Source organism: Peribacillus sp. SIMBA_075, assembly GCF_046534585.1.
Map to the genome: position 1 here is coordinate 115,344 of NZ_JAWRYN010000008.1, position 44,651 is coordinate 159,994.

The following is a 44,651-nucleotide window of genomic DNA, read 5'->3' on the forward strand; positions in this document are numbered from 1 at the left end:
GATCTCAGGATAGGGTACTGTCTTTTTATTAACTAATACCTCTTTTGTTACTCCTTCATTAGTCTTTGTCCCAACACCATTCCATCCCACCGTAGTTTTATGATGGCTTTGGTAAAAATGCGTAGTTTTATTATTGTAAGTCTTAGATGTTTTTTTACCAACTTTTAACTCTGAACCTGTCCACTCCGTATCAAATTTGTCTACTAATCTATACTTGCCATACTGATCATAACTTCTGTAAAGTTTTCCACCAGTCCATATAGCAACTGGTTTCTGTCCAGTCATAGCATCAATTCTTGACGACAAAAGAAATGGAAAATCTAAAAGAACAATTTGCGAAATAAAAAATAAAATGAGCAGCCCTTAGTTTATGGGGCTGCTCATTTTTTCTTATTCGATTAATTCTTCATGGTGGTAAGGTAGCTCAATTTCTCTTAGGATAGGTACTTGATCCCCGGCTGTCTTTAGTATTGTTTTTACATATACAGCTTGCAGCGGTTGGAATATATCTGTTGAAAAATTGAACTTCTCAGTTAGGCCTTCATCAAAATATAGTTCATGTTTGGGCCGTGTAATCATTAAACGTAGGATAACCAATCGGTGTTGATATATTCGGTGAACCTACATTACCGAAGCGGCGGTCTAGTGAAAACGTCGTACAGAACTCTGCTATGTCTTGTGAATACTGTTGGTACTCAAATATGACATCCTGGCACCCATTACGGAACCAGTACGGCTGCTTACTTTGATTTGCAGCTCTGTGATCTCTCTCTTAGGGAAAGAGAATACTAGCATGGAAAAGGGTTGATTATTAATGGTAATCTCGTGGACGCATTGCTTTCTGGACGTATCAACAACAAGGATGACGAAGCATTTTTCTACTAAGTCAGTTGCAGGCTTCCCTTTTTAAAAGTTAAGCCTTTTTCTTAAATCCCAATACTTAAATGTCATTTTACCCATTTTCGATTTCGAAAGTGAATCGTATTTACGTCCAAGTGCCAGGTTTTGTTTTTCTAACTTGGTAATTTTTTTAAGTTGAGCTTCGTTCAGTTTTTTTAATTGCTTTACTTGTTTAACAAATTCTTTATTTTTCACTTTCAAATCATTGTTTTTATTTTCAACAATGATCCGGTCTTTTATTGGAATTTCCATGTCTTTTGGTTTTAATTTAGGAGTGCCATTGGTTTCATATCCTATAGTTTTTAGATATGGCAAGTTATTTTGAAAATCTTGTTCAAAGCTTCCAATACTTCTATGGATTTGGAGGAAAGTAAAACACCCTGCTTTTTCTGCTGAAACGATTTGACCATACCCTGATAGTTTAAAAAGTTTTTCACCTCGTTTTACTTCTTCAGGTATGCTTTTCACTATATAGGTAAAAACTTCCTCAACATTAAAATCTGCCGGCAATTTTTTTATCTGATTTGATGGTACATGCTTATTCAGTTTATCAAAGTCATCTTCATCAATATAAAAATACACATTTCCGCTTTGATTCACATAATCAGTTATACGTCTACTCCATAATAGCCCTTGCAATTTTTTTAATGCTTCCGAAAACAAAAACTGCCTGCTAACTTGATACATTCGTTTTGCCGCAAACTCATATATATCCTTATTGCATAAAGCTAATTTGACTGCGTTACGGAAATCCTTCTCTGTAACAGCATATAACGGGTAATCTTCGCCAAAAAGCTTCATATGCATTTTTGTTGGATTCATTATTACAGCCTTTCTTAATATTCCATACTCCAATAACTTTGTAGACAGTTCCAGACTGCTGTCCATTTCCTCACTTCTCCAGGTTATCCCAATATCACCGTTCACAATTAACTGTTGGGCATTCTCCCTTGTCAATGCCCCATACCATGTAAGCCCTTCTGTATTTTTAAGCAGGTATTCCGCTTCTTCCTTAAACTGTGAATCATCTTTAACCCATTTGAATTTATCCCCTGCGATATCAAGTGAAAGATTCGGAATCTCGCGTTTTAATTCTTTAAAGGCAGTAATGATAGGAATGGTCTTCCAATCAGGGTCGAACTTGCCTGTATACACAAGTTTGTGTTTTAAACGGGTCTCCCCTCCTGCTGATTCAACATTTGGTATCATCGGGGTAAGCAGGGAAACCTTGTTTTTGTCTTTATTCAAATTAAGAATCTCAATTACAAATTCGCACATTTCCTCTGTTTGACATAAGAAATACGCACATTGATCATATATATTTTTAATGCTCCCAAATTTTTCTTCATTAACATCCTGACCTATATGAGTCAAGCCTGTAGCATAAACTAATGTATTCTTTATGATATGCTTATGCTTTACTATTTTTTCAACAGTCTCAATACTTCTAACAAATAGCCAATCATATTCCTTTTGACTCCAATAATGAGAAATGAGCATTTCAGCTATATCAAAATCAATGACCCCTTTTTTTACCCGTTCAGCATCGGTGGCAGTAAAAAAAGGATCAACAAAAGGATTTAGAATGGTTATATTATCAAATTTCTCAAGAGGTTGAATCAAGATATCGCGTTTGACCGGGCTTGCTAATAGTAAATCAACCTCGATGTTAGAGTCTAACGCAATGGTCGATGCTAAGGAAGATAAAAATACTGCAGATCCATCCATTGAATTCATGTCAATAAAGCCAAATAGAAGTACCTTCAATTTTCCTTTTTCCACTAGTTCATATGAATTCAAAGTTTTCACTCCAATGACTGAAATTTGATATGAAAATTTTATTTTTTTATTTGTTCTTTAATAGATGATTTAAGTGCAAGATATTTTAACGTGAATTTCCCTGCATATGTAACGTTGAATTTGTGTTCTAATAACTTAAGTCTCCGTATCTCTTTGTTAAGTTTAATATTTTCTTTTTGGGCTCCCTTACTTTTTTCTAATTCTGCTCGCAACATATTATTTTCTTTTGTAACGTTCTCAATAATGTTTTGTTTTTCCGTGTTATTGCTCTCTATGAGCTCCAATGTCATCGACATCATGTCTTTCATTTGCAATTCAAGTTCTTCATACATAGTTTTCCAATACTCGTTTCGTTCGTCCATATTGAAAACCCCCCCCTCCATTAACCTTGGATAAGCTCCAATTCTCTTTTAATAACAACATCTACGGCGCATTTATCCCGAATCGACCGTGATGCTTGTTTTGACACTCTTAAAAATACGTCCGAGTTGTAATATAAACGCTCTATTGCATCCGCAATATCGATAGGGGACTCAGGTTTTGTAAGAAGGCCAGAAACGTCGTGTTTAACGAATTCCGGAATTGCCGTGATATCTGTTGAAATCGGCACTAGCCCACTGGACATGGCCTCGCACATTGAAACACCTTGAGAGTCCAAACGGGTTGGGCAAAGGAAAATTCCATACTCCTTATGTAATGCAGCGATTCGCTCTTGAGATATGAAGCCTTTATGGATAGTTACATTCTCAAAATTCAGGATTGGCTCAACGGTTTGGTCGAATAATTTTCCATCACCATAAAAAGCAAATTCCAACTTATCAAAGCATGGTCTCTTTGATAGTTCCAGCACTGCTTTCACCGATAAATCATTTGCATATTTTCGTGAAGCGTATGGCCTGATTGAAAGGACTTTTGTCCGCATTTCAACTGGTTTTTCTACAAAGGCGAACAGATTGTCATCTATTACATTGGGAATGATTACAGAATTTTTCGAGTCCGCTCTCGCGTCACATTCCGCTATATGTTCTTTGAACCATTTGGAAATATGAACAAAGGTAGTATCCAATTCATTCGTTTGATAAAACCAATTCATAAAAGTAAGCTGTTCTACATAATAGTCGTCCGACATTTCAAGTATCTTCCGTAAACTTTCAGGGCTTTCAAGAAAATTAAACCATCTTCTATGCCATGCCTCGGTTTCAAATCCATGTATCCATGTGATAATCGGTAATTCCGAGCTTGTTTCTTTTATCGCTTGTACCATTTTGGGATTAACAAAATGAATGAGTGCTTTTTTATGTACTTTATGATTTAAGAAAATGCGCAGATGCTGTTCAGTTCCTCGATAAACTGGCACATCTTCATACGTATACTTTTCTGCTTTTTTATAGGCAGGATGCAAAACAAAGACATCAACCTTCAAACCCTCATCCAGATAAGCCTTGACTCTTCGATGGATGAACCCATTCCGATATAACTGCTCTTCATGTGGATAAGCATTCGTAATGATTATATATCTATCTCTTTCACTAAATGTAAGCTCATTTAGATTTATAGATTGCTCCATTATTGTTCACTCCTACTAGTCAGTCATCTTCAATCAGCCTGCTTACTCATCTGCAAATGAAAGATTTTTAGAAGACCCTTTTCCATTCTCTTTTTAAAACCGTTAATCGATTATACCAAGCATGTATTACTGAATATTGACATCAATATAAGAAATCTGTAAATAAAAGTAAAGTTTTCGTGAACTTTTATATGTTTTTGTAAAGGAAACATTGTAAATCAGCAAAAATTAAGAAGAACGATTCATTTACCAGAATCGTCCCTCATACATATAAACTATTGTATTTTTTGTGATTACAGTAGGCAGTATTCTGAAGCTATCAATGAGGAAATTACTTAAGATTATGACATTGGAGAACATTTGCCCCTGATACTTATGCAAATATTTTTTTAAATATGCTAAAGAACTTGGGAGTGTAGAGCATAAAGCCTATTTCAAAACGAATACAAATTTATAAACTTATATAAAAAGAATAATGGTTTACACCACACTATTATGTTTTCCAAACTACATTTATATATATGGTGCTATTAAAAAAATCCACTATTATCCTCGATAGCTTGTCTATACCATTTTTAAAAAAATTCATACTTTATAAGAAAAGGAATTGTCCCAAAAAGGAGGTGCGACATTACATGATACCCATAGATGATTGTAAATTATTAATTTCATGCTGCAATCATAAAGGTGCTCTTTATTTAGTCCAATTTAAACACCAAGAATATGAAATAAAAAAGGTTTTAAATGTTGGTGCACAGGTATTACAAAATACGGCAGCTCTTTTGTCGTACTTTCAAATTCTCATAGAATCTTTATTTTGGATGAAAACTTAAAGGTTATAAAGAATAAAGCTTTATCTACAGAATTAGATTTACATGGTATAGCAATAGACAATGATAAAGCTTATATTATTGAAACCAAAACTAACTCAATTGGTGTTTATAATTTGGAAAACAATTTGGAGAGAATGGATGAAATTAGATTTTCATCTGAAAATGACGATGTTTGCCACGTCAACGATTTGTATATCGTAAATGATAAGTTATATGTATCAATGTTCTCAAATCCTCCAAGGAAAAATTTGCTCTCTTTCACAAGTTATTTCCCTAATAAAACAATCCCCAAAGGTGTGATTCTAGAATATTCTTTACAGGAAAGAAAAGTGGTTAAGATTTGTTATGATAAATTACTTCAACCTCACAGTGTACTTCATTATGTTGATAAAATTTATTATTGTGTTTCAGGTGAATTCCTAGTAAAAAGAAATGAGGAAGATATTTTTAAATGCCTTGGTTATACTCGGGGTTTGGCAGTCAGAAATCAAACGATGTTTATTGGCCAAAGTGAGAGTAGACAAATACCGGTTTTATTAAAAAAACATACAAACATATTGCTAGATTGCGGGATTTATGTTCATGATATCTCTACGAAACTTTCATCTTTTATCCATATACCGTCTGAAGAAATTTATGGAATTTTGGTTGTTTGATGAACCACATGGATTTTTCCGACGGCTATTGATGTCACTTCGTTGGGGGAGAGGCTTTACATAGCTTGGTGAACTTATGTGAAGCATAACAAACCTATTCATGACAATAGGTTAATGATACCTACCGGAAGTTATCTAAAGCTCCCTTAATCCAGAGCAAAATGGAAAATAAATTCCTCCCCATCTTCCCCGTTAAATCTGTATCCTTTGTCAACAAATCCAGCTTTTTTATATAAATTTATCGCTGGAATATTCGAATGATGCACCGTTAGAATAATCTCATTTTTATCTGGATGACTTAGTTTGATCATTTCAGGTAAAACTTTTAAAGCCTTAAAAGCTAGCCCCTTTTTCTGATGGCGTGAATCCAAGGAGAATGATTTAAGAAGAATGGCATTCTCATTACTTGTAAACTGATTTCCCGCTTTATCCGTATATAAGGCAAAACAACCAATCAAATCCTCATTTAAATATATGACCATGGGGAGGTTATATTTATCCTTCCTGAAGTCTTCGATAACTTTCAAAGGTAAAGAAGTATAGAGTGCTTGTTCTATAGGTAAAGAATAGTTGATCAGTGCTGTATAATCATTTTCCATAAAAGGTCTAATATTTAATCCAGTAACCATACCTACACCACCATTTTTCAAGAACTTATAATTCTATATTAACAGATACTAAATTCACAATCCCTGCCAAACAATACTTTTCAAGAACACATATTCAAAAAAAGGAATGGATTTGTTTGCCATTCCTTTTTTCTTCTTCTGAATTGAAAGCAAGTGCAAATATGATGCTAGATCATTCAGACGCTGATAACTCACTTTCCGTTACCCATTTATGATTCTTCACTTTTTCTCCTCCTGTAGTCGGAGTGAAATCAACCATGTAAACAGTCGTTTTTTCAGCAGATTCAATTTCAGCGACTGCCCCATTCATCCCTTTCATATGAGAGGCATTTACTGTAACCTCCGCACCAGGTTCATACGCTTTTTCACCTGCATCTTTGATCTCCTCGTGAATGATCCATTTATGATTTTTCACTTTTTCTCCGCCAGTTGTAGGCGTATACGAAATTGCATAAGCAGTCGTATCATAGGCACCAACTATTGTTGCTTTTGCCCCCTTCATGCCTTCCATATGACCTGATTCGATAATTGCTTGACTTCCAACCTCATAGGTTGGATTTTCTGCAGCTTTTAATCCTTTAGGAACATCTCCTGAGCCAGAATGGTTCATTTCCATTTCACCATGTTGCTTTTCTACTTTATTATCTTTGTTTTGACCACCGCTGTTGGAACAAGCGCCGAGTGCTAAAAGTAGGGCTGTTAATAATGATAAAATGATTGGCATTTTTGTTCTTTTTTTCATCATGGATAAAACCTCCTTTTCGAGTTAAACCCACCTTACCAATTAAATATGCAGAAATTGTGGAGAACACTCGAGATCAAAGGAATGGAGCCAGACATAATTTATGATTAGTCTTCCCCTTATATGAATGTGACTGATAGCGTTAATCCTACATATCTTATGAGGTGGCAAATTAAAGGAAAGAAAAAAAGACGAACTTTTCTATCGCAAATAGAAAAATCGTCTTTCATTTTATTAAGCTAAATTGCTTAGGGTTTTAATTATCCGCAAACGCACAACTTAAATGGCTGACTCCGGACAATTCCATCATCAGTAGGATTAATCACGAGCCCTCTTTTGATTCCTCGATTTTTTGTATGATATGTGAGAGGTTCATAGAAGTTTGCTCTTTATAATCCCTGCCGATGGATTTGAATAACCCTTTCGCTATACTCCTTAATAAGATTTTGGTATGCCCATCCGGGATAATGGAATTATTAGGGAGACTTGATTCAGCTTGCGCCCCACCAATCTTATTAGCTGTTTCCTTTATAAAATCAATGATTTTTATTTCATGGATCTTCCCTTCGATAATGGTTTTATAGATAATTTGATTTCTCCAAAGCTTTAGCTCAATCCTCTGTTTAGAGTAATCGAAGAGGTCTTCGGGAATATCAGCATTGCTTATTTGAATGGAATCTTTTATGGGATACAATTTCGGGTAAGGATTGATTTTCTTTATTAAGGAATGGTCAATGGTGACCTTTTCCCGTTTTATACGAGTATTTTTCGTCTCACATAAAATCAGCATTAACTGACCTGCAATTATATTGTTGAATTCTTCTAATTCAAAGAATTCAACTAGCATTACGCTATATTCCAAAATGGTGATCGCTTCATCAAATTTTCGTTTAGTACCAGCATTTGATCTAGTAAAAACCAACCGATTCTTCCTATCCATATCCTTTTCACCCCTCTGAATCCGAATCTGAAATAGGAAAAACATCCATAATGGATGTTTTTACTTATTAGGTCTGAACTTGATCGACTCCGATTTACGATTACCTTTTTCTCCTGTATATTCAATACTAATTACATTAGCCAAGTTGATATGTTTGCCACCGGCTTGCAGCCACGTCGCATTTTGGATTAATTGCAATTTCAGGATACTATTCGCTTCATCAGAATATTGTTCATTCGTCTCTAACTCTTCTGTCTCACCGTTCACATAATAAAATTTATATTTTGCATTACTCATTTTCATCAGCCTCTTTTCAACTACTAATTCAACAAGGACTGACACTTGTCCTGCTTTCAGCAAAATTAGATTTTCCCTTTCACATCAATGAAGTCCCGAAAGTGAACATACTAATCATAAAAAGACTGTCAAGCACGCCTTTGATATTCAGACCGTTTCTCTTATCTATCGAAGTGTTGTTTCATTAATTCTTTAAATCGTGTTCCATCTATTTCTTCTTTCGTCACTTTCCCATCGTCCCACTGTGTAAAGGATGTATCAGTTAAAGTGATGTTACCACCGTTTGTAAGACGGGTGATTAATGGATGCTTATTAAATGGCGATTGGGGATTTTCACTGATGATCGTTTGGATCTCATTTAGTTCCACTACATTTTCTACGGGTTTTGAAGAATCGAATGCATACCCGATTTTCCAATCGGGATCTTTATATTTCAGCTTTAACTCAAGGATATGATTCCCATGGTCGGTATTTTCCTTTTTTATCCTGAATTCACCATTTTGGGAAATGACGGTTTCTCCGTTCAACGGAACTGGTTTTAAAGGCAGGTTCCCACCAAATCCCGTATCGATTAAATATATTTGGCCCTCATGTTTCAAAAGAATGGTGACATGTGTCCTTCCTATGGTCATCCACCCTTGTTTATAGATGACACCCCGAACCAAGAATACATCAAAGTCATTTTCCAACAGGAAAAAATAAAGGGCTGTATTCAATTCATAGCATAATCCACCCTCATTCCTCACGAGGACTTTCTTCATGATATTCTCTTTATTGATATCACTCAAATGGGATGCCATGATTGATAAGTTTTCAAAAGGAATGGTTTTCGCTGTCTTATCAAGAATTTCATCTAATTTATCAAATGTCAGCTTCTCATCGTCCTGAAGCCCAATTCTTTTCCTGAATAATGCATTCAGTTCATTCATTACGATTCCCCCTTAAGTCCGACACCGAAGAAAAGTATCCTGACTCTGTAGATATTCATTATAGTTTGGCCTTCTTTCATTCGCCCATAATGTTGTTTTCTTTGGCAACCTCCTCCATTCACACACCAAGCAGCTCTCATTCTTCATGTATTCACCTGTAAGATGATTTTACCTAAGTTCTTTTTGGCTTCCATTTGTTCATGCACCCTTTTTATTTCTTCAAAAGGGAAGACATGACCTACGATTGCCCTGATTTCATTTTGGAAGAACAACGGCATGGCCTTTGAAGCGAATTCTTCCGTTAACTCTTTTTTATATTCATCACTCCGGGGAGTTAATAGATTCCCTTTTAATTGAACTCGTTTTAAGAGAGGTTCCATCAAATTCACCTTCTCGACTACAGTTCCACCTAGAATGCCTATCAGTATCATCTTCCATCAGTCCTCACGCTTTTAAGGTTTTTCTCCCAGTAAGAAGCACCGATGAAATCCAGAATGACATCCACTCCTTGATCATTTGTAGCTTTCAGCACTTCCTCATCGAAAGATTGTTTCTTACTAGTTGATACAGATATCCGCTCCTAGAGAGTGACAGAAATCCAATTTGTCATTTGAACCTGCTGTAGTGTTGATTTTCGCTTTTGTCAGTTTTTTTGCCAGTTTGATACTGTTAGTGCCCACACCGCTTCCGTCAGAATGAATCAATACTATTTCTTGATACGTCAATTCACCTAACCAAAACAAGGTTTGGTACGCAGCCAAGAATACTTCAGGGATCGCTGCCGCTTCCTCAACTGACAGGCTATCCGGGATCTTCATCGCTCTATCAGCTGGCATCACAGCATATTCAGCATAACCCAATTCTATATTTGCTCCTTCCCCTGTTTCCCCCACATTCCCAGAAACTTCAATCCCTAATATAGGATTGGCCATATAACCGGATTTTCCTTCTCGTGAAACAATATCTTTTCTATTTATTGCAGAGGTTTTCACCTTAATTAAAATCCTCCCTTTTCCGGCATGGGCTTAGAAAATTTTTTGAATAGTAATTGTTCTGCACCACACGGTTCTTTAACTACTACAGCTTTCATCCATCCCACTCCTTATTATATAAATAGAGACCGCCTTTGATATGGATTGTCTTGAAGTTGGAAACCATGCTACTCCAAAAAATTTCACAAGCAAATATTAAAGTTTTGAGCAACTATATACAGATAATGAAATATGTCCATCGATGAATCCGTAACCCTTGTAGAATAAAAAAAGCCGATGTCCCTTTAGGTCCATCAACCTTTTTTTGATGAGTTTTTATCTCTTTATCTATTAAGCGATTGATTTCTATCAAGGTCATGATGCAATTCTGCAGCCGGAACCTTTTGGTTAGGAATCTGCCCTTTTGCAACTGGTTCTGCTACATAAACAAAATCTCCTGTTCCATCTGGGGCACTTCCTGTTGCCCACAGGCCGTCTCCTGATTCATTGCCTTCTGACAAGTTCCAGAATTCGTACGCTTCCGGTTGAGATTCCATTTCCGCTTCAGGAGGGAATGACGCAGGAACGACTACGCCGTTTTTCTCTTCAAGTTCTGCAATGGCCGCCATCCATTGATATTGGTGGTAACGGTCACGGGCTAACATTTTACGGAACGTAGCACGGGCACCTTCATCTTTTGTCATATGATATAAACGGGCCACTTGAAGGCGTCCTTGACTTTCAGCATGCAGATTCGACCGCATGTCCGCTAATAAATTTCCGCTCGCTACAATATAAGATCCGTTCCAGGGAACCCCATTCGAGTTGGTTGGCAGTCCGCCTAGACCGCTTACGAGCAAATGCTGGGGATTGATTCCACCCATGATCGCTGCTATGGCAGGGTCTTTTGCGGCTTCTGCCTGATCTTCCGGAGAAGCGCCATCAAGCAATTGACTAATGAGCGTACAAAGCATTTCTACATGTCCAATTTCCTCTGTACCAATATCCATCAGCATATCTTTATATTTTTCTTCTCCCCGACAGTTAAAACCCTGAAAAAGATATTGCATCATGACAGTCATTTCCCCAAACTGTCCACCTAAAACTTCCTGGATTTGACGGGCCAGCATCGGATCTGGTCGATCTACCTTAACTTCAAATTGCAATTCTTTTTGATGACGAAACATATTAACTCCTCCTTTTATTGCAGTAGATTTTTTATATAATACGGTTTTTTTTACCCGCTTGCCCATCCTTGAAACATGATTTCAGTTATAACGATCAGGAATTAGAAAAAATTGTTATGTGGTTAAAAAAGATTACTGAACTGAAAGCTTAGGAATAACTAAATTCATGACCGTCTCAATAAAAAGTGTTATTAAAGGTCCATTTCCCCTGTCTATAACCTTATAATACTGGGTAAAGTACAAAGAACCAAATAAAGGAAAAAATATTGTATCTAAGAAAACTAAAAGGTGGAAGGAAAATGGATTTCAAGCCCAGAAATCAAAAAGACCAATCTATTTCAGAAATCCGCTATACTTATTCCGCTCGTAATCTATGGTCAGGTTTTCTATTCGGGATCGGACTGGTTGCATTCATCGATGAGACCATCTTTCATCAGCTATTGCATTGGCATCACTTCTATGACAAGTCCACATCCAATATTGGGCTTGTCTCGGATGGTTTATTTCATGCTCTAAGCTGGTTCGCGACTGTCGGGTCTTTGTTCATGTTCGCTGACCTTCGCCGCCGAAAGGGATTATGGCTGAAAAGGTGGACAGGGGGAGTATTGCTAGGGGCAGGTTCTTTTCAGTTATATGACGGTACCATCCAGCACAAGCTCATGCGTCTTCATCAGATCCGTTACAATGTCGATATTCTCCCATACGACTTGATTTGGAACATTGCAGCCACTGTCATGATTTTGATCGGCATTTCCCTTATCATTCGAACACGGCGCAGCTTACTTAAAATGAAAGCAGAAGGCCGCTATGCACAGTAATGGTCATATTCAAAATGATAATGGAGCTCTCTTTGAATCGATTTTATTGATTCTAACCGCGCTTGTTATAGTGATCTATATTGCAGCTGTCGTAATTTCGAGCCGCCGCTATCAAAAATGGCCCTTATATCGTACGTTCTTATGGATTCTTGGCATCATCTGTGCAGCTTCTGCAATCATTGGCCCCATAGCCAATCGCGCGCATATGGACTTCACTGCGCATATGGTTGGTCATTTACTGCTTGGAATGATTGCACCCATCCTACTCGTGCTTGCTGCTCCCATTACTCTTGTACTGCGAACACTTGATGTACAATCAGCAAGACGCCTTTCAAAGTTGTTGAAAAGTTGGCCGCTGCGCATTTTAAGTAATCCAACCATCGCTTCCGCGCTAAATATTGGGGGACTCTGGATACTTTATACGACTGGGTTATATGGGTTGATGCATCAGAGTGCGCTTCTACATGTATTAGTGCATTTTCACGTGTTCATAGCGGGTTATCTATTCACTGCATCTATGATTTATATGGACCCTGCGCCCCACAGGTTCAGCTTCATGTTTCGAGCTATCGTATTTACAATTTCACTGGCCGGCCATGATATCCTTTCTAAATATATTTTTGCCCATCCTCCAAGCGGAGTCACCAAGGAACAAGCGGAAAACGGAGGAATGTTAATGTATTATGCCGGTGATGCCATCGACGTTACAATTATCTGCATCCTATGCTATCAATGGTTCAAAGCCACCCGGCCTAAGGGATCACTTGCCTTGTAGGAAGGAAGGTTCTATGATTACTTCGGTAAACTCCTGTGTTTCTGTTTAATCGTTCATTGTTTAGCTCATACTAATTTTTGATGAAAAAAATTTAGGATGGAGCTGAATGGAAAATGGAATTTGAAGCTAACAATTCTACTGAAAATGCTCTTCGTGATTATAAAGCTGGAATCGGTGCCTTTACGCATAAAATGCCTGATCTAGCTGAGAAATTCAATTCGTTTACGGAAGAGTGCTTTAAAGAAGGGCAATTATCCAAGAAAGAAAAACAGCTTATCGCACTAGGAATAAGCTTATATTCACAAGATGAATACTGTATTATCTATCATACAAAAGGATGCCTTGATCAAGGCTGTTCCGAACAAGAAATTCTTGAAGCTATTGGCGTGACCGCAGCATTTGGCGGAGGAGCCACCATGAGTCAGGCTGTAACCCTCGTCCAGGAATGCATTCAGGAAATAAATCAGATGAAACAATGATAAAGAAGGGGTAGGACAATTTGTCCTACCCCTTCTTTCTGTTTGACAAAGGAATCCAAAAACCATGTCATTTAATGACTTATGTTGTTATTTCCTTGTGCGGGTGCATATGAATTCATCATTTGTTGCATATCCTGCTGTGCAAGCTGTGGAACTTGGTAGTAATGATGTTTGTTTTGATATAACGAAATCTCATATGCCATTTCAATGCAGTTCGGAACGGAATCTGCAAACACACGGCGAACCACCGGATTCGTTATTTCAAGCGCTGCCATCGCTTTCATGGATGCTGCAGACTTAACAGCTCCAAGCATCAAGCCTGCAATGCACTCATCTGTAATTTCCGACACGGATTGCAAAGGTTTCTTTGGCTGGGTTGGTGTCAATCCATATATAAAATCATTACCTTGATTCATTTTGTAGCTCTGGGTTGGTTTAGAAGGATCTTGGCCCGTTTGGAAGCACTCCAGTGAAATATTATATTCATCTTGGATGAACTGATATTGACGATCCAGAATGTCCATCAATTCCTGATCCTGAGCATGCTGACGCAAAAGCATGTAAGTGTTTAAAGTTCCAATCGCTCCCGACAACACTTCATGTACATCGAATACTTCGTGACCACCGTGATTCATTTGTGGGGGAATAGCACCCGTTTGCATGTTCTGGTGTACTTGACCTTGTTGATTTTGATTTTGATTTTGCATTTTTATTTCCCTCCTCGTTTCATCAATGATGTGAACAAGCTTAGTATGTTAAAAACCAACAGGATTATTCAATAAACTCTTCCGCCCTACATCATGTTGTCTGTATACAAAAAGCCGTGATGTTCTAAACTATAAACACTTTATATGTATGGGAGGATTTCAAATGACTCATAAATGCTTCTATTGTACTGATGACACGGAAGAAAAAAAAATCCATGTCGTAACATTTCAAGTTACTGACACGGATAGAAATGAAATGCTCTGTGATGAATGTTATCAAGAATGGCTACAAGGAATAAAAGGCTAATTTACCCTCTAACATTTCCAAACATTAACTCATGGATTCATGGATTAGTACAGGGTAACTTAAATGCGTAAAATAGTTCAAGGAGGATGGTTATGGGAATTTTAAGTGGAAACCCAAAAGAAGAGCCTATGCATTACGGAGAGGTATTTGGTACATGGGCATTTCTAACAACAACAAAAGGGTTAATTGCATGTCATCAAACAATGCTCAATCACACTGGTGACAAGGACCTGCATAAATTACTTGTAGAAGTGATAAATCAAGGGAAACAGGAAAATGACCAAATTGAATTATTATTAAAAGAAAATAACGTAGGACTGCCTCCATCACCACCTGAAAGGCCTAAAGCTAATTTAGAGGATATTCCCGTTGGGGCACGTCTTCAAGATCCTGAAATCTCTGCTTCAGTATCAATCGATATTAATGCAGGATTAGTTGCTTGCAGCCAGATCATGGGTCAATGCATCCGCGAAGATATCGCAGTGATGTTTGCTCAATTCCATGCAAAAAAAGCAGTATTGGGTGCTGATTTCCTAAGATTAAATAAGGAAAAAGGATGGCTGGTCCCTCCCCCTCTTCATATTAATAAAACAAGTTTGTAATGAAATATCCCTTAATCATGTTGACTTTATGATTGAATGCCTCACATGATTAAGGGATTAATTCCGATAACGAAAGGACGATTAAGGAATCACTACCATTGCAGACTTTCGATTAAGTAGCACTTTGTACATTGTTGACTATATTCATTTTTTACAAATTCATGATTACAATTCTCGCGAAAAATGTTCAGCTCTCTTTTCAGCTGTTCCAATTGAGTTTCCAACTGTTTCATTTCAACATTTATCTGGATTACCCGATTCATCGAATTCTCCCTCTCGTTGGAATCATTGATAGATTTCTCCGTCCGTTCTCCTAAATTCATTCGCTTTTTCTTTAAGCCCTTCATCGATTACCGACTCAAAACCCAGGCCCTTTTCTTTTGCCAAATCACGGATGTCCTGGGAGATTCTCATACTGCAGAATTTAGGTCCGCACATTGAACAGAAATGGGCTGTTTTGGCACCTTCAGCCGGAAGAGTTTCGTCGTGATATTCAACCGCCCTTTCAGGGTCGAGAGAAAGATTGAACTGATCTCTCCAACGAAATTCGAATCTAGCCTTCGAAAGGGCATCATCCCGTTTTTGTGCATCCTTATGGCCCTTTGCAAGGTCAGCTGCGTGGGCTGCAATTTTATAAGTAATGACCCCTACTCGAACATCCTCTTTATTCGGAAGTCCCAAATGCTCTTTCGGTGTCACATAACATAGCATGGCAGTTCCAAACCATCCAATCATTGCAGCACCAATCGCAGAAGTAATATGATCGTATCCAGGAGCTATATCCGTTGTTAAAGGTCCTAAGGTATAGAATGGAGCTTCTTGACAGACTTCCAGCTGCTTATCCATATTTTCTTTAATCAAATGCATCGGTACGTGACCGGGTCCTTCCACCATGACTTGAACATCGTGCTTCCAAGCAATCTTCGTCAGTTCCCCCAGTGTTTCCAATTCAGCAAATTGCGCCTCATCGTTTGCATCTGCAATGGATCCAGGACGGAGGCCGTCACCTAATGAAAATGAAACATCATATGCCTTCATGATTTCACAAATCTCTTCAAAGTGAGTATAGAGGAAGCTTTCTTGGTGGTGGGCCAAGCACCATTGTGCCATGATGGAGCCCCCTCGTGAAACAATACCCGTAACTCGCTTTGCAGTTAAAGGGATGTACCGCAAAAGCACACCAGCGTGTATGGTGAAGTAATCGACACCTTGCTCGGCCTGCTCGATTAATGTATCCCGAAAAACTTCCCAATTTAAATCTTCCGCGACTCCATTCACTTTTTCCAATGCTTGATATATCGGAACCGTCCCAACTGGCACTGGTGAATTCCTGATAATCCATTCCCGGGTCGTGTGAATATTCTTTCCGGTGGATAAATCCATTATGTTGTCGGCTCCCCAACGTGTAGCCCAAGTCATTTTCTCCACTTCATCTTCGATCGATGAACTAACAGCTGAGTTTCCTATATTCGCATTTATTTTCACATGAAAATTACGTCCGATGATCATTGGCTCACTTTCAGGATGGTTAATATTTGCCGGAATGATCGCCCTGCCGCTAGCTACCTCTTCTCTTACAAACTCAGGGGCAACATTTTCCCTGATTGAAATGAACTCCATTTCTGGGGTGATGATACCTTTACGGGCATAATGAAGCTGGGTTACGTTTTTCCCTTTCATTGCGCGCAATGGCTTTCTTTTCAATCCCGGAAAAATTTCAGCTTTGGATTGTGACTCCACTTTTTTATATCCATTATCTTCGGGTTTTATTTCACGTCCTTCATACTCCTCAACGTCTTCACGTTCCAAGACCCAATTGCGTCTAATCGGGGCAAGGCCTTTATGAATATCAATGGGATATTCTGAATCCGTATATGAACCGCTTGTGTCATAAACCCGCAAAGGCGGATTCTCCTCTTCGCCGAATGCACCTGTAGTGGGACTTAGCTTAATTTCACGCATAGGCACTTTAATATCAGGTCTAGATCCCTCAACATACACTTTTTTACTCCCGGCAAAACTGGACATAATTGAAACGTTCATGTCATTTACTGAATTACTCATCATGATTTCATTTCTCCTTTTTAAGTTCATTTAAAAAGAACAAAATCCAATCCATTTCGCACGAAAAAACCGGATCTCATATTTAAGACCCGGCTAACGTTAGTATGACTACAGCAATGACCAAATGAAATGTCATTGTTTAGTAGATTCTAACTTCCCCACGCTGGTATGAACCAGATCAGGTCCTGAGGGTTAAGAAGCATAAGCGCTTCTCTCTCAGCCCAACTGTTATTGGACACCCCTAGTCTGAATAATTTAATTGATTACAGGGTAACTATATATCACCCTTTTCATTCTGTATATAATTTGAAAGTCCTAATACTTTAGGTCATCCTCTCCAAATTCGTTACTTGGAGAAGGATCACCAATTAATTTTCCAGGCTCTCAAGGATTGGGAAAAGCTCCTCTAAATGCTTGATTTCATAGGTTGGAAGCACTTCATTCCGTTCCTTATCATGGCGATTTATCCAAACCGACTTTATACCTACCCGTGATGCTCCAAGGATATCCGTCATTAAATTATCGCCGACCATCAATACTTCATCCTTATCAAGCTCCATGATCTCCAAAGCATGCTCAAAAATGGAGGCATCCGGTTTACCTCGTCCAAAAGCTCCAGAAATGACGATTTGATCGAAATAAGGAACTAGTTCAGGTGTAATTTCAAGTTTAGTATTTTGGAGTTCAGGAGAACCGTTTGTCAACAATAGCATTTTGTACTTCCCTTTTAATTCATCTAACACACGGAATGATTCTTCATAAATAAATGGCTTTTTACGTCTCTCTGCAGGGAAACGTTCTGCCAGTTCGAGCCCAAATGCCGGGTCATCGATCCCTAATGCCTTCAAGCCTCTCGTCCATGCTTCTTTCCGATAATTTGGTGCAATCACGGCCATCTTCCGGAATTCATCATGATCATCCTGAAAATTTCCCCACAGTCCTTCAAATGGGTTGATTCCGATCATTTGTGTAAATCCATAAGTATCGTAAGAAGAATAAAGCTCACGCGCTTCCTTCCGAACCGCTTCTTCAAACTCGTCGACATTTAAATCATATTTCTCCTTAGCCACTTCACATGTGGCCACAAAAGCCTCTTTTACACTTTTCTGATCCCATAGTAATGTATCATCTAAATCAAAAAAAACTGCCTTCACCAAATTGTCCAACCTCTTTCCCTATTATTGAATTCGTAAAAATTACACTATTACAATAATAAACCACAACCAAAAGAAAAAGAATAACTAATCGGAAAAGGCCTGCATCTTTCTTAAGCAAAATGTTCAATTACCAGACTTACCTTCTATGGCGGGAAACCCTATATTTTTGACTTATCATCTTTCGAATACATACAGCTTTCCATTACCGGCAATCTTGAATTTTGGACCGGTGAACCCCCGTCGGATCAGCTCTTTCCTCATATAAACCATAAGGGCGGCATGACTCACGATCAGAACATCCCTTTCCCCCTTTGCAAAAACTTCATCCAATACTTTATTGATCCTTCGTTCGGCGATCTTAATTTCCGCCCTTGTCTCCTTGTTGAACAGCGAGCAGCAGCGAATCCAGATGGCCCAAAGGATGAACGGCAGCTTCACCTTCCCTTTGAGAGGGGGAGAAGGTATTTCCCGCAGCTCCTCCATCCGATGAACCGTACCTGGATAAATATGTTCCGCTGTCTTGACAGCTCTCGACATATCACTGCAATAACATTCCTGCCATTCCTCCACGCCAAGTAAAGTCGTTCCATAAATAATATCCGCTGCATCATAGTCCACAAACCATTGCTTCATATCATCCGCCGTCACAGATTTCCCAGTAGGGAATTCATGTGCCACCTTAAAATGCCGTACTAAACCAATTTTCATTTTTTTCTCCTCTTTAGCTTTTGAATTATAAAATTAACTTTCTATTTGATCCACCAACTTATATAATAGGTGATGTAAAAATTATACAAAGGTGGTAATTGAATGCTATTCAAGAATTTCACTAAGATTTTCCTTGCTGTCGCATTAACTTTTACATGCATCTCTTTTTTACTGATAAAAATCGACTCTGTCTCCGCAGCCACTACAGAAAACGCAACGGTAAACACGAAGAATTCCCCTTTATCTGTTAGAAGTGGTCCCGGCACCAGCTATAAAAAAGTAGGATCGTTGGAGAAAGGGAAAGCCGTAACCGTTTATTCGAAAACAAAATCCGGCTGGTCGGAAATTCGGTACAATGGAAAAAAAGCCTATGTATCTACTAAATATTTAAAATTCAGCAATGTGAAGATAACCAAGAAAAAGTATAAAAATATTAGTGACTTGTCGTATCCGCAAGTATCAGGACTAAAAAGTAAAGCAGCTCAGGATAAAATTAATCAGGTGTTAACTAAGCATGCCAAGGATGCCTATTCCTTTTATCTGCAAGCAAAAAAGGATAGGGAAAAAGATAAAAATGAGGAATGGTGCAAAGAATCCCCATACACTTGCCAGTATAGTTACAGTATTTCGTATAAAGTGAAATTCAACCAGGATGAAAAGCTAAGCATTCTTTTTGACGATTACTCCTATAGCGGTGGAGCTCATGGAATGGGATACACAACATCCTATAATTTTAAAGTGTCTTCCGGTAAACAGGTGAAAATCAGTGAAATCCTCACATCCAAAGTGAAATATACGAAGGTGCAGAAATATGCTTTTGACTACATGAGGAAAAGAGATAGTTTTTATGTAAAAAAACAGAGCGAGGTTCCCGTCAATAAGGATTCACAGTTCTATTATACAAATGGGGGGATCTATCTCGTATTCCAAGAATATGAAGTAGCTCCTTATGCATTTGGCCGCCCTGCAATAAAAATCCCAAGTAAGGTTTATAAATAATTTCGTCGCACAGGGGCTAACTCCTGTGCTTTTTTAGTGCCTTACATCAATATATCTAACAAATGATGAAAAATTTCACAGTCTGATGCGATTTCATGCATACTTACCATCGCATTCAAAAAAGTGGATTTATTTAATAATAGATATTTGATGGGAATATGTTTTTAACCAATGCCGAACTTACTTTTATCTGATGTAAACATAATGCGAAGATGTTCTTAGTTAAAGGACGGGAATAAGGAGTGTATAGGGTTTACCTGATATGGATAGATGGGACCGAATATAAAGAAAAGAAGGCTTGTTATGCTAACCAAAACAGCTTTAATATGATCCAAGAATAATGAAAATAGAGAAGGCTTTTTACCTTCTCCATTTTTTTTACTTCAAAAATTGGAGTTCAGTAATCGTACATATTTTTCTAAATTTATATTTACCACTCATATCACTGAATTGATAATTATTTAGTACCTTTTCCAGCTGTCCTTTTAGCTTTTCTTCCATGATAAATGAATCGACAGCCTCTTTCCAATTTTCTTTTCCGATTAACTCTTCGAATGGAATGGTAGTTAGGACTTCATCATAAATCTGGATGCTTTGATCGATGCCGAAGCTGCCATATATACTGCCATTTTCATCAGCAAAGATATGCTCCGATTCCAGTTCTTCCACAAATACTTCTAGATATTCCTTTGACTTGACAGGCTTGATGGCAATCTCTGCTTCCGCCCTTACAGGCCCAAATCTCTTATCGACGATCGCAATTGTTAACTGAACTTGAATAGGCTGATACCCAAACCCTTCACAAAGTTCTGCTGCCGAATTATATACCATCTGAACACCCTCCTTTTATTTACTATCATTATATAATATAAATACCTCATTGCCTTACCAATAACCCTTATTCAAGATCACTTGGCATCGTTTCTTTTTTGAAGATCAACTCATCTTTTTCCCTATCATAATAATAGATTTTGATTGTTTCATCTCCGCTTAAATCCGTACTGCCAGTCAACACGCCAAAAAGTCCATTTCCCATATCGATCATATTGGAATAACTGGCCTGAGGATACACATTATACCCTCCCCATTGGATCAATCGTCACATTCCCTGATCCACCTGGAACAAAAGCAACGATAATATCAAGAAAATCAGTGTAATCCTGATATTCTTCAGTTCACGCGCATAATGATCATTCATCTTTTTTCACCTTTTTTATACGATATCCATAATATAACAATAATTTCAATCTATTTGTGTCCCTAATAAAAAAAGCCCATGCAGATTGAACCATCCCCCGAATAATGGACACATTAAAAAAAGTCCCTTATTCGAGGTTTTTCTATGTCCTCATACTAGAAATCCGTTTATAATCAAAAGCCTACTAAGCCTAAGACCACCTAATTTCCCCAATAATTAAAAGCCCTTCATTACAAAAAAAAAGCCCCGGAAAACCGGGACTCACCTATGAAACACTTATTTAGTAACCTTATAAATTCACATTGTCACTGTGCTTTTCATGCTTATACTCTCTTAGAACCTCGTTAAATACATCGGGATAATTCGTAAACAGCCCCGTTGCACCCCATTCTAGAGCTTTTTTCATGTCCGCTCTTTCATTTACTGTATATGGATGGAATTGAAGGTCATGATTTCGAACCATCTTCACATATTGTCCGTCCACCTTATTGAAATTCGGACCCACTCCAATGGCATATTTCTTAATGGATTCCAATTCCTCATCAGAAATGGTTGCTTGGTTCTTATAAGAAAAAAGCTGCACAAGCGGTAAATTTGGATTCATGTCATGAACCTTCAACAGGCTTTCTTGACTGAACGATTGTATAAGTACATTTTTGGTACGGCCTTTTGAATCCACCAGTTTATTTTCTTTCAGAACTTGCAGAAGTTCTTCTTCCATTCCTGGATATACATCAGGAGACTTTGTTTCAATATAGTAATTGGCCTGCCTGCCGAATTTCATAAAGACTTCTTCAAGAGTGGGTACCGTTAACCCTTCATATTTCTTTTTTGCCAATTGCGGATATTTTTCATTGAACCATGTACCAGCATCTAGTTTTTTGATTTCTGCCAGCGTTAAGTCTTTCACTAGACCTGTACCATTCGTTGTACGATCCACCTTTTCATCATGCATGGCTATCAATCTTCCATCCTTTGTCATCTGAAGATCGATTTCTATGTAGTCGCCTTTCATTTGTTCTCCCAATTGATATCCGGGAATCGTATGTTCAGGAGCATAACCGGAAGCTCCTCGATGTGCGATATTCACAATTTTCCTCTCATAAATAGATGAATTCGAATGATCTTCATTTGCTGCTGAGGCCTCCATGGAAGTAGCCTGCAATATAAAAGCCGCACTCATCATGCATAAACCGAATTTCTTTATATTCGTTTTCATTTTCCCTATCCCCTTCCTATTATTACCACCATTTTAGAAGGGGAATGTAAATCTACAGCAAATATAGTGTAAAGAAATAATACATTAGTTAAAATGGGTAAAATGCCCCGTGAAGCAAATTACTTGCAAGGCCTCCGTGCAGTTCGTTATACCCAACCTAATTCCATGAACCCATTCCATTCGCCTCCCCATCATCCATTTCCCCTTGTTTTAGAAGGATTTGTTACATACGTTGACAAGATCTATTTTTTTCTGATTTACAAAAAACTAGTATCAGATTACTATTAAACAAACAGAATATTTATATTAAGGGGAATTATGTTAAAAAACTATCAATATTATCAAAACAAACACCGATTTATACTGAAGGCATTCATGGCAATGATATCCTTTTTACTATTAGTTGGGATTTCCGTATCACCTATAAGTTGGAAAGATAACCCCTACGATATGACATTTCAGGTCATTTTAATATCGGGGATGATAATTTCTCTGTTGTTTTTCTTAAAAACAGAAGTCAATTTCTATAAAACCCTATTCATTTCTTTAATTACTGTTTATATATATAGCAAATTCTGGATTTTCCCAGATACCGCAATTATGCTGGCTTTTTTTGCTATAGCACCCTTGATTCCCATTTTTCTCTTTGATAAAATCGGATTTTATATTGTCGCCACTTTAAATATCATATTAGGTCCTGCTTCCATCTTGATCATTTCGCAAACGGATCTTAAATACACTTATGAGTATGTTTCATTGGATAGTTTCGGCAATACGATTAATTTCATCGCTATACAAATCATATTGGTATTTGTGTTCATAGGAACCAACAATAGGATGGAATCCACTAATGCATTCCATAAGGAGATCCAACAGGCCAAGCAATTGAACTCAGTCGGTCAGCTAGCAGCCACCATTGCACATGAGATACGAAATCCCATTACAGTCGTGAAGGGGTTTGCCCAGTTATTGGATCAAGAGAAGGAACTGAATGAGACGGAAAAATTTTATGTGCAGACCATGCTTACAGAACTTGAATATACACAAGTGATAATCAATGACTATTTGTCTTTGGCAAAACCGCAAACGGATAATATTCAGGTCATTCCTTTAAATTATGAAATCCAAAAGATTTCCGATCTATTATCCAGTTTTGCCAATAATCGAAACATAGGCTTTCAACTTGATTTCCGTGATGACCTACAAATCAACATGAATCCGATCGAGCTTAAACAGATACTGGTCAATATCATGAAAAATGGAATTGAGTCGATGAACAATCCCGGATTCATCAAGGTGGAAACAGAGAAGGAACGCACTATGGCAAAAATCCGAATAACGGATACAGGAATAGGTCTTTCCAAAGAACAGCTTGAAATACTCGGCACCCCATTCTATTCGCTTAAAGATAGGGGAACTGGTATCGGCCTGACCGTTTGTTATTCCATCGTTCAAAAATACAAAGGGAAAATCGTGGTACAGAGCGAATTGAACAAAGGAACATCCTTCACTATTTATTTGCCCTTACATAGCGAAATAGATTAAAACATACATTAACAAACAAGAAAAAGGATGACCTCCCAAAACCGGGCGGTCATCCTTTTCAATTAGGCTTTAAAGCTATCTTGCCATTTCAGCAAATGATTTTCTAAAAAGCGGACAAACGAGTCGGAAATTTTACCAGCCATGGCAAAAATGATGATGCCTACGAATACGACGTCCGTTTGCATGAATGAACGGGCATCCTGGATCATGAAGCCCACCCCTCTATCTGCACCCAACAATTCAGCGACGACCAAGCACATCCAAGCAGCACTTAAGGCTAAACGGATACCAAGCAATATGTTCGGTAAAGCTGCCGGAATCATCAGCTTCGTTATTTGCTCCAGACGGTCAAACTCTAAGATTCGGGCAACATCGTATAGTTTTTTATCCACATTCCGAAGGCCCAAAAAGGTTTGTAAATATAGAGGAAAAAAAGCACCTAAAGCAATAAGCAGTACTTTGGATAGTTCACCAAACCCGAACCACATAATGAATAAAGGGGTAATCGCAAGTAAAGGAACTGTTCGTAACATTTGAATGCTTGGGTTAAGATATTCTTCGGATTTTTTTTGCATGCCAACGATGACTCCTAACAATAAGCCTAAAAAACCACCTAATGCAAAGCCAAGAAGAGCCCGCGTTAAACTGATTTGTAAATGCATGCCCATTTCCCCTGACTGAACGAGATCAATGAAAGTCGTGACGATCAATAAAGGTGATGAGAATAATTGGGCAGGCAGGATGCCAACCGAACCTAATGATTGCCATGCAATCAACACGACAACTGGAAGGAGCGAACCCCGCAATGCTGATTTGGCAAGTTTGGATTGTTTTTTCGTTTTCCTTATGACAAGCGGCTTGTTTTGGGCAACGGTCTGTGTAGACATATTTTTCATCCTTCCTTTTTTCAAAAATTAATTAAATGCTCCAATCTTCCCTTTCTTCAGGATGATGATCAAGTTCGGTTAAAATGACGGTCCTGAATTCCTGAAACGCTTTGCTTGTTCGTTTTCTTGGATATGGTAAATCAATTGGAACGATAGCTTTAATCCGTCCAGGCTTTGCCTCCATGACTACCACTTTGCTCGATAAAAAGATGGATTCATCAATATCATGGGTGACAAGCACCATCGTTGTCATATTCTTCTCCCATATTTCTAGCAAAGCCTCTTGAAGATGCGTTCGCGTGAAAGCATCCAATGCACCGAATGGCTCATCCAGCAATAAAACTTCAGGATTACGTAATAAGGCCCTCGCAATGGCAACACGCTGCGACATTCCACCGGATAATTGGCGTGGATATCCCTTTTCAAATCCTTTTAGCTTAACAAGTGAAATTAAATCATCCACCCTTTTTCTAATGTCCGGTTTTTTTAATGAAAGGTTACCTGCAATATTTTTCTCAACGTTTAGCCATGGAAATAAGCGGTGCTCCTGAAAAATGAAACCACGGTCTTTAGAAGGGGCGCTAACCGGATGATCACCTGCAATGATCTCGCCGTCAAAGTCTGAATCAAGTCCTGCGATCAGCTTTAATAATGTGCTTTTCCCGCATCCACTCGGACCAATGATGGTGACGAACTCACCATTTTTGACGCTCAGATTTAAATTATCCAAAACATGGACACTTTCATTATCATTCTTAAATGTTTTGCTTACATGATTAATTTCTAACGTCGCTACCAATTTCCTCACCCTTTCTCAAATAAAAAAAATAGAGATCCAGCAATAAGGCACATATTGTCCCTTTGCTGAATCTCTAGTTAACTAGTCGATTCAATATTTCATTTTATATTAACTTATCGATTATTTATAATCAACAAATAATACCAATTTATTTTATCGGATTAATCAAAAAAAGGAATTGACAGATTATTCTAGCAGCTGTTAAGATGCATTCATACACAAATCCGCATCACAAAAAACCAATAAAAGGTCATGTGAATCAACTGGACTACCGGAGATTCAATGAAGAGAAACCCCGACATACTCTTCGTTGAATCTCTTTTTTTTTATTAATCTGACTATCCAGATGTGGTAAGTGTAATAAAAAAGGAGGGAATTCATGAAGGAATATCGTAACAAGTTAACTGCAGTATTACTTGCCATCATTAGCATTGCTGTATTGGCAGGTTGTAATTCCGATGCCGGCAAAGCTTCCGGGAAAAGCGATCCACTTAAAGTTCATATTGCCTTAAATGGCAAGATGGGGCCATTGGTCATTGCAAAGGAAAAGGGATTATTCGACGAAGAGTTTTCTAAACTGGATGCCCAAACCGAGTGGAGTGAATTCCCGAGTGGCCCCCCGCTTTTGGAATCCCTCGCTTCCAATCGGGTCGACCTATCTTTTTTAGGGGATGGTGCACTGATTGCCGGAATTGATAAGAATCTGCCATTTGAAGTGATTGCACAAACAGGTCGAGGTGAGTCATCTGTCCGGATCCTGGCTCAGCCAGAAGGTGACATAAAGCAGATTGAAGACTTAAAGGGAAAAACCGTCGGTGTTGCCTCCGGGACAACAGGCCATGTGTATTTAATCAAGGCATTGAAAGCCCATGGTTTAACGACTGATGATATTAAACTCATCAATTTACAACCGGATGATGCTCAATCCGCTTTTGAAACCAAACAATTGGACGCCTGGGCGATATGGAACCCTTATTACCTTAATAATATTGAAAAAGGGAATGCAGTCGCACTTAATGTAAAGGGAAAAATATTGGCTCCTGGTGCAATCATTGCACGTAACGGATTTGCAAAAGCACATCCTGAAATTGTAGAGGCTTATTTAAAGGTTTATAAAAAAGCTGCCGATTGGCAAATTGAAAATCCAGATGAAGCATCTGAAATTTATTCCAAAGAAACTAAATTGCCTGTGAGCACAGTCAAGACAATAATAACGGCCGAAGAACCAAATATCTTCTTTACCGAAGATGCCATCAAAGCACAACAAGAATCAATCAATACTTTAGCTGGTGTGGGTTATATCAAGAAATCATTTAATTTTAAAAACCAGATCCACAATGAATACATTGATGAAGCCTTTAAAAAATAAAAAAACATACCTTACAGGAGGAGATTGATTATGACGGAAACTAAAACACAACAATTAAAAGTGGTACCCGTAGCAGGAAGAATTGGAGCGGAAATTCAAGGTGTCCAATTAAGCGGAGCCTTGGATTTAGCTATTTTAAGTGAAATCAAACAAGCGTTAAACGATCATAAAGTCGTATTCTTCAAAGGTCAAAACCATTTGGACGATGCCACCCAAGAAGCATTTGCAAAACTATTTGGTGAACCTTATGCACATCCTACAGTACCGGTCAAAGACAATACTAACTATATCTTCGAACTTGATTCCGAACGAGGTGCTAAAGCAAACCATTGGCATACTGATGTCACTTTTGTACCAGAAGTTCCTAAATACTCTGTTTTAAGAGGTGTAACCATCCCTGATGTTGGCGGGGATACAGTTTGGGCAAATACCAATAAAGCATATGAGGACCTGCCGGATGGATTGAAGAAATTAGCGGATGGACTATGGGCGATCCATACAAATGAATATGATTATGCACAATTCAAACCAGCCGAAAATATTGATGATGAGGTTAAAAAGAAATATCGTGATATATTCGAATCGACCATTTATAAAACAAGGCACCCAGTCGTTCATGTGCACGCAGAAACCGGGAAAAGGCATTTGTTATTAGGTGGCTTTGCTGGAAGAGTGGAAGGATATACAACAAGTGAATCTGAAAGATTATTAAGTATCTTCGATTCATACGTCACTCGCTTAGAAAATACAGTGCGTTGGCAATGGAGTGAAGGGGACGTGGTCATTTGGGATAACCTAGCCACGCAGCATTACGCTATTGCCGATTACGGGGATCAGCACCGCGTCGTTCGCAGGGTCACAGTAGGAAAAGACGTACCCGTAAACAAGGAGAACGAGTCAAGCAAACTAGTTAAGAAATAAAACTCCTGTATGGAGTTAAAAATCCCATTGCTTGACTTCCCCATAAGCGAATGACTGAGTTGAATGGAAAACACTCAAACCTCCTGAGGAACTGGCCTTATTGCAGGAGGTTTAAGTGTTTTCTTTATTGAACAGGTCTTATCAACTCGCCCTCTGATATATTCAATACTTCCCTGCAAATGGCCTCACTTAAAATTCACTTCAATGAATTCAATCTCTTCTGCCGCACTTAATGTGCCATGGGCTTTTCCAACGGTGCCTTCTTTGTCTTCCCAAAAGAAGTTATGGTCCTGAACGATCGTGCTAAAATTAAAGTCCCCCCACCTGGCAGCAATGCCGAGCAATCTATCTCTATGCTGAAAATCACTTAAATCCACTATTTTATAAACCTCTTCTATAATCTTAGGGGACATTGGTATAGCTCCCCATTTATCTTGCGATCGAACTTTTTGATGAGTCATTTTATGCATGACGTCCATGACTTCCGTTTCGGTTGAGTCTTCATCAAGCCCTGTTTCAAATTCAATCCCATCATATATCGCTGTTTTCGCTTCCAGTTCCGCCGCTTTAGCTTTCGCTTCCCTTTGGGCTGTGATTTTAACATCCTCTCTTTCTCTTTCAATTTGTTCTTTGGTTTCCCTGGCTTCGATCTCCAGTTGTGCTTTTTCGTAATCATTGGAGTTTTCCATGATTTTAAAGGAAGCAATCCCCAACCCGAATAATGCCACAACAAAGATTCCACTAATAAGTAAAACCTTTTGCGCTTTCTTCATTGAAACTTCCTCCAAGATATTGATAATGTTAGATAATATTTATTTTAACATATTAAATGGATGGACTATCCAGAAAAGGAAGACATCCAAAATCCTTTTCTCAGCCCTTTTCAAAAAGAATTTCAGTAGTTTCAGATTTCAATAGTCACCCTTGGCACCCTTCTATTTTTTCACACATATGGAATGGTGGTCATATCTCTTCTTCCTCCTAACAATAATATTGGCTATGCGGCCATTGAGATGAAGCTAAATTAGTGGATCCAAAAAAGTATTGGAACGAGGTATGGGGATTTGTAAATAAATATATGGAGTAATGTCGAAGGTAAAAAAGAAACTGCCGATATAGATATCGACAGTTTCTTTTCGTTTTCATCCAGCTTATTTTTGAGTTTACTGATGGCGTTTTTATCAGGATTACTTATCCTGAACGATTATTTCATCGATTATACCGTAATCCTTCGCCTCTATTGCGCTTAAGAAGTAATCACGATCTGTGTCCTTCGCCACCTTTTCGATAGGCTGCCCAGTCCTTTCCGAGATGATTTGATTGATATGATCCTTTAGTTTCAAAATCCTTCGGGCAGAAATTTCAATTTCCGTGGCTTGCCCCCTCGCCCCACCAAGCGGTTGATGAAGCATGATTTCACTATTTGGCAAAGCGCACCTTTTCCCTTTCGTACCCGCCAATAAAAGCATGGCACCGAATGATGCAGCCATCCCCGTACATACAGTCCGGATATCAGGCTTAATATATTGCATCGTATCATAAATGGCGAAACCGGCACTGGTCGATCCCCCTGGACTGTTTATGAAGATGGTAATTTCCTTCTCAGGAGCATCTGCTGCCAAGAATAACAATTGGGCAACCACACTATTGGCTAAATGATCGGTGATTTCTTCCCCAATCATGATGATACGGTCTTTTAGAAGTCTGGAATAAATATCATACGAGCGCTCACCCTTGCCTGATTGCTCAATTACATATGGAATGGTGGTCATATCTCTTCTTCCTCCTAACAATAATATTGGCTATGCGGCCATTGAGAGTGTGTTTGAAGGAGTGAAGCTTGATTTGGAAAGAATCGAACGATTCATCAGTTTAGGAATCATCGATTCACTGTTCAGGGATTTGAAAGATGGAATGCTTCTAATGAGGATATCAGGATTCTGGGCTTTTAAAGCCTGTGTCATCAGGGACATGAGCCGCTGTTCCTCCTCATCCTGCCAATCTTCCACACAAGACAACTTACGCTCTTCAACGTCATCGTCAAAACGCTTTTTCACACGGTTCAAGATTGCCTTTACAGCCGTTTCCGTGGTGTTCAAATAATCTGAGATTTCTTTTGACCGATAGAGGAATCCTTCCTTTAACAGGAATACAACGGCTTGTTTCGGGGTAAGTGACTTTATTATATATTCAACCGTTTCAAAGGCATTTTCCCCAACTGATCCCTGTTGTTCGGTATCCAACAGTTCGTCTAATGATTCTTTTTTCCTTTTTCGTATCGTATCAATCCAGGAATGGCGGGCTATCGTCTTCAATAAAGCCGTTGTTATCTCGGTTTTCTTTCCATAGCCCTGCATTGCCTTCAATACCGTTTCCTGTGCCAAATCATCCCCATCCCAATTATTTTGGGTCAGGAATCGGCAAAACCGAAGCAATTCAGGATAGACTTCACGCAAAATCGCACCGTTATCCTTTTCTTCAGAAATATCTTCCCTTAACTTATTTATCATTTTTCTCACTCCTTCAACACCCTCTATCCTATAAACGTTTCAGAAAGAGAAAAAGATATGGGGTGAAAAATTTTCCTTCATTCTTCATTATATTCTATTCCATTTTTTCCATTGGATTTCCTTTCATACTAAAAACCTGTTTGATTAAGATCCAAACAGATTAGTTTCAATGTTCCATATGAACAAATATGGCCTTCTCCGCTGTTTACCCGTTCGTCACCACTCATTTCAGCAAAGCCTTATTTTCCAAAACACTTCATATTCCCCGTTAATTCCACTCCGTTCCATTAAGCCAATCAGCCAAATCTTTGGATGTCCCCCCGCTCACGATAATATTCGGTCAATATGTCCTTACCTTTGCGCTAAACCCCGACGTCCCGGATACCCTTGTTGCCCTGAATTTCAAATTTACGGGTGATCCATAGGAACTCTGCTGCTATTCCAAGTGTTCAATGCATTCAACCGTATATTCGCTAGGTTCCATAACGTTTTCTTCAATACCAAACCAACTGGAGGCGCGACTCTCATTAGCGCTATCTTTACAATAGTTCACCAAAGAACCTGCTGGCATTTCTTCTTGATCGCTCATCTCTTCAAAATTAACTGATTGCTCGTTATGACTCCCGCTGTCTGTCTTTTCATTCTCCAAGTCTGCGAACATGAACATACAGTAAAAAACCGCAACCATAATTGCCATAGTAAACAACCTTGACATTAAAGGCAGTAACTTTTTCAATATAACTAAACCTCTCTTCATGGTGGTTTCCCAATCCTGCTGTTAAAGCATAATAAATTCAGAATGAATGAATGAATTAATTCATCTATTAAATATCCATCAAAACATCAGTTTAGAAAAATATTCCTATAGACTCATTATATCAAGTTCCAGAAGTTTTTAATGCCATTATTCAACCTTAATACGAATAAACAACTAAAATACTTCGAACCCTTAAAAGTGGACAGTCCAAAAAATATCAGTATACACCTCACATTGACTTCCATCCTTTTCAAGTGTTACTCTTAAATTAATAAAAAGTATACATTCAAAACACTGATTCCATTAGCGTGAAATAAGGGTGATCTCATTTGCCAAAAGAACATTTAATTGACGTTCAACCTATCAGATCATTGGAAAAATTAGATGATATGAAATGGTCACTGAAGAGACATTGCAGCGAGAGAGACTACATATTGTTCTTGTTAGGCATCAATACAGGCTTGCGTGTGTCTGATTTATTATCGCTGAAGATAAAGGACATTAAAGGTAAGATGGAGGTCATCATCAAGGAAGGCAAAACAAAAAAGCCAAGAATAATACAGCTTAATAATGTATGTAATGAATTGGCAGCCTATATAGCCACCATCGATGGTGAATGGCTATTCCCCTCACGCAAGGGCGATAAGCCAATTAGCAAGATACAAGCCTACAGACAGCTTAATAAAGCAGCGGACATGGTGGACATCGAGGGCGTTGGTACCCATACCATGAGGAAAACGTATGGGTACTGGTTCTATAAACGAAGTAAGGACCTTGCTGAGTTACAAGTGATCCTTAATCATTCACATCCTGAAATTACACTCAAGTACATTGGGATTGCTGATGAAGGAACAGAGGACAGCTTTAATGATATTATGGGAGGACGGAAGAAATGTCACTGACTGAATACAATGCAAAATATGAATATATCATTCGAAGCAATATTTCCGATAGGCAAAAGGCATTGAAATTAGCTGATCTAATGACCGATATGGAAGGCAACCTAAGAAATGACATCGGGGAACATCGGAATAAAGAGGTACATGCATTATATAAAAAAGTATCTCTCCTATCCAACTTGTTATGATCACCTTAAGACCCTTGCCATATGTGCAGAGGTCCTTTTTTTGCCGTGAAAGTGAGTGATTTGTTTCTCAGGTAACCATGAATGTCTTGCAAATTCGGGCAATGTCCCCGGGGATGATTTGCTTTCCTGTCAACAAATCTTTCCCATTCATGGCCAGCACACAGCCTATCCTCGCCAAATCCTGACTGTCCATTTCATTGGTACACTGCTTCGAGTACAATTCGATTAAGTCCTCCACACTCTCAATAGTGGGATTTTGCATCAATTCTCGGATAAAATCTAAAATAAGCCTGAATCGTTCATTCTCACTGTCACCTGCAAATCATGTGGGTCACAGTCAATGCTCCTGCATTGATCATCGGGTTTAACAGCTTGGATGGCTTGTTTGTCTCTAACTTGGCAATCGAATTAAAAGGGTCACCAGTAGCTTCTTTGCCTACATAGGAAAAAACATATTCCTCCCCTTTTTCCATTAATACAAGAGCAAGTGTCAAACTTTCGATATGCTCTGCAGGGTCATTTTCCCACTTACATACCCCGCACAATATCCTTTTCCGTCAGGATAGTAAATAGCAACAGATAAATCCCCATGGTTCGCCTTTTCAAGAGCTTGAATATAGTCTGCCCGTTCCCATATTTGTAAATTGTTTTGCCTGATCGACCAGTTGCTGTAACTCGTCATTGGACCTGCATTGACATCCCATATAGTTCACAATTTTCCGCCCCTTTGAAAATTTATTGTTTGAAGTTCTTAAATAGTGGTTTTTTATTTATTACAATATTTCATTGATATTATTTTTAAAAAGTACGAAGCGGAAAATAAATAGAGTAAGGTTAAAGGAGGTACTTTTTCTGGTTGATAACGGGACTAGTGCATCATGTCTCAATATAAATTTTCTAACATCACAATAACACACTCCTACGCAGAACATGATTCTGAATTACTTTGGTCGTGTTAAAGACAAAGATAAATAACAACAAATACGGGCAACCGTCAATCAGTAAGACAGCTAAGCTAACGCCATGTAAAAAAGTTAGGAGCAACTTCACTATTCTTTAAAGAAGATTTAATTGAAAAAAGAAGGAATTAGACGTGTTCAGACGGAAATATAGACCATACGAATATTATCGCATAAACTTTCATATGTATTTCACACTTGATGGAAAGTAGGAAAAGCCATGGGAAAATCGAAGAGTTTACAAGAAATCTATCACGCCAACCGTCCAGAAAATAATGAACTTTTCCGAGCGATACAACAGCATCTACAAATGAAGCATCCAGACAAACGAATGACAGCTACGAGAACATTGCAAGTAATTGTGGCTAATAGTGTTTCATACGGAGAGCTGCGTAATGTGGAAGCACGCCTTCTTCACAGTCAATAAGGATCTGTTGTTTCATAAGCCCTTTGAAAATTTCAAACACAGAAAGGCTCTCATCAATGAAAGAATTTCTAAAAAAATTCTAAAACATTCGGCTTAATCGCGCCACTTGTGACACTGGCTTTTTTTAAAATCAGCTATCTACTGGATGCTCAACCAGACCTAGCAATCTAGCTAAAATCAACATGTCACATGTAAGTTGGTTCGTTTCGTAAACTCAGCAACATTCATTCTTTCGCTTACTACGGTTCGGTGCAATGGTTTTTGCCTTTGGAAAAGTCGCCTGTTTTATACAGATCTATTTTCATCTGCTGAGCAAAAATGCTTAACAGCTAAAGATTGACAATACTTTTATGGTGACTCATACTTGAAGTATCTTAATGACAGAATATTGAGAATTATGGAGGGGTAATTATGAATAAAATTTTCGTTCCTAACGCAATCGCCACTTTAACAAGACTTTTCTACAGTTCAACTACACAGAATGAGTATTTAGCGATGCGAACCGCTCAATTCTACATTGAAGACCTGAAGTTACTACAAGACGTGGAAGCTGTTGCCCTGGCAATTGAAAATCAAAATGCTTTCGCTTTAATGTCTAAATTTAAATTATTTGATTATAAGGCTGCTGAAGAAATTGAAATTGCACTATCCTCTGCTGGCTATACTGAAACAGAACTAAATGTTATGAATATTGAGATCTGAAATCATTGGCCAATCATTACTTTCGGAACGAATGGTAGAGTTAGCGCTCTTTGACCCATTCGTTTTTATTTTTCCGTAACACAGAAAACGCTCCCTAAACTATCGCTGTTAAAATAAATTATGAATGAATATCTGACGTGTGATGCCTAAGCGTATGAATGAAATCCTAACGCCCTTAATCTCAGATAATAGACCGTAATGTTTTATTGGTTTTGTATGATCCTTTGTTTTAATTCTCCTTCATCTTGATTGATGAATAACTTGTCAATTTTACCATTCCCTCAAACCTTCAATTAAATGTCCTGCTAATCCTTCACCTTTGAAATGATGGGCAGCACTTTTTAAAATAAGTTTTTGTCTGACGAATCAGCACGGAATTATCTTTCGCACCAGTTACTTCTATCCCTGCTTGATAATAAATTTCCCCCTTATACTCATTGCATACTACCCTCGCACATTATTTGTACATTTTTTGTAGTGGGTGAAAACACAAAAAAGCTTCACACAATTATGTGTGAAGCTTGATGTAATAGCGTTTATTCGCTATTGGTGATACCGGTGGCCGGGGTTAAATACCTCCCTTAAACATTGATATATAAGGGCCTGTTACCTTAGATGTGTAAAATATGTGTAAAATTTTAATACTTTTAAACAAAGAGCATTCACACGTACACAAAAAATACAAGCGTTCGAGAAATCAAATATGCCTTATTTCCTTCTGTTATAATGAAAAAAATTAAAGAAGTGAAAAATAAAGCATATGCTTTCAATAATGTTGGGAGTGAAAATTAATGAACATAAATATTAATGTTTACTTACATTCAAAAGAAACTAATTTCTTACAAAGTGGGAGCTTCCCTGTTCCTAATTCAGATTTTAATAAGGAGCCAGATTGGACAGCTGCTATCGCTGCATACGATTGGATTCAGCAAATTAAAGTTAACTTTGCAGCAAGTGAAGATTTTCGTATAGATCAGGTGATTTATAACGAGGATATAGATATTACGGAGTTAGTCAGAAATGTTAGACCAATCACGTAACTTGATTGGTCTTTTTAAGTATTTGTAATTAATTTAACAAAGAAAAAAGCCTTGCCATAAGACAAGACTTAACAAAAAATCATCTAGCATAATCGTGATACTGGGTAATTAAGGTATCTGTTATTTCACAATTTTGACCTGGCTTATAAATCCTATGCCATGGACCACCTTCTTGATGAGTTTTGTCAACTAAATCAAATGGATCAGCCTCACCATATTCTACCAAGACATCTACAATACATTTTAATGCCGTTGCACCATGTTCAGAATTGGCAATTTTAATAAAAGAGGGTGTAGCAGCAGTATCTTTTGTATCAATAATGAACTTCTCATCTTCCTTATAATCAATTATGGAAGACCCATGTATTTTAAATTTTTTAAAGACACTTTCTACAACAGGTCCATATTTATATGCGACTATGGGTTCATGAAAGAGCTTTTCGCCTGTCCGTGTTAAAAACTCTGAGTAACAATAATATAATAATTTTTGTAATTTTAAATGAGATGAAGGAAAAACAGTGAGTATGAATTTTGCCACATCATTTGCACTAAGAGTTTGATCATTAGCTACATAATTTACAAAAGTATCCACATCATCTGTTACTGCCACATCTGCGAAAAACTCATCTTTTTCCGTAACTGATTCCCATGCAGTAGAACTTGTTGATAGTTTATGGAGACCAAAATGTACTTCTCCACAGGCTTTTTTCACTTTTGCAAAAAAATGATTAATGATTTCCTTATCTAGTTTATCCTCAGTTGAATAATGCCATCCAACTCGCATTCCTTGATGATAAGAACTCATAATAGCTATAAAATGAAAAGCAGACAATTTCAACACCTCCTTAAAGGTCGAATGCTTGTTTGTGTATTTTTGCGGATTTTATATATTCTTGTTTATGTTTTGCGTGTGATTCATAATTATTTTCAAAATCCTCTGGTAACCACACTTGTAGTTCCCATGGGAAATTTTTATTATTATCACCATAAAAATAGATATGTGTAGCTATATATTCCCCTTTTGAGGAATTTCTATACTTAATTTTATAATCATTCTCAAAAACATTGCACATCTTTGAGAATAATTCGCAATCATGTATAAAACCAGGCATTATTATACGAAATCCTAAGAGATCATTTAAACACTTATTCAACGGAAACCTTCCATTTTCCGTCTTACCGGAATTATAGTGACCTAATTTATATATTATCGATTCTGGCTGCTTAACCCTTAACCTAAAATCATATTCACTATATGTATACTCTAAATCTATATCAATTGTTAGTTGATCAATTTTACTCAGATAACTTTTTAGTACAGAATGAAATTCTTCATTAATAAAATATGCGTTACTATCATCAACTGGTTCTACAATATCTCTAATTAATGTTTTTTTTAAATTAAATTGATTAACTTCACGCCATTCTTGGGAAAAATCTTTATGTATTTGTATAATTTCAATCATAAGTGAGCATATTTTATGTATAGCATAATCTAGTTCTGTATACTCAGAACTTTCAAGTAACTTAAGCGCTGTTTCACTCATATTAAAACCAAACAAAAATTTGCAACATTTTTTAATGGATTAAACATGATAATTCTCCTTAGCATAAACTACTTCTTAAAGTTAAAAAGAATTTAACTGGTTAAATCTAATAATAAAGCATTTATTGCTTAAAGAAAACCATTGTTTTCTCAACTTAATTTCTGGCATAATTTATTTACGTTTTTTCACTACTTTTTTACCCTACTTATACAATGTTTTTTTTGATTGAAATACTATTGGTAATACGTATGATTAATAATGCAGAAAAAAAACAAAAACCTTCTCCAAAAAGGAGAAGGAGTATTTTATTCTGTAAACAGTTCATTAAAAGTTTCCTTACCTGCCTTCTTATCTGCAGTAATCTTTTTAGCTTTTTGGAACTTTTCTAATGCTGTTTCAGTACCTTTTCCAAAGATAGAATCAAGTGATCCAGGGTTAAATCCTGCCAAATAAAGTGCAGCCTGTAGGATCCATGTGAGATTGCCTTTTGCACCCTTTTGGACAGTGACAATGGCAACCTTGGTCTTAACACCCCATTTTCCATCTACAACAAGCTTTTTATTGAACTGCTTATTAAGTTCTGTTTGTAAAGCTTTGATAAGTGCAGATTTGGTTTTAGGGCCATTAAATCCATCCACATTAAGACCAGCTTTATAACGGCTATTTAAGGTTTTTTGAATGGATCTGATTGTTTCATTTGAACTAGTATCAGGTTTAACAATAACGTCTTTAGCATTTCCAAAATTGATTTTCTGACCTATTTGCAATTTGGCTGGATCGATACCAGGATTTGCTTTAATTAAATCTTCTACTTGCACGTCACCAGCTCCATCTTTATGAGCTATGCTCCATAAGGTATCTCCTTCTTGGATGGTGTATGTGTTAGGCGCTGGAGACGGTTTAACGGGAGTTGTTGATCCCTGCCATTTAATAAGTTTACGATAATCATATACGCAGCACGCTTTCCAGCTATAGCCTGGCATCTCACTGTGAGATGTATCATTTTTACCAATGTTATCTTTAACGAGTGCAGAATGAAGGTCTGCGATTGAAGCTATTGTTGCATCGTCCATAGTGTCGGAGCGATAATCACCAGCAACACAGATACCTAGTGCGAATTGATTGCTATTCCCTACATGGTAGGTGCGGCGGTCAATATCATGAGCATACACAATCCTAGCCCTTTTTCCATTTGGAGTATTAATTACATTCTTAGGCTCTATAATAAATGTATATCCCACCCCCGGCCACCCAAGCGTGTTTACATGGTATTCTGCGAAACTTGCTGCATCAGATCCACCCAAATGCTTTTTTGTTAATGAATGATGCCATACACGGTGGGTTATTGCTTTTGTACGTTTTGAATAAGTGCCTTTTGATTTTAATTTACCTCTTTTATCAACCAATTGAGGAAGTTTAGTAAAGTTCATTTTCCATCGTCTCCTTTTAATTTAAACTCATAATAAAAAGCCACCCGATGGGCAGCTTATTTTAGTCCTTGTTTTTTTAAAGTATCTTCTTGATTTATAGCCTTTTTTGTAAGCAAATATTGATTCTTATACACCCCGTATAAAGCAAAACCAAGGGGAACAATCGCTGTTAGAAAGTTAATAAATGAATTTATCGTATTTTCATTGAACCATTCAACCTGATAACCGAGTGATTGAAAAAATAAAAGCAGTGCCCCAAGAGCACCGCCAATCATTGCTACATATTGTTTTGCTTTATCCATTTCAAAATTCCCCTTTGTTTTCGAATTTATCAATTCGTTTATGAGCTTGTTTCGCACTTTCTTCATTTCGAATAACTCTTTCTGATAATGCTGTCCAACGTTGGTCACTAGCTTTAAAATCAATCCTAATTGAATCAACTGATTGACCAATATTATCTAACTTTGTTCTAATGATTGCAGATTCTGTAGCATCATTTTTGACATTACTTTTGATATCATTTTTTCTATTTCGGCTAAATGTTAACAAGCCCAGGACAGCCCCTGTTGCCGTACACAATAAACCAATAAGCGTGATTAATAAACCCAATGAAACATTCATCTTTTTCGCCCCATTTGTATACAAAATAAAAAGCCCTATTCGGCTTATGGTTGTAATCGATTAATTATTTTTGTCCTCGCGACTTCCGTTAATGCTGAAAGGGCTTCGTTCCCTTGATACTCTTCAGTAGTAAGCGGAATATAACCATTAAGATTGATACTTCCCTCTGGATCCTTACTCTGGAATTGCACATTTACGGAAGATACGCCACCATCTGCATAACGGATATTAGTTGTTGTTATTTGAATTTCTAACATTATTCTTCATCTCCCTTTTCTTTAGAGTTTTCAAAGGCCGTGTACAGGTGTTCAAACGTATCTGCCTCTTTACCTGATACCTCTTTATCGTAATTCTCGATAATGCCTTTCATGGTTTTAATCATTCCATGGGCATCCCCTCCTTCAATGACATAAAAATCGGACAAGTAATCATTTTGCTGCCTCTTAAATTCATTAATATCGTCTATTGCAAAGCTGCCATCTTTATTTTTATTTGGATCCCCATTATCATCTGTACCTGTAAATTCTTTGATAAGTTGCAATTCTTCTTCTGATACCTGTTTGATTTTTTCAGATAATTGCTTGATAAAACGTGTACGGTGAATTGATTGTTTCCCTTTTAAAGTCATGGTTGATAAAAAATTAATGGAATCGACTAAATATGAATATTGAATTTTTACTTGCATTATAAAATTCCTCCTAGGCAATTTTAGACTCTAAGATTGCTATTTTTTGTTTTAAATATTGATTTTCGATTTTAAGCCAGTTAATATCATCGTCATGGATGTCCAGGACTGTGGATACTTCTTGTATTGCCTTCCACTCCACGCTAGCCATTGCATACTGATCAATTGCCTGACCACTCGCTGATAAAACTTCGACAGGAGTGTCATAACTTTCCCCGATGACAAAACCGTATTTTTCTTTAATGATTGAATTTTGAATATCTGATTTTAAATGATATTGGTAGATACTATGATTCTTAATAATCCCAAGCGCAGATTCTTTCCACTCATCAATATCCTGTTTCAAACTTTCCAATGAACTATTTTCAAATCCTCCAGCTTCGACAGGCCTAAATATTCCAGTTGTTCCTGTAGCAGTCACACGTAATTTTCCACCGCTAGTAGGACGAACATATATATGTGTACCGGTATTAATGTCAACCGCATTTCCATAATAGGTATGTGCACGAACATTACGATAAATATCGGTTAACCCTTTGTTTACAATTCTCACTTCATCATCTGAACCAATGTATGCATTCGAAGTGGTTGTTATAAATGCACGCCCGTATATGTCATATGCCATCAAGTTACGATAAATTGGATTCAGATTACCTTCAGCTGTTCCTTTTGCTACAACATGTAAATAACTGTCTGTACCTATCCAGGCACTTGTTGTCGTTGTGATAAAAGAGGAACTATAAACATGCCCTGCACGCAACGGGTAATAACTGTCTATCGTATTAGCACCTGTAATCCTTACCTCTCCCCCGTTCCTAGGACGCAAATAAAGATTTATTCCTGTTTCACCAGCATTCACCTCTACATAGTTCCCATAAAACCCTTGACTACGGATTGGCAGATAACGGTAGCTTCCAATTTCCCCATCCGAAGGGACATCCCTTATATCAACAACACGGGCTTCTTTTCCACTTTGTGCTGCTAAATATACATTCGCTGTGGTTGTTCCAACGGCACGGCTTGTAACTAATAAACTATCTGCTCGGAAACGAACATCGCCACCAGCATTATAGCCAAATAATCCGTCGGGATTGATATGCACATATTGACCATTATTCTGTCTCAATCGAACATTACCACCAGTAATATCAAGCTGTGTAAGCCCATCGCTTGATCGGAATTGAGAACCGTAAATATCAATCCCTCGAATAGCACCAGCATTAATCTTATCTGCGCTTATACTTGCAATTTTTGCATCATCCACAGCGAGATTACCAATCTTCGCATTTGTGATGGACGCATCTTGCATCTGTGCAGTGCCAACAGACAAATTGGCGATTTTCGCATTGGTAATAGCTGCATTTGCAATGGCTGCTGTCCCCACTGCTAAGTTAGCAATTTTTGCACTTGTGACAGCTAAATCTTTTATATTTGCTTCTCCAATCACTGCATTATCAATGATTGTTTGTCCTGTGATATGAACTTTCTTACCGTTTATCAATATTCCTTCTGTTGATATATTAATTTGGTTGACGACATCATTTTCTTTTACTCTCAAATTAATATTGTCTGCTAATTGAGATATTTGTGAAGTTGTCGTCATTTCTACGTGATCTAAATGGTTTTGAACCTGAGTAATCGTACTCGTCAAACTAGTAGCGGTTTGAGTTAATTGTGATTGAGTAGCAAATTTACCATCTGCATCCACTGTGCTAATTTTTGTTTCCACAACACCTGCCAATTGTGTGACTGTGGATTGATCAACTTTGTCGCTAACTTGTGTTTGTAGACCTTGTGCAGTTTGAGTTAGTGTGCTTATACTGCCTTCTGTATTTGTTAGTCTAGTAGCTAAACTTGTCGCAGTTAATTGTAATGCGCCTATATCCCCTTCGGCATTTGATATACGACTTAATAAAGCTGTTGCTGTTTGAGTAACAGTAGTGATGTTATTTTTATTATCAGCAACCTGAGTTTGCAAACCTTGTGCGGTTTGTGCAAGCAAACTAATACTACCTGTATTTACATCTACAACCTTACTTAAAACATCTGCTTTTTCGAATGATTCTTGTGCTGATAATAGAGCAGATTGAGCTTGATCAAAAGCTCCTTGTGCTTCTGTGATTGCTTCTTGAGCGTTTTGATTAGCAAGGTTAGCATTTGCAACTGCATGATTAGCTTGCTCAACCGCATTTTGAATCGGTGTTTTAACGTCATCTGCGACCATGTTAAAATCTACCGTTCCGTCTGCTAAGAGTTGAGCTTCTTTAGACAACTCTCTTAATTCTTCAGCAATTTCTGGGCCGAATAAAATATCATCAGAAATAATCCTTGCTGTTTGAGCCATTGCTTCCTCGGAAAATGGACCAGAAACGCCATGAGTATTCACAGCCCTCACTCGAAAATACCATTGCTGATTGGTCCCTGCCTGGTGGGTGTAAATACTGGTTTTACCCCGGAATGCAAGATTAGAAATGTCAGGTGTAAATCCTTGTATCTGAGAAGCATAGACCTCGTAATTAGCAATCGAGATAGTGTTCACAAAATCCCATTCGACTAATACATTTTGAAATAATCCTGATGCTATAACATTCAGAGGTTGAGAAGGGGTGACATTTTCAATTCTGTCATCCGTAATGGGCTTCTTCCCACCATTGTTCCAAACCCCTTTGTTGTCATTCAACTCCGATTCAATCTGATCAAGTCGGGCATCATCCGAATACAAGTCGATGAAATTCCCAAGTTCGACCACACCCGAATTGTCCGGATCTGATACATCATACTCAAAACTGATTACTCGTTCTTCCACTTCAATCGGCTTTGCAAAAGAATAATCCAAGGCGAAAGTGGTGTCGCCTAATCTCACCTTTTCATGCTCGTATCCTATAATGTTTTCAAGTAAAAAGACACTCATCTCAAAATTACGAATCGGATATTTTTGTTCTTGCAAGGCCTCCCATGTTTCTTGTAGCAACGCTGCAGGGTCTTCTTGCTCACTACTTTCAAATATGCCCTTTCTATGCCTCAGGGTGCCATCAGCGTTTTCTCTGCCGAATACAGTTAGAGCTTCAGGGTCCCCAACCCACTTTTGGCCTTTGGGTTTATCTACAGGATCACCATTCTTTACTTTCCATTCAATATCAGCAAAAGTGATTTTTCTAGTGAATCCTCCCGTAGCTTCTCCCTCTTCATCCTCTACCTCAAGAGAAGAACCCCGTCCGTATAATGCTGTTTTAGGATAAGATTGAACTCTTTCCGTAATAGACAGGATGTCTTTATCAATTTCCCATCGTTTACCTATGTCTTCCCCTCTTCTAGGAAGGATGTCGATAAACCGACCAGTTATCCTATTGCCCTCAATTTCCACACGGTCTCGAAGTTCGCCGCCCCATGTATTAATACATTCGGTTATGGCTTCAGTCGGTGTCATGTAGTAAAAATTCGTGGAATCCAAACCTAACTCTGCCACCACTCCGACTTTCCACCTCACGCCCTCCAGCGCTTTTGTAATGGCCGTTTTAAGGGTGACATTATAAGGCCGAACATCTTCAATAACCTCATCATTTAACTCAAGCATAGCTGCTTCACAGACCGCCGTTATAACCGGCCCGTCTGCACCATCAGTTCTTTCTAGCTCCTTAATAGTAAAAAGACGAAAAAAGCCATCCTTGTCCATGAAGGCGACCTGGTTTTCAGCCACAATATGCTGTGAATCCTCATGATTCCCTGCTGCAGTAAATTCAAAAGTAGTTCCTTGATTCAATAATTCTTTAAAGGGTGCAGACCAAAAGGGACATGTCTCCTCTCCATCGTTAGAAAGGATCGCCACTAGATTATCATGTGGGTCAAATATAAATAAATCAGACAACCGAAACACCTCCTATAGCCATCTCGGTCTGAATGTTACTGTAATGTTTGCAACGGTTTTATCAGCTATGATGTTATTTTGACCTTTTATAAATTCTGGCCATTTACTACTTAAATCTAACGCGGTCATCATCACCAAATTATTAATAGTGATTTTTCGCTTGCTTGTATCGATTATTAACAGATCACTTTGTTTAAAATTCCAAATAACCTTAAGGGTCTTTTCGTTTATAGAAACCGTATAGTTAGTGGTATTAGACATGAATTTTATGGAGAATACCGGATTTGTTTTTAAAGTGCCCACATTTCGAATCGGGAAATCACCCAAGATCAATGATTCTTCCTCTCCGTATTTGTATGGATCCGGACAGATAAAAGGAATGACTCCTTGTCCCCACTTCAATATTTCATCAGGATCAAAACTTCCGTCCACGACTGCATAATAGATTCGATCAGGTTCGTCATCAAAAATAAGAGGCTTTGGCTCGTCATGGATTAACCATTCTGCCAAGTCCTCTTTTACTTTTTGTAAATCCTCAATACTTTTACCCTTTAAAAAAACAGGAAGAGGTAATGCTCTAACTCCCGTATTCTTTTTAACCGGAAGAGCCCCTGGTCGTTTAGGAACGTCTTGATACGTCCACTCGATTGGAGCCCATGGTTGGATTGTCAACACTAAATCAAACAACTTTTTTAAGGGATAATTTTTTATATTCTAGAGGACTTAAGTAGCCAAGAGTTCCATGAATTCTTAGCTTATTAAACCAGTTCACGTAGTCTCCAAATTCGAGAGTTAGCTGGGATAAGTTCGCAAATGTTTTTTGATTGGCGAACTCAGTCTTAATGATTTTAAAGGTCGCTTCCGCGACAGCGTTATCATATGGACAACCTTTCATACTAAGTGAACGGCCAATTTTAAACGTGGTTAACGTTTCATCAATTAGCTTGTTTTTAAATTCATTCCCTCGATCTGTGTGGAAGAGCTGAATATCATGAAGGTTTCCTTTGATGGATGCA

General features: G+C 37.9%; 51 protein-coding genes, 1 pseudogene and 1 riboswitch (1 of these 53 only partly in view). Of the genes and pseudogenes, 15 read left to right on the plus strand and 37 right to left on the minus strand.

The features are described 5' to 3' along the window. The 4 genes from SB775_RS09085 to SB775_RS09100 all read right to left on the minus strand — a co-directional run. Nucleotides 1-285 carry the 5' portion of an HNH endonuclease signature motif containing protein gene (locus SB775_RS09085; RefSeq protein WP_410861358.1) on the minus strand. Its footprint begins 267 nt before the window's first position, so only the first 285 of its 552 coding nucleotides appear in the window; its start codon is at nucleotides 283-285; its stop codon lies beyond the left edge, outside the window. A gap of 621 nt (nucleotides 286-906) precedes the next feature. Continuing rightward, nucleotides 907-2,700, minus strand: a complete 1,794-nt coding sequence (locus tag SB775_RS09090; RefSeq protein WP_410861360.1) for a glycosyltransferase family protein — start codon at nucleotides 2,698-2,700, stop codon at nucleotides 907-909. Between the two features lie 38 nt (nucleotides 2,701-2,738). Continuing rightward, nucleotides 2,739-3,062, minus strand: a complete 324-nt coding sequence (locus SB775_RS09095) for a hypothetical protein (protein ID WP_410861362.1) — start codon at nucleotides 3,060-3,062, stop codon at nucleotides 2,739-2,741. A 20-nt stretch (nucleotides 3,063-3,082) separates the two neighbouring features. Continuing rightward, a complete protein-coding gene (locus SB775_RS09100; RefSeq protein ID WP_410861364.1) occupies nucleotides 3,083-4,267 on the minus strand; it encodes a glycosyltransferase family 4 protein in 1,185 nt (394 codons plus the stop codon). A gap of 817 nt (nucleotides 4,268-5,084) precedes the next feature. On the opposite strand from SB775_RS09100, the gene SB775_RS09105 reads away from it, so the two are divergent. Further along, on the plus strand, nucleotides 5,085-5,756 hold the full coding sequence (locus SB775_RS09105) for a DUF4915 domain-containing protein (protein WP_410861366.1): 672 nt from the start codon (nucleotides 5,085-5,087) through the stop codon (nucleotides 5,754-5,756). A 146-nt stretch (nucleotides 5,757-5,902) separates the two neighbouring features. Here SB775_RS09105 and SB775_RS09110 read toward each other — a convergent pair whose 3' ends face one another. The 8 genes from SB775_RS09110 to SB775_RS09145 all read right to left on the minus strand — a co-directional run bounded on the left by SB775_RS09110 (nucleotide 5,903) and on the right by SB775_RS09145 (nucleotide 11,451). Further along, on the minus strand, nucleotides 5,903-6,406 hold the full coding sequence (locus SB775_RS09110; RefSeq protein WP_410861368.1) for a GNAT family N-acetyltransferase: 504 nt from the start codon (nucleotides 6,404-6,406) through the stop codon (nucleotides 5,903-5,905). 151 nt (nucleotides 6,407-6,557) lie between these two features. Continuing rightward, nucleotides 6,558-7,127 (minus strand): YdhK family protein, encoded by a 570-nt coding sequence (locus SB775_RS09115; RefSeq protein WP_410861431.1) that lies wholly within the window; start codon nucleotides 7,125-7,127, stop codon nucleotides 6,558-6,560. A 322-nt stretch (nucleotides 7,128-7,449) separates the two neighbouring features. Continuing rightward, the gene (locus tag SB775_RS09120; RefSeq protein WP_089363515.1) at nucleotides 7,450-8,067 is read right to left on the minus strand and encodes a hypothetical protein; all 618 of its coding nucleotides are present in this window, start codon (nucleotides 8,065-8,067) and stop codon (nucleotides 7,450-7,452) included. Between the two features lie 60 nt (nucleotides 8,068-8,127). Then, nucleotides 8,128-8,427 (minus strand): hypothetical protein, encoded by a 300-nt coding sequence (locus SB775_RS09125; protein ID WP_410861370.1) that lies wholly within the window; start codon nucleotides 8,425-8,427, stop codon nucleotides 8,128-8,130. A gap of 98 nt (nucleotides 8,428-8,525) precedes the next feature. Further along, a complete protein-coding gene (locus tag SB775_RS09130; RefSeq protein WP_410861372.1) occupies nucleotides 8,526-9,293 on the minus strand; it encodes an arylamine N-acetyltransferase family protein in 768 nt (255 codons plus the stop codon). A gap of 143 nt (nucleotides 9,294-9,436) precedes the next feature. Next, a complete protein-coding gene (locus SB775_RS09135) occupies nucleotides 9,437-9,724 on the minus strand; it encodes a zinc-binding dehydrogenase (RefSeq protein WP_410861374.1) in 288 nt (95 codons plus the stop codon). Between the two features lie 126 nt (nucleotides 9,725-9,850). Continuing rightward, the gene (locus SB775_RS09140; RefSeq protein WP_410861376.1) at nucleotides 9,851-10,285 is read right to left on the minus strand and encodes an MDR/zinc-dependent alcohol dehydrogenase-like family protein; all 435 of its coding nucleotides are present in this window, start codon (nucleotides 10,283-10,285) and stop codon (nucleotides 9,851-9,853) included. Between the two features lie 323 nt (nucleotides 10,286-10,608). After that, nucleotides 10,609-11,451 (minus strand): manganese catalase, encoded by an 843-nt coding sequence (locus SB775_RS09145; protein WP_410861378.1) that lies wholly within the window; start codon nucleotides 11,449-11,451, stop codon nucleotides 10,609-10,611. Nucleotides 11,452-11,750: 299 nt separating this feature from the next. Between SB775_RS09145 and SB775_RS09150 the strand changes: the two genes are divergently transcribed. The 3 genes from SB775_RS09150 (at nucleotide 11,751) to SB775_RS09160 (ending at nucleotide 13,523) form a co-directional block, all read left to right on the plus strand. Next, nucleotides 11,751-12,269 carry a DUF2243 domain-containing protein gene (locus SB775_RS09150; protein WP_410861379.1) on the plus strand — a complete coding sequence of 173 codons (519 nt, stop codon included), beginning with the start codon at nucleotides 11,751-11,753 and terminating at the stop codon, nucleotides 12,267-12,269. Next, nucleotides 12,259-13,044 (plus strand): cytochrome c oxidase assembly protein, encoded by a 786-nt coding sequence (locus SB775_RS09155; protein ID WP_410861381.1) that lies wholly within the window; start codon nucleotides 12,259-12,261, stop codon nucleotides 13,042-13,044. The genes SB775_RS09150 and SB775_RS09155 overlap by 11 nt, the downstream gene beginning before the upstream one ends. A 113-nt stretch (nucleotides 13,045-13,157) precedes the next feature. After that, on the plus strand, nucleotides 13,158-13,523 hold the full coding sequence (locus SB775_RS09160) for a carboxymuconolactone decarboxylase family protein (RefSeq protein ID WP_061461776.1): 366 nt from the start codon (nucleotides 13,158-13,160) through the stop codon (nucleotides 13,521-13,523). A 71-nt stretch (nucleotides 13,524-13,594) separates the two neighbouring features. On the opposite strand, the gene SB775_RS09165 is transcribed toward SB775_RS09160, so the two are convergent. Next, entirely contained in the window at nucleotides 13,595-14,230 is a 636-nt protein-coding gene (locus SB775_RS09165; RefSeq protein WP_410861383.1) for a spore coat protein, read from the minus strand. Between the two features lie 163 nt (nucleotides 14,231-14,393). Between SB775_RS09165 and SB775_RS09170 the strand changes: the two genes are divergently transcribed. Both SB775_RS09170 and SB775_RS09175 read left to right on the plus strand, forming a co-directional pair. Continuing rightward, nucleotides 14,394-14,537, plus strand: coding sequence for a hypothetical protein (locus SB775_RS09170; protein ID WP_167555965.1), 144 nt, complete (start codon nucleotides 14,394-14,396; stop codon nucleotides 14,535-14,537). Between the two features lie 92 nt (nucleotides 14,538-14,629). Next, entirely contained in the window at nucleotides 14,630-15,139 is a 510-nt protein-coding gene (locus SB775_RS09175; protein ID WP_410861385.1) for a DUF3231 family protein, read from the plus strand. 92 nt (nucleotides 15,140-15,231) lie between these two features. Here the strand turns inward: SB775_RS09175 and SB775_RS09180 are convergent, their stop codons facing one another. From SB775_RS09180 to SB775_RS09195, 4 genes are all read right to left on the minus strand, one after another. After that, a complete protein-coding gene (locus SB775_RS09180) occupies nucleotides 15,232-15,402 on the minus strand; it encodes a hypothetical protein (RefSeq protein WP_410861387.1) in 171 nt (56 codons plus the stop codon). A gap of 22 nt (nucleotides 15,403-15,424) precedes the next feature. Next, on the minus strand, nucleotides 15,425-17,206 hold the full coding sequence (thiC, locus tag SB775_RS09185) for a phosphomethylpyrimidine synthase ThiC (RefSeq protein WP_410861389.1): 1,782 nt from the start codon (nucleotides 17,204-17,206) through the stop codon (nucleotides 15,425-15,427). A 135-nt stretch (nucleotides 17,207-17,341) separates the two neighbouring features. Beyond that, nucleotides 17,342-17,456: riboswitch (TPP riboswitch) on the minus strand. A 115-nt stretch (nucleotides 17,457-17,571) separates the two neighbouring features. Then, nucleotides 17,572-18,360, minus strand: coding sequence for an HAD family hydrolase (locus SB775_RS09190; RefSeq protein ID WP_089363508.1), 789 nt, complete (start codon nucleotides 18,358-18,360; stop codon nucleotides 17,572-17,574). A gap of 174 nt (nucleotides 18,361-18,534) precedes the next feature. Continuing rightward, on the minus strand, nucleotides 18,535-19,068 hold the full coding sequence (locus SB775_RS09195) for a histidine phosphatase family protein (protein WP_284471704.1): 534 nt from the start codon (nucleotides 19,066-19,068) through the stop codon (nucleotides 18,535-18,537). Between the two features lie 102 nt (nucleotides 19,069-19,170). Between SB775_RS09195 and SB775_RS09200 the strand changes: the two genes are divergently transcribed. Then, nucleotides 19,171-20,067: a PdaC/SigV domain-containing protein gene (locus tag SB775_RS09200; protein WP_410861392.1), complete on the plus strand. Its 897-nt coding sequence runs from the start codon at nucleotides 19,171-19,173 to the stop codon at nucleotides 20,065-20,067. A 378-nt stretch (nucleotides 20,068-20,445) separates the two neighbouring features. Here the strand turns inward: SB775_RS09200 and SB775_RS09205 are convergent, their stop codons facing one another. From SB775_RS09205 to SB775_RS09215, 3 genes are all read right to left on the minus strand, one after another. Continuing rightward, nucleotides 20,446-20,898 (minus strand): hypothetical protein, encoded by a 453-nt coding sequence (locus tag SB775_RS09205; protein WP_410861394.1) that lies wholly within the window; start codon nucleotides 20,896-20,898, stop codon nucleotides 20,446-20,448. 67 nt (nucleotides 20,899-20,965) lie between these two features. Next, complete coding sequence (locus tag SB775_RS09210) at nucleotides 20,966-21,139, minus strand: hypothetical protein (RefSeq protein WP_410861396.1); 174 nt, start codon at nucleotides 21,137-21,139, stop codon at nucleotides 20,966-20,968. 415 nt (nucleotides 21,140-21,554) lie between these two features. Beyond that, nucleotides 21,555-22,484 (minus strand): glycerophosphodiester phosphodiesterase, encoded by a 930-nt coding sequence (locus SB775_RS09215; RefSeq protein WP_410861398.1) that lies wholly within the window; start codon nucleotides 22,482-22,484, stop codon nucleotides 21,555-21,557. Nucleotides 22,485-22,802: 318 nt separating this feature from the next. Here SB775_RS09215 and SB775_RS09220 point away from each other — a divergent pair, with 318 nt between their 5' ends. Beyond that, nucleotides 22,803-24,029, plus strand: coding sequence for an ATP-binding protein (locus tag SB775_RS09220; protein WP_089363503.1), 1,227 nt, complete (start codon nucleotides 22,803-22,805; stop codon nucleotides 24,027-24,029). Nucleotides 24,030-24,091: 62 nt separating this feature from the next. Here SB775_RS09220 and SB775_RS09225 read toward each other — a convergent pair whose 3' ends face one another. Then, nucleotides 24,092-24,925, minus strand: coding sequence for an ABC transporter permease (locus SB775_RS09225; RefSeq protein ID WP_410861400.1), 834 nt, complete (start codon nucleotides 24,923-24,925; stop codon nucleotides 24,092-24,094). Nucleotides 24,926-24,947: 22 nt separating this feature from the next. Beyond that, nucleotides 24,948-25,715: an ABC transporter ATP-binding protein gene (locus SB775_RS09230; RefSeq protein WP_410861402.1), complete on the minus strand. Its 768-nt coding sequence runs from the start codon at nucleotides 25,713-25,715 to the stop codon at nucleotides 24,948-24,950. A gap of 379 nt (nucleotides 25,716-26,094) precedes the next feature. Here SB775_RS09230 and SB775_RS09235 point away from each other — a divergent pair, with 379 nt between their 5' ends. Both SB775_RS09235 and SB775_RS09240 read left to right on the plus strand, forming a co-directional pair. After that, a complete protein-coding gene (locus SB775_RS09235; RefSeq protein ID WP_410861404.1) occupies nucleotides 26,095-27,084 on the plus strand; it encodes an aliphatic sulfonate ABC transporter substrate-binding protein in 990 nt (329 codons plus the stop codon). A 30-nt stretch (nucleotides 27,085-27,114) separates the two neighbouring features. Then, on the plus strand, nucleotides 27,115-28,005 hold the full coding sequence (locus SB775_RS09240) for a TauD/TfdA dioxygenase family protein (protein WP_410861406.1): 891 nt from the start codon (nucleotides 27,115-27,117) through the stop codon (nucleotides 28,003-28,005). Nucleotides 28,006-28,190: 185 nt separating this feature from the next. On the opposite strand, the gene SB775_RS09245 is transcribed toward SB775_RS09240, so the two are convergent. The 4 genes from SB775_RS09245 to SB775_RS09260 all read right to left on the minus strand — a co-directional run bounded on the left by SB775_RS09245 (nucleotide 28,191) and on the right by SB775_RS09260 (nucleotide 31,251). Next, entirely contained in the window at nucleotides 28,191-28,778 is a 588-nt protein-coding gene (locus tag SB775_RS09245) for a DUF6241 domain-containing protein (RefSeq protein WP_410861408.1), read from the minus strand. Nucleotides 28,779-29,192: 414 nt separating this feature from the next. Continuing rightward, a complete protein-coding gene (gene clpP / locus SB775_RS09250) occupies nucleotides 29,193-29,777 on the minus strand; it encodes an ATP-dependent Clp endopeptidase proteolytic subunit ClpP (RefSeq protein ID WP_061461763.1) in 585 nt (194 codons plus the stop codon). 30 nt (nucleotides 29,778-29,807) lie between these two features. Beyond that, nucleotides 29,808-30,515 (minus strand): sigma-70 family RNA polymerase sigma factor, encoded by a 708-nt coding sequence (locus SB775_RS09255; protein ID WP_089363498.1) that lies wholly within the window; start codon nucleotides 30,513-30,515, stop codon nucleotides 29,808-29,810. Nucleotides 30,516-30,951: 436 nt separating this feature from the next. Then, entirely contained in the window at nucleotides 30,952-31,251 is a 300-nt protein-coding gene (locus SB775_RS09260) for a hypothetical protein (protein ID WP_176431960.1), read from the minus strand. A gap of 410 nt (nucleotides 31,252-31,661) precedes the next feature. On the opposite strand from SB775_RS09260, the gene SB775_RS09265 reads away from it, so the two are divergent. Beyond that, the gene (locus SB775_RS09265) at nucleotides 31,662-32,174 is read left to right on the plus strand and encodes a tyrosine-type recombinase/integrase (RefSeq protein WP_410861432.1); all 513 of its coding nucleotides are present in this window, start codon (nucleotides 31,662-31,664) and stop codon (nucleotides 32,172-32,174) included. Next, nucleotides 32,165-32,359 carry a hypothetical protein gene (locus tag SB775_RS09270; RefSeq protein WP_410861411.1) on the plus strand — a complete coding sequence of 65 codons (195 nt, stop codon included), beginning with the start codon at nucleotides 32,165-32,167 and terminating at the stop codon, nucleotides 32,357-32,359. The genes SB775_RS09265 and SB775_RS09270 overlap by 10 nt, the downstream gene beginning before the upstream one ends. Before the next feature lie 70 nt (nucleotides 32,360-32,429). On the opposite strand, the pseudogene SB775_RS09275 reads toward SB775_RS09270, so the two are convergent. Next, nucleotides 32,430-33,063, minus strand: a pseudogene (locus SB775_RS09275) (glutaminase); the annotation flags it as partial. Between the two features lie 475 nt (nucleotides 33,064-33,538). Here SB775_RS09275 and SB775_RS09280 point away from each other — a divergent pair. From SB775_RS09280 to SB775_RS09290, 3 genes are all read left to right on the plus strand, one after another. Further along, on the plus strand, nucleotides 33,539-33,745 hold the full coding sequence (locus SB775_RS09280; RefSeq protein WP_410861413.1) for a hypothetical protein: 207 nt from the start codon (nucleotides 33,539-33,541) through the stop codon (nucleotides 33,743-33,745). A 411-nt stretch (nucleotides 33,746-34,156) separates the two neighbouring features. Beyond that, nucleotides 34,157-34,447: a hypothetical protein gene (locus SB775_RS09285; protein ID WP_410861415.1), complete on the plus strand. Its 291-nt coding sequence runs from the start codon at nucleotides 34,157-34,159 to the stop codon at nucleotides 34,445-34,447. Between the two features lie 791 nt (nucleotides 34,448-35,238). Then, complete coding sequence (locus SB775_RS09290; RefSeq protein ID WP_410861417.1) at nucleotides 35,239-35,487, plus strand: hypothetical protein; 249 nt, start codon at nucleotides 35,239-35,241, stop codon at nucleotides 35,485-35,487. 79 nt (nucleotides 35,488-35,566) lie between these two features. On the opposite strand, the gene SB775_RS09295 is transcribed toward SB775_RS09290, so the two are convergent. The 10 genes from SB775_RS09295 to SB775_RS09340 all read right to left on the minus strand — a co-directional run. Further along, nucleotides 35,567-36,319, minus strand: coding sequence for a Panacea domain-containing protein (locus SB775_RS09295; RefSeq protein WP_410861419.1), 753 nt, complete (start codon nucleotides 36,317-36,319; stop codon nucleotides 35,567-35,569). A 13-nt stretch (nucleotides 36,320-36,332) separates the two neighbouring features. Next, nucleotides 36,333-37,034 (minus strand): nucleotidyltransferase family protein, encoded by a 702-nt coding sequence (locus SB775_RS09300; RefSeq protein WP_410861420.1) that lies wholly within the window; start codon nucleotides 37,032-37,034, stop codon nucleotides 36,333-36,335. Between the two features lie 305 nt (nucleotides 37,035-37,339). Next, the gene (locus SB775_RS09305) at nucleotides 37,340-38,464 is read right to left on the minus strand and encodes a peptidoglycan-binding protein (RefSeq protein ID WP_410861421.1); all 1,125 of its coding nucleotides are present in this window, start codon (nucleotides 38,462-38,464) and stop codon (nucleotides 37,340-37,342) included. A gap of 56 nt (nucleotides 38,465-38,520) precedes the next feature. Beyond that, nucleotides 38,521-38,766 (minus strand): phage holin, encoded by a 246-nt coding sequence (locus SB775_RS09310; protein WP_410861422.1) that lies wholly within the window; start codon nucleotides 38,764-38,766, stop codon nucleotides 38,521-38,523. A gap of 1 nt (nucleotide 38,767) precedes the next feature. Next, on the minus strand, nucleotides 38,768-39,085 hold the full coding sequence (locus tag SB775_RS09315; RefSeq protein ID WP_410861423.1) for a hypothetical protein: 318 nt from the start codon (nucleotides 39,083-39,085) through the stop codon (nucleotides 38,768-38,770). A 44-nt stretch (nucleotides 39,086-39,129) separates the two neighbouring features. Further along, on the minus strand, nucleotides 39,130-39,342 hold the full coding sequence (locus SB775_RS09320) for a hypothetical protein (RefSeq protein WP_410861424.1): 213 nt from the start codon (nucleotides 39,340-39,342) through the stop codon (nucleotides 39,130-39,132). Further along, a complete protein-coding gene (locus tag SB775_RS09325) occupies nucleotides 39,342-39,770 on the minus strand; it encodes a hypothetical protein (RefSeq protein WP_410861425.1) in 429 nt (142 codons plus the stop codon). Before SB775_RS09325 ends, SB775_RS09320 begins: the two co-directional genes overlap by 1 nt. 13 nt (nucleotides 39,771-39,783) lie before the next feature. Further along, the gene (locus SB775_RS09330) at nucleotides 39,784-43,635 is read right to left on the minus strand and encodes a phage tail spike protein (RefSeq protein WP_410861426.1); all 3,852 of its coding nucleotides are present in this window, start codon (nucleotides 43,633-43,635) and stop codon (nucleotides 39,784-39,786) included. A gap of 12 nt (nucleotides 43,636-43,647) precedes the next feature. Beyond that, nucleotides 43,648-44,310 carry a distal tail protein Dit gene (locus SB775_RS09335; protein WP_410861427.1) on the minus strand — a complete coding sequence of 221 codons (663 nt, stop codon included), beginning with the start codon at nucleotides 44,308-44,310 and terminating at the stop codon, nucleotides 43,648-43,650. A 4-nt stretch (nucleotides 44,311-44,314) separates the two neighbouring features. Continuing rightward, on the minus strand, nucleotides 44,315-44,651 hold a 337-nt coding region (locus tag SB775_RS09340), incomplete at its 5' end, for an IS3 family transposase (protein WP_410861428.1).

Coding starts and splice junctions, on each gene's coding strand:
- SB775_RS09095 (WP_410861362.1), bottom strand. CDS start 3,062: ATGGACGAACGAAACGAGTATTGGAAAACTATGTATGAAGAACTTGAA.
- SB775_RS09100 (WP_410861364.1), bottom strand. CDS start 4,267: ATGGAGCAATCTATAAATCTAAATGAGCTTACATTTAGTGAAAGAGAT.
- SB775_RS09115 (WP_410861431.1), bottom strand. CDS start 7,127: ATGAAAAAAAGAACAAAAATGCCAATCATTTTATCATTATTAACAGCC.
- SB775_RS09120 (WP_089363515.1), bottom strand. CDS start 8,067: ATGGATAGGAAGAATCGGTTGGTTTTTACTAGATCAAATGCTGGTACT.
- SB775_RS09130 (WP_410861372.1), bottom strand. CDS start 9,293: ATGAATGAACTGAATGCATTATTCAGGAAAAGAATTGGGCTTCAGGAC.
- SB775_RS09135 (WP_410861374.1), bottom strand. CDS start 9,724: ATGATACTGATAGGCATTCTAGGTGGAACTGTAGTCGAGAAGGTGAAT.
- SB775_RS09145 (WP_410861378.1), bottom strand. CDS start 11,451: ATGTTTCGTCATCAAAAAGAATTGCAATTTGAAGTTAAGGTAGATCGA.
- SB775_RS09150 (WP_410861379.1), top strand. CDS start 11,751: ATGGATTTCAAGCCCAGAAATCAAAAAGACCAATCTATTTCAGAAATC.
- SB775_RS09155 (WP_410861381.1), top strand. CDS start 12,259: ATGCACAGTAATGGTCATATTCAAAATGATAATGGAGCTCTCTTTGAA.
- SB775_RS09160 (WP_061461776.1), top strand. CDS start 13,158: ATGGAATTTGAAGCTAACAATTCTACTGAAAATGCTCTTCGTGATTAT.
- SB775_RS09165 (WP_410861383.1), bottom strand. CDS start 14,230: ATGCAAAATCAAAATCAAAATCAACAAGGTCAAGTACACCAGAACATG.
- SB775_RS09170 (WP_167555965.1), top strand. CDS start 14,394: ATGACTCATAAATGCTTCTATTGTACTGATGACACGGAAGAAAAAAAA.
- SB775_RS09175 (WP_410861385.1), top strand. CDS start 14,630: ATGGGAATTTTAAGTGGAAACCCAAAAGAAGAGCCTATGCATTACGGA.
- SB775_RS09180 (WP_410861387.1), bottom strand. CDS start 15,402: ATGAATCGGGTAATCCAGATAAATGTTGAAATGAAACAGTTGGAAACT.
- thiC (WP_410861389.1), bottom strand. CDS start 17,206: ATGATGAGTAATTCAGTAAATGACATGAACGTTTCAATTATGTCCAGT.
- SB775_RS09195 (WP_284471704.1), bottom strand. CDS start 19,068: ATGAAAATTGGTTTAGTACGGCATTTTAAGGTGGCACATGAATTCCCT.
- SB775_RS09200 (WP_410861392.1), top strand. CDS start 19,171: ATGCTATTCAAGAATTTCACTAAGATTTTCCTTGCTGTCGCATTAACT.
- SB775_RS09205 (WP_410861394.1), bottom strand. CDS start 20,898: ATGGTATATAATTCGGCAGCAGAACTTTGTGAAGGGTTTGGGTATCAG.
- SB775_RS09215 (WP_410861398.1), bottom strand. CDS start 22,484: ATGAAAACGAATATAAAGAAATTCGGTTTATGCATGATGAGTGCGGCT.
- SB775_RS09220 (WP_089363503.1), top strand. CDS start 22,803: ATGTTAAAAAACTATCAATATTATCAAAACAAACACCGATTTATACTG.
- SB775_RS09225 (WP_410861400.1), bottom strand. CDS start 24,925: ATGAAAAATATGTCTACACAGACCGTTGCCCAAAACAAGCCGCTTGTC.
- SB775_RS09235 (WP_410861404.1), top strand. CDS start 26,095: ATGAAGGAATATCGTAACAAGTTAACTGCAGTATTACTTGCCATCATT.
- SB775_RS09240 (WP_410861406.1), top strand. CDS start 27,115: ATGACGGAAACTAAAACACAACAATTAAAAGTGGTACCCGTAGCAGGA.
- SB775_RS09245 (WP_410861408.1), bottom strand. CDS start 28,778: ATGAAGAAAGCGCAAAAGGTTTTACTTATTAGTGGAATCTTTGTTGTG.
- clpP (WP_061461763.1), bottom strand. CDS start 29,777: ATGACCACCATTCCATATGTAATTGAGCAATCAGGCAAGGGTGAGCGC.
- SB775_RS09255 (WP_089363498.1), bottom strand. CDS start 30,515: ATGATAAATAAGTTAAGGGAAGATATTTCTGAAGAAAAGGATAACGGT.
- SB775_RS09265 (WP_410861432.1), top strand. CDS start 31,662: ATGAAATGGTCACTGAAGAGACATTGCAGCGAGAGAGACTACATATTG.
- SB775_RS09270 (WP_410861411.1), top strand. CDS start 32,165: ATGTCACTGACTGAATACAATGCAAAATATGAATATATCATTCGAAGC.
- SB775_RS09280 (WP_410861413.1), top strand. CDS start 33,539: ATGGGAAAATCGAAGAGTTTACAAGAAATCTATCACGCCAACCGTCCA.
- SB775_RS09285 (WP_410861415.1), top strand. CDS start 34,157: ATGAATAAAATTTTCGTTCCTAACGCAATCGCCACTTTAACAAGACTT.
- SB775_RS09290 (WP_410861417.1), top strand. CDS start 35,239: ATGAACATAAATATTAATGTTTACTTACATTCAAAAGAAACTAATTTC.
- SB775_RS09300 (WP_410861420.1), bottom strand. CDS start 37,034: ATGAGTGAAACAGCGCTTAAGTTACTTGAAAGTTCTGAGTATACAGAA.
- SB775_RS09305 (WP_410861421.1), bottom strand. CDS start 38,464: ATGAACTTTACTAAACTTCCTCAATTGGTTGATAAAAGAGGTAAATTA.
- SB775_RS09310 (WP_410861422.1), bottom strand. CDS start 38,766: ATGGATAAAGCAAAACAATATGTAGCAATGATTGGCGGTGCTCTTGGG.
- SB775_RS09315 (WP_410861423.1), bottom strand. CDS start 39,085: ATGAATGTTTCATTGGGTTTATTAATCACGCTTATTGGTTTATTGTGT.
- SB775_RS09320 (WP_410861424.1), bottom strand. CDS start 39,342: ATGTTAGAAATTCAAATAACAACAACTAATATCCGTTATGCAGATGGT.
- SB775_RS09325 (WP_410861425.1), bottom strand. CDS start 39,770: ATGCAAGTAAAAATTCAATATTCATATTTAGTCGATTCCATTAATTTT.